Here is a 57,671-nt window from a genome sequence, read left to right as displayed (position 1 = left end):
TCTATAAAACCTCCTGATATCGGTAGCATATTTTTTTCCGTTTTCCATTCGAAACAACTTAGCCTAAGGATACTTCAAATCCACAGGGCTGACAAGCTTGCAGCCCGAACTTTGTCGTTAGAGTTTAAGAAGCAAAAAGGGTTAACCGAATCCGCGAGTCGCGGTTCTGGTTACCCTCTTGTATTATTCCGCCGGGTACGAACAGCAGTAGTCGGTAACGCTGCGTATCTCCAGTTTAAATTTGGATTCGGCAGGCACGTGGAACGTAGCTTGACCTTGAATCTCTTGCCAATCTTCTTCTCCGGGAAGTAATACTCTCAGGTCGCCGGACAGAATCTCCATAATTTCACGGGAATCTGTGCCGAACTCATAATTCCCTGGAAGCATAATGCCCAGAGTCACCTTGCTGCCGTCCCCCAAAATAACCGTTCTGCTTGTTACCTGGCCCTCATAATAAATGTTGGCCTCTTTCACTACACTGACTTGATCGAACTGTGACATGCGTACCCGCTCCCCCTGAAGTTAATGAAAACAAAAGGCAAAACAGATCAGGGCGGTTACCCGCCCATTCTCTGCCGGAAATCACTTGCTGCTTGGACAGGACTCGCAGTTAAACTCATCCTATCCATTGCAGCGTTTTTCAAGCTATTACAGCAATGCTTTTACGCGACTAACCACGTTCTCCACAGTGAAACCGTACTCTTGGATAACACGATCGCCAGGCGCGGATGCACCAAATGTGCTGATTCCGAGAATGTCGCCTTGGTCGCCGACATATTTTTCCCAACCCATTGGGTGAGCCATTTCAATCGCCAAACGAGCTTTAACATCCGGAAGCAGGACGGATTCTTTGTATGCTTTGTCCTGTTTCTCGAACAGATCCCAGCTCGGCATGCTGATTACGCGAACTTGGATGCCTTGTTCAGCAAGTGCTGCTTGAGCTTTGACAGCCAATTGCACTTCGGAACCTGTAGCGATGATTTGTGCCACAGCTTTGCCTTCTTTTGCATCAGAGACAACATACGCACCACGTTTCACGTTCTCACGGGAACCTTCAACGGTACCTTCCAGAATCGGCAGGTTTTGACGAGTGAGTACGAGTGCAACCGGATTGCTCTTGTTCTCAAGCGCATAAGCCCATGCTGCAGAAGTTTCATTACCATCAGCCGGACGAATAACCGTCAGGTTAGGGATGATACGCAGGGATGCCAGTTGCTCGATCGGTTCGTGCGTAGGACCGTCTTCACCAACAGCGATACTGTCGTGAGTCAGAACATACGTTACAGGCAGACCCATCAAAGCAGCCAGACGAACAGCTGGACGCAGGTAGTCTGTAAATACGAAGAACGTACCACCAAATACTTTCACACCACTGTGCAGTGCCATACCGTTCATTGCTCCAGCCATACCGAATTCACGGATACCGAAGTAGATGTTACGGCCGGAGTAATCTTCAGGCGTGAAGTTTTCCAGATTGTTCAGGTGAGTCATGGTAGAGCTCTCAAGGTCAGCAGATCCGCCTGTCAGTTGTGGCACGTTGTGCGCCAGACCGTTCAGAGCGTTACCCGATGCTACACGAGTGGAAAGAGCTTTGTCTGTTGCTGCATATTTAGGCAGATCGCGATCCCAACCTTCTGGAAGGTCGCCATTGATCGCTGTTTCGAACTGAGCAGCCAGCTCTGGATATGCTTTTTTGTACTCGGCCAATTTCTCGTCCCATGCTTTGTTTGCAGAGATACCACGATCTTTCACTTTAGCAAAGTGTTCGCGAACTTCAGCTGGTACGTGGAAATCTTCCTCGTAAACCCATTTGTAAAACTCTTTAGTCAATTTGGCTTCTTCTGCACCCAGTGGAGATCCGTGAGTACCGCCGTGGCCGCCTTTACCTTGTTTGTTCGGGCTGCCGTAACCAATTACCGTTTTAACCTCGATCAGTGTAGGACGAAGTGTATCTGCTTGACCTTCTTCGATTGCTTTTTGGATTGCAGGCAGATCGTTGCCATCTTCAACGCGCAGCACTTGCCAGCCATAAGCTTCAAAACGCTTCGCGATGCTTTCGGAAGAAGACAGGTTCAATTTACCATCCAGTGTGATGTCATTGGAGTCGAACAACATGATCAATTTGCCCAGGTGCAGACGTCCTGCCAGGGAAGCTGATTCATGAGATACGCCTTCCATCAAGTCACCGTCACCACAGATCGCGTACGTGTAGTGATCGATTACGTTGAATTTGTCTTTATTGTATGTTGCACCAAGTTGAGCTTCAGCCATAGCCATACCTACAGCCATTGCAATACCTTGGCCCAGTGGTCCTGTTGTTGCATCAACGCCTGCTGTATGTCCGAATTCCGGGTGACCCGGCGTTTTGCTTCCCCATTGACGGAACTGTTTCAGTTGATCCATAGGCAGGTCATACCCGCTCAGGTGAAGCAAGCTGTACAGCAACATGGAGCCGTGTCCTGCGGACAGGACAAAACGGTCCCGGTTAACCCAAGTTGGGTGGTCCGGGTTATGTGTCATCGTTTTTGCAAAAAGTTGGTACCCCATTGGAGCGGAGCCCATAGGCATTCCCGGGTGCCCGGAATTTGCCTTCTCGATTGCATCAATCGCCAGTGTACGTACAGTAGTGATTGACAGATTGTCGATGGTGTTGTTTTCTTCCTTTTGAATCGCTTCGTTCTTGTCAGTCATGGTTTGTCCTCCTCATGTCTTTAGATAAGTCGGGTTGCGCAAGCGAATCCCTCTCATCATACAAGCAAACCGAATTTCACAATAAGTGAATCCGCTTGAGTGTTTCATTTTGACTTATTCACTTTTGTATTGTATCACTTGGCGTGAAGGTTTTCCATAACCTTCTTTTAGAAGATCGGGAAAATTCGTCTGTTTATGACGAGGGATTTGTTTCCAGTTGCGCAAAAAGAGTGTCATACTGAGCATTTCAGCATATCTTCTAGCTCAGCCAGCATCGCTAATCCATCGGATGAAGTATAACCTTTAAGCGGAAAACCATACTCTTTTTAGATATTCAAGTTGATTTTGCATATAATGGTCCTTGATCATGATTGGGAAAATCGAACTTTTTTTTGCATATCAGGCTGTACTCCATATGGAAAGGAGGATTCACATATGCCGGAATATTTGGCTAATTCACCAAAGTCGCTAAAGCACATATTACCCTGGAAAGCCGGGGTTTTAACAGGTGTTAGCTCCGGACTTGTGCTCGGGTTCTTTTTAAAGGCTATTCAGACCTACACTGGTGAAAAAGTCTATACCTTGCTGCTGAACATTGACTTTGTTCCATGGCTTCCGCCTACAATACCTGAATACATCGAATTTGTCCTGCATCTTATCGTTTCTATAATCATTGGCATCTTCTACATATGGTGGATTCAGCGTTCAGGTCATCCAATATCCAAAGGCATCCTGATCGGAGTTCTCTCTTCCCTGCTATATATCCCGCTCTCTCAGCTGTCGAGTCGTGTGCCTGATCTATATGATATCAAAGCGATACTTTACTGGCTGGCAGGGCATCTGTTATTTGGTGTGGTCGTTGGTTGGTGCGGTCATCTATGGAAGCACAGCCAAAAAAGGCGATCCCCCATTCAGACATGAATAGGGAATCGCCTTTTCTTTTTTTCGGAATAGAGCTGAACTGCATCTTTCCGAATCAACCTTGCGCAGTATTAAAGCATTAGCTTAAAATACAACCGTTTTATTTTCATGAACCAATACGCGGTCTTCAACATGCCATTTAACGGCACGGGCAAGAACAACACGCTCAATGGTACGACCAATGCGTTTCAACTCGGTTACATCATCCCCGTGGCTTACACGTTGAACGTCCTGCTCAATAATCGGTCCGCCATCCAGTTCTTCCGTAACATAGTGAGCTGTCGCACCGATAATTTTGACACCACGGTTGTACGCTTGGGCATACGGTTTACCGCCGACAAAGGCTGGCAGAAACGAGTGATGAATGTTAATAATTCGGTTGCGGTAATGCTCAATAAACATCGGGGAAATGATTTGCATATAACGTGCAAGAATGATTACATCAACATCATTACCAATCACATCCAATTGGCGCTGTTCAGCTTCCTTCTTCGTATCTGCTGTAACCGGAATATGATGATAGGGAATGCCAAATGATTCTACGTAGTCCTTCATATCCAGATGATTGCTAACAACAAGCGCGATATCTGCATCCAGATCGCCAGCCTGCCATTGCCACAACAGCTCAACCAGACAGTGATCCTCCTTGGATACAAAGATGGCAAGTTTCTTCTTGCGGCTAACCGCGGAAAGACTCCAATCCATATTGAAACGGTTTGCCACTTCTTCAAAATCAGCTTCCAGCTTGGGCAGGTTCACCGATAATTGTGGAAGATCGAACTCGATTCGCATAAAAAACATGCCGCCAGCCGGGTCCATTGTGTATTGGTCCGACTGTACAATATTTGCACCATGCTGGTGCAAGAAATGGGATACTGCGGCAACAATTCCCGGTCCATCCGGACAGGAAATGAGCATCCGCGCCCGATCGGCGCGGTTTTTAACATCAGGACGTACTTGTTTAGCGTGAATCTCCATCGGGTTATTTTTCCTCCTTCAACTAGGCCGTGACAAAAATTTCTTTGCCTGCAAGCCAGGCAATCAAACGATGATTCAGTTGTTCTTCATTCAAATATGGGAACAATGAGGCTTCAGCCACGAGGTCATACAGACGCTCCAACGGCTCGCGTGGGTCGGCTTTCTTCGCTTTGGCATCATTTTTGAGCAGCGTCCAGATATCCAAAACGTATGAACGGGACTCAATCTCTTTTCCTTTGAAGAAATGATGCAGTTGTTCCACTTCTGTCAGGAATTCGGGGCCAAATCGTCCAGCAACATCCCCGCGAAGCAATGCAATCTCCGCTTCATACATTGGACGCTGTGTTTTGGCTTCTTTACCGATCCAAGGCGTTTCCAGAATAAACGGACGATCCTTAAGAGCTTCGTGATGCACGATACGGTTAATCGCCTCAAAACCAATCCAGCCGGAGCCAATCGGTGTATGACGGTCCTTGTGCGCACCCACAGGGTTCTTACTATCATTAATATGCATTACGGCAATGCGGTCAAGCCCTACCGTACGATCAAATTGTTCAAGAACACCGTCCAGGTCGTTTACGATATCATAACCTGCATCGTGAATGTGGCATGTATCCATACATACAGTTAGGCGTTCATTGTGTGTAACCTTCTCCATAATCTGAGCAATCTCTTCAAAGCTGCGGCCCATTTCAGTGCCTTTGCCAGCCATTGTTTCCAGAGCGATATTCACATCGGTCTCTTTCACTCCGTCCAGCACTTCATTCAAGCCTTCAGCAATACGTCCGATGCCGTAGTGAGCATCCTTGTCCGTAAATGCGCCGGGATGCAGCACGATATTTTTGACACCAATCGCATGTGTACGACGGATCTCTTCCTGAAGGAAACTTACGGCCAGTTCATACGTGTTTTCTTTGTATGATCCGAGGTTAATAATGTATGGCGCATGGACAACGATATCTTCCATTCCGCTCTCTTGCATCGCAAGCTTGCCTTCCTCAATAAACATGGACTCAATAGGCTTGCGGCGGGTATTTTGCGGTGCACCCGTATATATCATAAACGAACTTGAACCGTACGAGGACGCTTCCTTCGTTGCACTCAATAATCCCTTGTCCGAAAAGGACACATGGGAGCCGATTTTAAGCATCATTAATCCCCCTTTTTCTGAATTAACCCTTATTCTAACGCGATTATCGAAATAAATCTAGAAATGCGCTATAATTCGGGATATAGGCTATTTTTTACAGCTGTAATTTGGAACATGGGTGGGCGGAATCCGTCTTTCCGTGAAAATCAATAATCCGAGGTGACTCCGCAATGATTTTCGGCTCCTACGCTTTGACGTTGACCAGTAGTTCCCCCAGCAATTGGTTTATGAACACGATCGCATTCTGGACCGTTCTTTTGCTCGGAAGTATGTGTGTTGGCGGATTTTTTATGATGCGCAAGTTTTTGAAAGTGCTTCCGAAGGCAGACGGGAAGTCCAAACTCGATTGGCAGAACCACTGGGTTGAAACCAGCCGTCATTTATGGACAGATGAAGCAAAAGCTTTTCTTGACCAGCTTGTAGAACCTGTTCCCGGCCCATTTCGAGATATTGCCAAACATTCCATCGCAGCAGAAATCGGGAAAATTGCGTACGAAGATAATGCACCTGAAGTATCCAGAGATCATTGCATTAAAGGATACATTATAGCCACACCGAAGCGGGATAATAAGTTTCTGGTGAAATTTCTGGAGAAGAACCACATTGATTATTCGCCTTATAAACATCTAATGAATAAATAGAAAATGAGAATTCAGCCGAACATGTATTTCGCTTACATATATGCAAACATGCTCCGTCAGGTAAGTCATCCCCAGCAAGGCAGTGCTTACCGCCCGGGGCTGTTTGTCGATCCAGCAATACATGTCAGTACAGTCAAAATAACAAGGAGGTCGCCAAGATGAAGATTGCGATTTGTGGAGGTACCGGTTTTGTCGGAGGAGCACTCGTTGATTACTGGCTTCAGGCAGGCCATCATGTGAAAGTTATTACACGTAAACTGCCGAATTTACATAATCCCAGTCAAAACCTAACGTATATCTCATGGGAACAGGTGGAAGAACAGCCTCATTTGCTGGAAGGCGTGGATGCCTTAGTGAACCTTGCTGGAGAAACGTTGAATCAACGTTGGACAACCAAAGCGAAACTGGAGATTGTTGAATCCAGAGTGACTACTGTAGCACGCGTAGCCAACTTGATAGATACACTGGAACACAAACCGGAGGTAGTCGTACAGGCATCTGCCATGGCGATCTATGGTACCTCTCCCACAGAAACATTTGATGAAAACAGCCCACATAAATCGATGAATTTCCCCTCTCGCGTTTCTGAACAATGGGAAGTTGCCGCGGATGCCATCAAACATGTGAGACTCGTGAAGATTCGTGTTAGCCTCGTGCTTGGTCATAAAAAAGGTGCTTTTCCATTAATGAAACTGCCTTATATGCTTGGTGTTGGGGGCAGGGTGGGAAGTGGCAAACAGTGGACCAGTTGGATTCATATTATGGATATTGTACGTTTGATAGATTTCACGATCCAAAATAAAGAAATCTCCGGTCCGGTTAACGCTTCTTCCCCCAACCCGGTTACCAATGATGAATTCGGACGCACGGTAGGCAAAGTGTATCATCGTCCGCACTGGTTCCCCGTACCCGGAATTTTGATCAAAACACTGGTTGGGGAACTCTCTGTCGTGCTGCTTCAGGGACAGCGGGTTATCCCGAAAAAAGCGCTGGATCACGGATTCCAGTTCACCTTCCCTACATTAACCGATGCGTTGGAAGACCTGAAACACCGGGGTCTATCCGACTGATCGATATGTGTAAACAGACTCAGCCAACGTAAAGGTATCTCCATCTTCCAGTGGATATTCTTTGTACGGAGCAAGAACATTCCCCTTGAGAATGGTGCCATTCACAGAGCCCAAATCCTTAATGACATAGCCGGATTTGTTCCGGCTTAATTCCACATGAGCACGGGACACACCGGTTGCTGAATCTACCCACTGAACCATGTCCGCCGAGCGGCCAATCACAAACGATGCACCACGGACATCCATGCGTTCATTTTTGTCTCCGCTTGCTGATCTGCGTTCAAGATAAAAGGAAGGTACTACTGAACCTGCTCCTGCAATGCCTCCTCCAGCAACATTTTGCAGGTTTACTGTTGCATCAGCCGCGGCATGATGACGGACAAGTTCCGATGTTGCAGCCACGGCTTCGACAGCATGCTGAACGAAAGGTCCATCAGAAGTTTCAGATGGAATATGTAGATTTTGAAAGCGAGAATTTCCTGTTACAGATGACCTGGATTCAAAAGAGTGCCCCATTTCTGATTGAGCACTTTGCATATCACCAGAGCTCTGTTGACTCGTGTAACCTTGTGCATACGAGTTACCATCTGGCGATCTTTCAGATGCATTCCAACGCCAGCTTTCCTGAAACATCTCTTCTTCGCTTTCTTTCTGCTTACCCTTGCCTCTACCCAAGCCAAAAAAAGCAGATCGCTTATTGGATGAGCCCTTCTGTAGTTCGCCATCCGTGTATTCTTCATTAGGCACTTTTTTGCTTAATAGATTGGATTTCGAGTTTCCGAATCTCCCTTTAGTCACCCACGCCCAACCCGCGATCCCAAGCAACCCGGCACTTAATGCTGCGGATAAAATCATTTGTGTCTGCCCCGGCTGTTCCATATAAATAAATCTCCATACCAGCGCCATGGCAATCATACAGCCCAGAATGATATATGTCGTTTTGGAAGAATCCTGCTTCACGTCCTTCTCATCCTTTTCCATATCATTGTCCTGTAATGAATCAAATGTTTGGCGCTGTGACGGATTCGTAACACCTTTTGATTGCACTGAAGACTCTATCGGTGGACGTCTCCCGGAAAATCCAGAAAAGGGTTTGTTAAGGAGTTTATCTTCCTCTGTACTAGATGCTCTTGATTGCTGAATTGATTTCAGTCTCTGCCCGGATTCACCCTCCCCATGCAATTGATGATTCCGATCTTGCCCAGTTCTATTGGAAAAAGGCTCTTGTCCCCGCTCTGAAACCGCAGAAAGTGGCATTCCCAATTTACTGTCAGTTGACTCGAATGACCCACGTGAAGACATAAACGATGCTTGCCCTGAACCATTCTGCTCATCTGCATATAATTCAAGTAAAAGTTCACGCAGTTGTCTGATATCCCATTGCTCACTGTCACATTGCTGGAGAACACGTTGAATCCCTTCTCCCTGAAGTTCCTGAACATGGGCCATTAACCTAATAACCAGGTCACGGAATTGTTGAGGAGTCGGGTCAACCTCTACTGCATCGATAATTGGAATATATACCAAACCGAGTTCGCCAACTTCAAGTGAACCATTGATAAATATGTAATCTTCCTGAATCTGTAATTTGCGTGGATCCAACATATATTGTCTACATTCCGTAAATGTGTCTGCCAGTTGAAACAACAGACCATATAACACACGTAATTCTATTTTTCCGGACTTTAACACTTGGGACAACATCTTGTGCCCAGATATGTCATACTGCAGCGTTACATTTCGATCCAATTCCCGAATGTGGACAGGAAGAAGCCTTGGAATCTGATTAGAAGATAACATACCCATCTGCACACGGCTCAGTTCGTCCATTCGCAGCCCTTCTGCTTTCTCCAAAACCATAAATGATCCGCCGTTTCGAATGAAATCTCTCGTTAATCCATACATGCCAATCCTCTCTTTCCGTTAATAAGCTATAATCCAAACTCCACTACATCTTATAAATTTTTATTAAGTCATGTAGATATAGGCGGTGATGAATCCGGGCAATACAGCCAGCATAAAAGGAAACTTCAATGTCTTTTCCTGATTGACCAGCTTAAGCGAACCAAGCATGAAGAAACCGGCAAGATTTCCTGCCATACCGCGAATCCGCTTCGCTGAATCCCTGCGGAACAAGAGAATGACTAATCCAATTGCCCCTGCGTACAAAACGGAGTAAATGATAACGTGAACACCAAAGGCCAGTCCTGTCCAACCACCAATGCCTCCAAACAATTTAACATCTCCTGCACCCACTGCCCCGATCAGATACATTAGAAATAACACACCAAACCCAATCGCAAATCCAGCTGCCGAGAACAGAAATCCCTTCCATCCTCCCCATATGATATGGGCCAGTACTCCCGCGACAGTCACCGGTAAAGTCAAACGATTTGGAATTTTCATCGAACGAACATCTGTAACAAAAGCTGCAATTACATATAAACCACAGGCCAGGTAAAACCACTCCACCTCCATCATCTCCTTCATTAGTTTCTGGAAGCCACATTAAACTCAGTAACCGTCTTGGCACCTTCCGCTGTTTCTACAACAAATGTCCATGTGCCCTCCGTTGTACGTGTACCAACAAACCAGTTCCATTCAATCACACCATTTTCATCGGCAGTCGCCCACCCGATATGCTTGGCTGAACTTTCACCGGACTTGTAAAATATCGTTAAGTTCGCTGTAGCCCCAGGCTCCACTTTGACCTTAATTGTTGCATTGTTCCCTATGTATGCGGGCTCCGGCTTGGATAACACGGTTGCTGCTCCTGCAGAATCCGCTTCTCCTCCACTACTATTGGAGCCTTCTCCGGTATCTCCAATCCAAATCCGTTCTGCTGCCGCGGCTTGAATGCGTAAGGATTTTCCTAGAAAGGGAACCTTAACAGGCAATTCATAGCTCAATTCAAGCCGAAAGTAAGGATTCGTTTTATTTTTCAGGTCAGGTATGGAAATACCGTTAACATGCACACGCTCTTCATCCAGTACAGAAGTATTAATAAAAGGCTGAAGCAGCGGTTTAACAGTCGGATCAAGTACTGACTCAAGAACGGATGTCTTGATCTCCTGTAACGGTTGTTCACCTCTGGCAGCAGCAGTACGTACCCAATCGCTTAACGGCTCTGGCAGCGAGGAGGCATACTCTTCGGCCCATTCTGTCAGTGACAGCTCCGGGATTTTCCATCCACCCTCCGAGGCTCCGCCACCTGCGGAATCAGAGGGGGTAAATACAAGTGAGACCGGATATATTTTCGTGGATAACTGCTTTACTGCCTCTCCTGCCGTACTCTGCAGCGCTGTTGATACTAAAGTCATCTGTACGATAAAAATGAGAAACATGACAAAGAATAGGAATACAGGCAGAACCAGCGAGGCTTCCAAAACGATGCTGCCATGTTCCCTGTTTGGAGAACGCGTCTTTTGGATAGAACGTATCTGCTTCGTCAGAGATTTCAATCTTTCCAGTCTGTGTATTCGTGTTAGACGTTTGTGCAACGATACCAACATTTTTTCGTGCTGATGCTGCTTATCCATAATCCCTCCACAGAAACGACCCGGATTATTCAATAGGAATAATCGGCCTTCCGATCAATGAAAAATCGGCCATCTTCTACCTGGTCTTCACTGCCCATGACAGCACCTATACTTCTTGTGACTCCAGGTAAGAACCATAATTTGATACTACTACGCGTGTTGCCCGAAGCATATGTCTGCTTCTCATCCGGATTCACGCCGGTGTTCAGTCGAATTAAAGCCAACATTCGGGACATTTTGCGTTCATTGTTGCTATGCATTAATAGGAACAAACGGAGATGGTCCCTGTATGTAAGTTTGACTTTGATATACTTGGACAATTCCACACTGCCTTCTTTAGCCAACTTCACCATATCTGCGATAGCGTTTGTTATTCCGTACAAAATTGCAGCAGACAGTACAAGAAGTGGGTTCCCAAGCTTGCTATTCTCAACTAATCCTTCCGCAGTTCGAATTGCCAGTCTCATGCCAAAGATTTCGGCATATGCAGCAGCAATGTTCCCAGAAGGATTATGAAAACCATAGACGATATATTCCAGTTCCTGATTCTCCAGTTTGAATACTTCACCAGCATCTCCACTACCTTCAGTCCAGCCCAACAACTGTCCAAAATCCATCGAATTGAAATACGCCAGTGCATACTCATTCTGGAACAATTCATCGCCAAGGCTATCCAGCAAACCGGCCATCCCCCCAAACAGACTGTCCATTCCGTTCATGGCGTCACCACCCGAGTCATACGGATCGCCAGCAATCTCTGCCTTCTTGCCTTCCTCACGGCTTGCCTCATTGAAGGCTATGTTGGCATTGTAGTACTCCTCCAGCTGTTTAAAGGCTTCATTGGATCCAGAACTCCCCTTTTCAATCTGTGACAAAATACGTTTAACATCCTTCAACTTCCCTTTGGATTCCTTGTCATTCGCTTTGCGCTGGGCATCCGATCCTCGACCACTCTCCAACAGCTGTTTGCTTTGAAGAATGACATTGGACGCTCCACTTCTCACATAAGTGTCCATATATCGTTCCGTGACCTGACTAGCCTGTCTTACCGCCGGTTTGATGGAAACACCACTCGTTACTGTAACCGTGCGGAGCTGCATATTAAGCTCCATGCTGTCATTTCTGACATTGGTAAAATCCGAATTTTGTGAACGAACATTTGCGTTCAACTGATCAAACAGTGTGTCGGCTCTTACAAGTTCCGAAGCAAGGGAGCGGGTACTTTTGGATTCACTACCCGATCCGGTAGACGGTGCGGTCGTCCCAGGCAGCGTTGAATTGCCTACTTTTTCATAACTGGCATTCTGTGATCGATTCTCCCCTTCAGCGATGACCCGCTTCATTTCCTCGTTGATTTTGCGAGCTTCCTCTATCTTGGCTTGCGCTTCCTCCAATTTCGTCTGGTGGGCCTGCAATGCTGGCTGTATGATCATGCTTATGCCTGTCGCCACATTCCCCACGCCAGTCCGATAACGAGCCAATTCTAGCATGTACTGTTGCTGGTTGAATGGCAGTCCTTCATCCATTTGTTTTTTGTTTAGATAATCCGCATAACGCGCCGCTACTTCGGCTGCTGTCTCAGGCGTCTCTCTTAACATCTCGTCGTAAATGGCAGAGGAAGGTGGATTCATGATCAGTGTGGGTAGACCCTTTACCGTATCGGCAGATTCGGTCTGATTAGCGATTGCTTCGTCCAGCAATTCCTCACGTTTGTCATACAGTTTCTGCAATTTTTTGAGCAGATCCACGGTATGAGCAGCTTCTTTCATCTCTTCCGACATCGGCTTAAAACGGTTGACCACTTCCAGGGTAAAATCAACTGGCGCTCGATATTTCATATCCTCCTGAATCTGGCGATTAAAAATATCGTATCTACCCAGTTCACGTTCCATGCTTAGTGAAGTTGTATCCCACTGGATATCCAGAATTGGAAATCCATCTTTCACAGCCGAAGGTTTCACACTATCATTCAGCACCTTGGCCATGATGGCTTCACCACTACTGTCACCGTAGCCGAACAATCCATATTCCCGCAAGGATGTATCATAGGCTGACATCACAGATCTCATCGCCGTATGTGTCATTCGTTCTGCCTGTACTTTGAAAGCAGCTATACGTGCATAATCAATGAAAATGGAAACAAACATAAAGATTCCGGCCAAGATCAAGATTAAGAACACGGTTACGGCTCCTGATTCACCGTCTTTTTTTCTGAACAGCGCTTCCTCCTCCTTTCCTCATTTTTTGGTTTTGCCAAAATGCTGTATAACCTGTCCTGCTTCAACGGCAGTACTGGCTGCGGCTCCGCCCTTGCCTTTAAACTTGGCCGCATAATAACGGACCAGATCCACCGTTCGAATGAATTCAACAGGCTCTACAACTGCAGATGAACCTTGTGTAAATACACTGTTACCTGAATTAAACAAAAATGAAGGCAGCGGTAAAGAAATCACCTGCTCCAGCTTGGTCGTTACTTTTCGCTGGATTAGCGAGTTCTGATATTCAATTGTTCCATTCATGCCAGAGGGCATGCCTTGTGCGGCTTGGGACAGTTTCTTTTCCGATAGGTTTCCGCCTTCTCCCGTGGGTACAGAAACAATAACCTCATTGTCCGCTCCCGCCCAACCAAACAGTGCTCCGAGCAATCGATCATCGGTCAATCTCCAGTACAGGTTGTCATATTTCCCAGCCACAACCTCACCTGTCATCGCCTGCTTGTAGCTGTTGTCCCAGCTGTAGGCGGCACGTTCAGAAGCTGCATACGCATGCTGGTTCAGAAATGTCTTTTGATACATGTACATGGAGAAAAAGAGGATCAGGACAAGAATAAACAACACAATAGGGAAGACCAGGGAGGCTTCAAAGGTGAAGCTCCCTTCTTCCTTTTTGAATCTACTAACCCGGGAAAAATTCATTACTTTTTGTGTCCACTTTTTTAAGAAGATCTCCTACTAATTTCTCTATTTCCTTCCTAAATAACAGCGCAATAATGATAATAACCCCGATAATCAGAATCATTTCCAGCGTGCCGAGTCCGTCCTCTTCCTTCCAAAATCCAGTTACCTTGCTTTTCATTAATTCCAGCATCCCAATTCCTCCTACATATTCATCATCATAAAAGCAGGTGCTCCAATCATCACCACAATCGAAAAAAAGATCAGCACCATCGGAAACACCAGTTTGGAAGAAGCCTGTTCTCCCTTAGCCCGACTAACGGCCTTGCGTTTCTCCCACAACACATGGGACAGATCACGCAGCGCCAATACAAAGTCACCTCCCCCTCGCCGGAAATTCAGCAGCATTGTTGTTGTAAATATCGTCACTTCCTGCACACCGCAGCGACGACTGAACTGTTCAAACGATTGTTGAAACGAGTATCCATTGTTCCAATCCCCGACCGTCTTCCGCAGCTCATTATAAAGGGGATGATCCCGTTCTCCCTGACTTGCTACACAGTGAACAATGGAACGCTGTACCGTTTCTCCCGCACCAACCAACAGGACAATTCGATTCAACAACTCCGGCAGTTCCATGAGTATGTCCTGATCTCTTCGCTGCATTTTGGTGTTAAGATCTTTGTAAAGGGCGAAGGGCAAAGCAACACCCAATGCCAATCCACCAACCATACCGCCAACCCCCATATCCCCAACGAGCGACAAAAGACAACCTACCAGCAGCATCAGCCACGAATAAGTCAGCATTTCAGCACAGTAGAGCATCGTTTTCTCTCCACTATGCTGTATGCCATACATTTTCTGAATGGCATGCTGCATACGGAACATGAGCACAGGCAACCTGCGGCCCACCTCGAACTTATCCAGTAAAAACAAAAAGGGACCATGCAGCTTCTTCAGACGTAATCCTTCCATATCCAGTTTGCGCAAATGTCGGTAGGTCTGCCCTCGCATTCGATCCAGCACCAGCCAACCTGCTCCTAGCACCCCTCCGAAAATAACGGGAAGCAGCATCGTGTCAGCTCCTTATACTTTGATATCCATAATGCGTGTAATCCACAAATAACAGCAGGCAAGTAACGCCAATGCCCCGCTGGAGATCATATATCCCATCCCGCTGTATAACGGCTCCATAAAATCCTTGGCCGTAAAGTTGAGAAAAATCAAAAAAATGAATGGAGCAGCAAACATCACTTTGGATTCAAACTTCTTCTGTGCCACCGCTACCATGATGTCCTGCTGAATATCCAGCTTCTCACCAATGACCGCTGAAGTTCGCCTCACCACTTCGACCAGATCTCCCCCGGTTCGCTTACAAGTGATGAACACATCCGCAAAATTTGTAATATCCTCAATCTTGGCCCGATCCGAGAAGTCTTGCAGTGCTTCTTCAATGGGTTGTCCATACTCCATTCGCGTCCTCAAAATAGTAAATTCACGAATGAGATCTGTATCCGCCTCAGGATTCAGCATGCGCAGATCCTCCACTGATTCCTTAAATCCATTCTCTACCGATTTTCCCGCAGCCAGCGCGGAGGACAACGCATATAATGCCTGCTTAAAATGTAAACTTAGAGTCATTCTTCTACGTTCCAGCAGTACTTTTGTCCAGTGCTTTGGCACCCATATACATCCTGCCGCCAAGATCAGTCCGGCCAACCAGTGATGATAGAACAGAATACCAATGCCGAAAAATAACATACCACTGATCAATATGCAGACCATCCGCTGTCTCCGGGATAGCGTATAGACGGTATAATCGGTTAACGCCTGTCTGGCCTCGCCCAACTTCATCACCCACCCATAAAATCAACTAATTCAGGTTGTTATCCGACTTATCCAACTCATCACTATTGCGTTCTATGTACGCGCTCAGCCATTCCCCTAGCCCTGCCATCTGAATTTTATCCACTTGTCTCAGCGCTCCAACTTGCACGAGTCCGCCAATAATCTTGCCTTCTTTTTCTTCGATTTCCTGGAAACGAAACAGTGGATTGAGCAGTACTTCTCCGTCCTTCATGCCCATCACTTCGCTAATCTCAGTCACCCGTCGTGAACGGTCACGCAGCCGGGATAAATGTACAAAGATATCAATGGCTGAGCTGATTTGCTGACGGACAACCGCAATGGGAAGATCCGCTCCGCTGAGCACCATGGTTTCCAGTCTGCTGATCATATCGGAGATCGTGTTTGCGTGCCCTGTGGACAAGCTTCCATCATGCCCTGTGTTCATGGCCTGCAACATATCCAGCGCTTCTGCTCCCCGCACCTCACCAATGACAATTCGATTTGGACGCATCCGCAAGGATGACTTGATCAGGTCCCGGATGGATATTTGCCCCTTGCCCTCGGTATTCGCATTACGCGTCTCCAGCGATACCAGATTGGGTACCGTGACAATCTGTAATTCAGCAGAGTCCTCAATCGTAATGATCCGTTCATCCGCAGGAATAAACTGAGACAATGCATTAAGGAAAGTAGTTTTCCCCGATCCGGTTCCGCCGCCGATAAATATATTGTATTTGCTGCGTACCAACTGCTGCAGCAATTCTGCCGCTTCCTCATGCAGGGCACCTTTACCAATCAGATCGGACATCTTCATCGGTTCACTTGGAAATTTCCGAATCGTCATGGTTGGACCTTTCAACGCAATCGGAGGCAGCACGATATTAACCCGCGAGCCGTCTTTCAACCGCGCATCCACGATTGGAGAAGACTCATTCACAATCCGGTTCACCCCGGATACAATCATCTGGATAATGTCTTCCAATCGTTCCCTGGACTCGAATTCCAGTTTGATCTGTCTGACTTCACCTTCCTGCTCAACGAAAATCTCCCGATGGCTGTTGATCATAATCTCTGTAATCTCGGGATGATCCACCAATGGCTGCAGAATATCCAGCCCTCGAAAGGAGTCAAATAATCGTTGCACCAGCGTATGACGTTCCCCAGAGGTCAGATCATCCAGCCTAGAATCAGAGAGCACCTTACGTTCAATTCCGTCCCACAGTTCTTTGTCTCCCGCAGAGGACGTCAAATCCAGTCCAGCCCTGACCTCGCGACGCATGATCTGAAACTGTTCTTCACGGTCCAGTGTCATCTTGGAGGAATCCATCATAGTGACCACACATCATTCTTCTGAATGCGTCCTGTCTGCTTCAATTCTTCTTCCCCATCCTGTATCATCATGGCGCATAGCCTCTTCACTTCGCGTTGAAAGATCGGTGAGCTGAGCATCACTTCCTCCTGACTCAGCTGCTTCCATGAAGGAATATACGGCAGTACAGCATCCAAATGCAGATCGGGTCTTGGCAAGGCATTGATGACGCTCTCCCGATATTTGTTGACTACGAAACGGGCACGGTCCAGCACACTTTCATGCAGATCCGGTCTCGTACGCTCCATATGCTGCATCCATTGACCCCAGCGGTACATGGAAGAGATGTCATCCTCAACCAGCCACACGAATGCATCGGCAGCATCGAAAATCCCCTCACTGCGTCCATCCCACCCTGAGTCCCCATCCAGAATGAGCACGTCATATTGCCCGCAGTCCGCTAAATACCGAATAAGGCTCTTCGTATCCTCACGGGACATTTGCAGCAATTCCTTTCGATTCGATAACGGCCAGAATACATCCGACTTCAGCGCTTCGTGACGAAGCACATATCCGTCTACCCCTTTGGAGGAAGACTGCACTTGTCCCTGTTTGCCTGATTCCTTCCTGCCCACCTTCAAATCGTAAAGCAGACGTGACAGCCCTGTTTCTGCATCAGGTATACGCTGCCCATTTCTAGACAAACCTTTCTCCAGAAACGGCATCGAGCTATCCAGTGTCTCCAGATTGAGGTACAGAACAGCATATCCCGCAAGCCCCAGCTGTTTCGCCATATGCAGCGCCACCGCAGTTTTGCCACTCCCACCGGAAGCTGATACAACGCCAATAGAAAGGGTCTCCTGTCCTGGACGATGAGCCTTCTTCCTACGCGGCTGCCGACAAGCATTAAGTACAGCGTCCATCAGTGCAGGCAATGGTTGATATTTCATCAGGCGTTTATCCTCATCCACCTCATCTAATCCTTCACTTAGCATCAGCCATGGAATACCCGAGGTTTCGCCACCGTTACCCATCCAATGGTTTAGAAACTCCGGCTCCGCAATTACCAGATCCGGCTGTTCCCTGCCTCCCTGTTCATTCATGTAATCCCTAAACGGTTCCCATTGTGAAAAGGCGGTAAATCGTATACTGGAGCCGGACGAGCTGCCTTGTACAAAATCAAGCCAGGCGCTGATATAGTCTCTGTCTTTGGAAGCCAGTACTGCCTTAAGAACAATCAATTCTTCTCCCCTCCCTGCAAAAAAGCACAAAAAAAGCACCGTCCAATAACCGCAAGAATATGCAGTGTATGGACGGTGCTTCCGTCACGTGCTATGAATGTATGGATAATATAGCATACAATTTCTGGGGGAGCAAGAGATTTGTTCTGCTCCACTAATCACCCTACTCCTTTTAGCTGTTCATCCAGGTCAAAACATATCGCTCATCCCTGTTCGAAACGTTACACTATCGCATCTTATATTTTATCAATTTGCTAAGAAATATATAAATTACTATTATCAGTTTCATAAAATCAAGTATCTCAACATTAATAATTGGTTCACATAATATTCATCCAATAAAAAACTTTATTTGCGGCTAGTGCTGCTACACCAAGCCCTACTACTCTAGCAGAAACTTCCAATGTAATTACTCTTGCAGATCAAATTTCCGTCCCTATCAGCTTAAGAGTTGGTGAGAGTATCACCGTAGCTGGCTCTAATTTTTGGATTAGCGGAGATTATGGAGGCATTTATTTAAATCAACAAGGATTAATTATTGGTCTTTCACCTGGTGTTTGTACAGTAGTTGGTTATTTGCCAAATGGTGATACTGTGCTCTATACAGTCACTGTACGATAAAACTTATACTTAGCCATAGGGGATGTAACTCATCCCCATCAAGAATGATAAGGCGCATCAAACTCTACAATATTGCGATCCGGATCTAACACAAAAATCTGTGAAAAACCAGCAACGCTATCCGGTCTTGCCTCGTATTCAATCCCCTGCTGTTCCAGCCAAGCCAAAGTCTCCTTGTAACTCTTCACCCAAATTGCAAAATGTCCATCCGTTGTATCGATGCCAGCCTCACGAAGCGTATGCCCCTGCGGATGCTGCAACAGATGAAGCTGTTGACTGCCAATCGCATACCATGTGCCCGTAGAGTTGAAAGGCGGACGTTCAATCTCCTGCATGCGCAGCAAACCGGAATAAAATTTCTTCGCAACCTCCAGGTCACGCACTGCCAGACTCACATGGTGTATATGTGCATATTCAATCATTGCTTTGACCTCCTGCCTGAAATAGACTTCCCTCAACTTACTATCAACTCATATATTCAATCGCTTACACGACTATACTATAACACCTTGGACTCTAACCACAACGCAATCAAAAAAAAAGAAAAACACCCCAGAATGAATTCGGCAAACCTGTCGGTTCACACCAATTCATATCCGAAGTGTCTTCATCAGAAGTTCCACATCATATCAGCTTTAATCAGGCTAACTTCTCAACAGAGAAGATCACACTCGCTTACCCGTACGCTTTTTATTTAGCACTATCCAATGCTTCTTGCGGGATCTTGATCTCTTTCACACCATTGTGATTGGAGAACGTGCTGGTCATTTTCATGTCCATCGAGACTTTCTGTCCCTCCTGCTCCATTTCCATAACCATGTCCACATCCGTACTTACAGGCAAATAGGTTTCCTTGTTAATCATATATTTCATTTTCATGCTCGTAATATTCATTTGATCAAGCATCGCTTGAGTTTGGGCATCCGATCCATTTTGCTCCATGACCGCTTTAGCCAATTCTTTCACGTTATCTCCGGATACATCAGCGTTTAAAACATAGTTGTCCCCTTCTTCCGTAATTTTAGTGTCTTCTTCAATTTTTTTAAACTGCTCCATTTCACCTTCCGGGTTCATGCTTGCTTTCATCTGCTCAATCAGTTGTTTTGTTTGTTCGTCAGGAATTTTGATCCATTGATCTCCCACCTGCGAATAAATCTTATCCGAAGTAATATATTGCTTCACATTCTGCGCTTCCTGTCCGGACATTTCCATCTTCATCTCCTGGTAAATCGTCATCGGATCTTTGATGATATCCATCTTCAGCGATGTTTTAACCTGCTGCTCCTGGGACTGTTCGCCAGCCACCATTTTCAACTTTTGATCAATATTGGCTTCTGTAGTGAAGCTTTTCATTTCTTTAGTCGCTGCATTTGTTTTATCAATTAACTCGTCCAACGTAGGAGTCTTTGTCTCCTGCTCCGCAGTTGTATTGCCCTCGTTAGACGTTTCATTGCCAGCTGGCGGCGTTGCTGTACTGTTATCTGCGTCGCTTCCGCAAGCTGTCATGCTTACTGCCAATAATGCCCCAATAATTAATGTAGTCCACTTCTTCAAGTTATTTCCTCCCAAAATACAAAATAGAATTGATCCGTAGTCATTACCCAATTATTTCCGCTACCAATCATTCCATAATGATACAATATGTCACACTTCAGCCTCTTAAAGGAATCGATCCTTAATTTCAGGTGTAGGCAGCATACACGCTTCATCTTTACCGAACCAGCGATATCGGTTGCGAGCTACCGTATTATATACGGCATTTCGAATAAATTTCGGTACAATAATCAACACATACAATAATGGATAGGGGAATTTCAATCCTTTGGCCAGACGAAGTGCAGCGGTTGAACGTGTATAATATTTTCCATCCTCAATCAGTACAAACGTATCCATGCTGTCTGTGGACAGATTGCCCTTCTCCAGCAATTTTTTCGCCACATCCGATTGAAGTGATGCAAAATGATATTTTCCCTCGAGATCACGCTTGATAATCCACTTCGTTAAGCCTTGACAGAAATGACAAACTCCGTCTACAAGCACAATTGGGTGTCCCTGATGCCGATCTATTTGATTTTCTATCATAATCGTAGCCTCCTCATAGTTGTGCTATTAGAGTAACTTACCCAATTTGATCTTCCAGGTCGCTCTTTTATATTTTATTTAGGTGTAATGGAAAATAGAAAAAGAGCGCAGGCTCAATGCCCACGCTCGTATCTGTTTTGGCAATTACTCGGCAATTGCCTTTTCCATCCATTGGTCGTCAATCATCTGTTGGTGCAGGTCACCGGCCCACTGATCCATGCATTTGCAAATGAAGTCTTTGCGGCATACAGGACAAGGCGTTTTCTGCAGACGGCTGATATTGGTCATCTTCCATTCCGGGGAATGGGAGTAGAATACACGGCATTGTGTACCGTCTACCAATTTCATTGTAAATTCATACAATCCGTCTTTTTCATTTTTACTAGCTACTTGCAATTGTGCAATACGCGGTCTATAAGACATGGATATCACCTGTCAATTCAAATTTGGTTCATGCAATGACACTTTTCAGTACTAAGTCATATTAAAGAAATTTTAGTTCAATGTCAACTCACGCACACTTACCCGCCAAATAGAATATCAAGAATGGTACCCACCTGACCCTGTTTTTTTCCTTTCAACACATCCGGATCGAATACTTCAACATATCCACAAGAAGAACAGGCGACAAAGAGATAATGATTGTGCTGAATATCAAACATTTTGCTAAGCCCTGCTCCTGACATGGATACTTCCTTAATGTTACAATCCGTACCCCTGCATTTAGTGCATACAAATCGTCGTTCTATCATCTCTTCAATACTCATTGTCGTTCCCCCTTATTCGAATGTATCACATCAAGCAAGAGTAGATTATTTGACACTCCCACCCCTAAAGGGGCAAGATCACTAAAGTGATTGGGATTCTTAGCTAAGCTTAACGTCCTCATTTCATTTCTGCTTTGGACAGATGCTAAGATTAGGGTATGCCATTACCCCTCCTAAGACAGTGCATATAGCATCCTAGGCTGATTGACTGTTACCGCCAATCACAGTTGCGTAGCGAATATTCATCGCCCCAACGATATCACGATGTTTCTTGAATCCACATGGACACGTATATCTTCTATTTTGCGCCTTGTTCTTTTTTGAACATTCTGGACAGGTTTGACTTGAATATGCAGGGTTCACATATTCCACTTTGATCCCTGCCATATTTGCTTTGTATTCAATGAAGTGTGCCAAACGGTAGAATGACCATGTGTGTAGATTCTTTTCGTTTTTACGACTTGTTCTTGTCGTCTGCCTAATATTCGTTAGTTGCTCTAAGCGAATGACAGAAGTCTTATTTTCGACTGCGAAATGAACGATTTCACGACTGACTTTGTGGTCTTTGTCTTTCATCCATCGTTGTTCTTTATCATCTAACTTGCGAATAGCGTTCACTTTCTTTTGTTTTCCTAGCTTTTGACGAACACTACGAAACTTCCGTTTCTTGTATTTGTTTTCTCGCCCATTACCAAAGAAGCGAACGTGATCATTATCTGTGATGGCTACGGCAGGGACTTTCAGCCCTAAATCAACGCCCAAAATCCGCATACCCGTTTTTTCAGTTGTTGGCATGGTGACAGCAATTTGGGCTACCCACTTCCCTGAGCTTTTCGTGACACGGAGCGTACCCAGTTTATGCTTCAAAAGGTCAACGTTTCGATGGTCCCTGCCTATGAACAATGCACGAATTTTTACACGCTTGGATTTTCCCTCTACCAGGAATGGAATAGAAATGTGCGTGAAGTCAAAAGAATAGTTTTGGTTATTCCATACGCAAATCGGTTTCTTTAGGATCGGTATGATTGCGTATTTACTTTTCTTAACTTTGGTAGAGAATACACTATTCGCATCTTTAATCGCTTGATTTTTTACTGCACTTGGTAGATTAGCAGGAATGTCTTTTGTTGTCTTCTTCAACCTTTTCTTTTCTTCTACCATCTCGGCCACGAGTGTATTCACAACTCGGATATATTCATGACTACTTTGTTGCAATAGTTGGATCTGCTCTTTAGTCGGCAGCAGCTTTACCTTAACCGTTATGGTCTGAGACATATACTTCACCCCCTTGTCTTTTGTTGTTCAACATAACGCTTGATGGTCTCACTTGATACATGTCCAGCGGTAGAAACAAAATAGGAACGTGTCCACAAACTGGGCAAATGCAGAAGGTGGGGAAACTCTTCTCGTAGTTTTTTGGATGTGACTCCTTTTATTTTTGCCATGATCTCAGCAGGGCTTAAGGTTGGAAGTGCATTGAGAAATATATGTGTATGGTCTTTGTCACACTCCATGGCAACAATCACAATTTTAAGCTCTGCATATACCTCATGCACCAGTTCCTTGAAGCGCTGTTCTACATCCGATTTGAGAAATATCTTTCTCCTGTATCGTGGGCAGAACACAAAATGATAGTTCAACAAAGATACGGTTGTGTTTGTTCTTCTATATTCATTCATATCTATATTGTATCAGTTTAATAGATGAATTGAAACAAGCTAAAAAAATTAAGAACGCAGACATTTCGGATACTTGAAGCATCACAATAGTGATACTCCGTATCCGACCTCACTTTCATCCCACATCTAAAGAATTGGGCTTTCTCGTTCGGGGATTATGTAAAATAGTACGCTGTTCAACATGCAATCTCCTGCATCTCAACTGTATTATAAACTACAAAACCCTGCCGACGGCCAGCAGGGTCTTGTACTCGAACATCAGGTATCCAAAGATACCTGCTCTATATGTTCCCTTTACTCCTACGAGTTAGGTCTTAAACTACATTAAGTACCACATCAATATTGCCGCGTGTTGCTTTGGAGTAAGGACAGAAATCATGTGCCTTGCGTGCAAGATCTTCTGCTTGACTGTGATCCACCCCTGGCATGCTAACATCCAAACGTACAGACAGCTGGAAACCATCATCCGCCGGATCTTTCCCGATGGATACATTACTTGTGACCACCACATTCTCCAATTTCACGCCCGCTTTGCGTGCCACATTGGCAAGAGCACTTTCATAACAAGCACCGTATCCAGCTGCGAAGAGCTGCTCAGGATTGGTTCCTTCACCACCTGAGCCTCCAAGTTCTTTTGGCATTTTCAGATCATGCTTGAGCACGCCATCCGAAGAAGCCACCGAACCTGTACGTCCACCTTTAACTGTCGCTGTTGCTGTATATAAAGCTTCCATTAAGAATCTCTCCTTCACCTTTAAGTTTTTTGCTGCCTACAATTCAATTTAAACTTCTGGCTCATTTTGAAACGCTGTTGGCCCTTATTCAGCTTGTACATCTTTATCTTTTTCATGCATTGGGAATGAACACAGGTAATTTATTCAGGGTTGGGTAATATACTAAGGCACGATTCACTCTCCACTAATTTTTGTCCTCCTACACAAAAGTTGCACTAGACAAAAATAATTGAAGTAGTACAATGTAAGTATCAACATAAACGTTTAGACATATCGAAAGCAGTTAAATATGTTCTTGGTTTTGGTTTCATTTGGTTTCAATGTTCACATTTAATCAAAGGAATGACACTGTTCCTCTTCATATAGAATATCAATACTTCAAAGTCGGGTGATTATATTATGAGTAAAAAAAATCCGTTCAATACTCCTTCAAATGAGCCATTGGCTGCAGGCATGGCCCCATCACTAGGGGAAGCCCATAGCTCCATGAAGGTGCCTAAGAACGCTGCTTGGTGGAAAAAATTCCTTGCTTTTGTTGGACCAGGTTATCTCGTTGCCGTTGGATATATGGATCCCGGGAACTGGGCAACGGATATTGCGGGTGGTTCACAATTCGGTTATACGTTATTGTCCGTAATTCTGATTTCGAACCTGATGGCTGTTGTATTGCAGTCTCTTGCTGGCAAGCTCGGGATTGTGACAGGACGGGATTTGGCGCAAGCCTGCCGCGAACGATTCAGCATGCCTGTTGTTATGGTGTTATGGATCTTGTGTGAGCTGGCGATTGCAGCTACCGACCTTGCCGAGGTTATTGGTTCAGCTATCGCACTCAAGTTGCTATTCAACATTCCCATGTTATATGGCGTCATTATTACCGCTGTCGATGTACTCGTCATTCTTTTGCTGCAAAATAAAGGCTTTCGTGCATTGGAATCGCTTGTTATCGTGCTGATGGCCACCATCGCCCTCTGCTTCGGGATTGACCTCTTTCTCGCCAAACCGGATATGGGTGGTGTCATGCATGGCTTTGTGCCCAGTGCCGAAATTTTGCAAAATCCAGCCATGCTCTACATCGCTATCGGCATTATCGGTGCAACCGTGATGCCCCACAATCTGTACCTGCATTCTTCCATCGTGCAGACTCGTCAAATTGAACAGACACCTCAAGGTAAAAAAGAAGCGATTCGGTATTCCACCATGGATTCAACCATCGCTTTGACGCTGGCTCTGTTCATCAATGCAGCCATCCTGATTGTGTCAGCCGCCGTGTTCCATAGTGCAGGCATGACCCAAGTTGCGGAAATTACAGATGCTTACCATCTGTTGACTCCTCTGCTGGGTACGACCATTGCAAGCATCCTGTTTGGTGTGGCTCTACTGGCTTCAGGTCAGAACTCCACACTCACCGGCACACTGTCCGGGCAGATTGTAATGGAAGGTTTCCTGAACATTCGTATTCCGGCGTGGCTTCGTCGACTGGTTACACGTCTGATCGCGATCATCCCGGCCGTTATCGTAACAGCTATTGCCGGAGAGCACGGAACAGAAGAACTTCTAATTCTGAGTCAGGTTGTGCTGTCGCTGCAGCTGCCCTTTGCGGTCATTCCGCTGGTCATGTTTACAAGTGACAAAAAAAGCATGGGGGCTTTTGCCAACAAGTTGTGGCTCAAAATTATCTCCTGGATCATTGCCGGAGTGATCGTTGTCCTGAATGTGTATCTGATTATCCAGACCATTCTGTTGTTCTAGTTTAAATGGAACTACACTGTATTTTGTCTAACTCAAAAAAGCTGATCAACTCAAGTAACGTATCCCTTGAGATGATCAGCCTTTTATATGTTTGAGCAGTTTGAGCAGCAGCCTAATCCATACGGATTAGCTCTTAATACGACTCTTCATTCAGTTGTCTGAATTTTGAGTAACCAATAACAATGGAAGAAGTTCCTCCAGTGATTCAATCGTCCAGTCTGGACGCTCTGCATCCGCAAGCTCAGGCTGAAACCTGCCATAACCCTGTAAAATCCGAATTGTGTGCATACCCAGCTTCTTGGCCGGAATAATATCATTATCAATCCGGTCGCCGATCATGACCGCTTCCTCGGGTTTACATCCCGCCTGTTTCAACGCTACTGCATACAATTCAGGGTCAGGCTTGGACACCCCTTCTTCAGCTGAACAGGCCAGCACATCCACATACTTGCGCAAGCCGTAGCTATTCAGCCTACTTTCCGTTCCCGGACTTTGATTGGCAATGATACCAATCTTATAGTGCTGCGACAACGTCTGGAGAACTGCCTCGGCGGACGGGAAGGGACGCTCAAGCTCTTTGCGGAACTTCAGCTTCTCCTGTATCTGTTCCCGGTGCCCCTCATCGCTGATAAGGGTACGAATAGCCAATTTCATCGGCCATTGCTCGTAATTTCGGTAGGAGGCAGCAAATAGTTCTCGCACCGTCTGCATCTCCACCTGATAACCAAGCGCACAAGCTTCACGAACGAACTGACCGATAATATCATCTACCGGCTCCCATTCGTCCACGAGTGTATCCCCCACATCAAAGAACAACCATTGTATTCCACGTACATCCGGCACGCTTATTCCTCCTCGTTAGCCACAGGAAATTATCCCTATTTCCCAAACCATAAAAAAGAAGACCCACCAACATGCATGAGTCTCCTCAAGTTTCCGTTTATATATGATTTCAATTATAACAGGCGGCTGACACTGGATCAATCACAGGAATAGTACTAGCCACTAGCCATTAAGCAGAAACCCCACTTCCCCATTCAAGGAATATACAATACGGTCTGCTCCCATTCCCCGATAGATCCCTTTGGGATGGCTTTGTTCCGTAATAACACACAAGGACTTGGATGTCCAGGAGCGGCAGATCTGCAAATATCGACAGGTCAGGTTTAAGCTATTTTCAAAAATAAAAACATTGCCGACACTGCCTTGAGGCAAAAACCATTTCTGAGCAGCAGCCGTGTTCATGCGAATGACATGCTCCACACCGATTCTCCGGAGTCTGCGCTCTTCCCCTGCACTATTGGTCAGAACGGCAAACGGCATTTTTTTGTACATCAGCAATTTGATAAATTTACGTCCTGCTTCATTAGGAGCAGTTACTAAGATCATCTCTTTATCCATCATTCGTTCCTCCCTTGGCGTGAAAAGACAACAAAAAAGAAGCGTGGGGGACCAAGGCCTCCCGGACGCTTCTTCAATAATCCATAGCAAAAAGACACTATGAACCAGCGTACGGCTTGTTGCCTCTCCCTTTAACGCTTACGAGGTTAGCTGACGGATTCGGGCGCGAGAGTCGCCCTATTTCCGGCTGTCACCGGAAAATTCACCCCATGGATGCCTACTGTTCTAAACAGTTCATCCTGTTGGTTCCCCCGTTTCCCACCCATGAATGAATGGAAACTCAGCGATTAAAACATCGTTCCTTTATTTTCAATAATCAGAGCGATATCATCGTTTGTTTCGTTTTTCATGTAAAATTTAATTTAATTGGAATTACGATATGAATCATACACCCGTGCCATATTGGTGTAAAGTCTGCGCAGATCAACGAATCGACGGATTTTTGCCATTTCACATCAATAATAGCGCTTACAACACATCCATTCTCTACCCATCTCTTCAAAGCTCTCTAATTCTCTCTTTAGCGCAATTTGAACAGTAAATCAGTCACAGATCATACATGTCAGGTCTAAATTGAGATAAAAAAACAATATTAATTTTGCAATATTTAATTGTAATAAATATAATAGAAGGTAGAAGAATATGAAATGGAGGCGATTTTCATGTCAGTCTACGACTACAAAGTAAACACCCTTCGCGGTCAGGAAGTCGAAATGTCCAACTATCGTGACAAAGTACTGCTTATCGTGAATACAGCAAGTCAATGCGGCCTCACACCTCAATTCAAAGGTCTGCAAGAACTCCAGGACAAATTTAAAGACTCCCCATTTGAAGTTCTTGGTTTTCCAAGCAACCAGTTTGCACAAGAAAAAGGTTCTTCTGACGATATTGCCGAGTTCTGTCAGATGAACTATGGTGTCAGCTTCCCAATGTTTGAGAAAATCGATGTGAATGGTTCAAGCGCTCATCCTCTCTTCCAGCATCTTACCAAAGAAGCACCGGGCGTACTCGGCTCCAAAGCCATCAAATGGAACTTCACCAAATTCCTTGTGGATCAGACCGGTCGTGTTGTGAAGCGGTATGCTCCCCAAACAACACCTGATAAAATTGAAGCAGACATCAAAGCATTGCTTAAATAACAAGTGAAGGCCATCCGACCCCGACAGACAGCATGAGCATGCATTCAGGGGAATGGGATGACCTTTTTTTGGTCGGACCCGTCTTTACTGTAAAAAACACAAAAAAAGAAGCTCCCCATACGGGAAGCTTCTTCTTAATCGTTCTTATGATGCGGTCGAGAGGACTCGAACCTCCACGGGTATACACCCACTACCCCCTCAAGATAGCGTGTCTGCCATTCCACCACGACCGCATGTCGTAAATAATCGGCAACAGAATTGATTATACCCGGTTCATGTTTAAAAGTAAAGCATTTTTATTAATATCATTTTAACTGCGCTTTTCCTCCCATAAATCGTATAATCTCGTCATTTTCTCCTACGAAGTGCATATGATTAAATTTGATCTCGTTTGTATATCCGATTAGGCTGATGACCCTACTTTCTTTATAATAACCACTCTTCATATCCTCTTAGTAGAACTTAACTTATAAAGTTATATAAAATAACATTAAATAGATTTTATATTTAAAAAACCAAGAAACTATTGACAAAAAGCGGATATTTATGTGAATATATATATCATATAATTCGGATTTACTAACATAAGTCGAACCAAAAAGGAGTATAAATGTTATTTAACATAACATTTAACGAACGTAGGAGGCGAAAGATTGTGAACCGTGGGAATAAGCTGCTCGATTACGTCAAACTGCTTGATTCCTCTATCCAGGTCGGAGGGTTTACCCATTCCTTTGGTATGGATGCCCATATCGCTGAAGGTACAATTCGAAGCGCTGAAGACCTCGAATCCTTCATGCGCTGTCAATTGCACCCCAGCATTGTGCGTCTGGAAGGTATGGCGATTAAAGGTATATACACCGCAGCAGATCATAATGACGCGTGGCGTACAGCCCTCATCGACAAACTCGTTCATGTCCAGCGCACCCCCGTGAACCTCAGAGAACATGCCTCCACCATGGGCAAACGACTGATTAAACTAGCTCGCGCACTCCACCCATGGATTGATTTTAGCCATCTGGAACAAACCCTGGCTAAGTATGAATCCGTTGGCTGCCTCTCCACCGTTCACGCCTGGATTAACCACCACCTCGAAATCCCTGTCGAGGAGGCGGTCCTTGGTTATCTGCATTCAGCCATGAGTGCTTGCATAACCGAAGCCTCCAAAGTGATACCTCTTAACACAGATACAACCCAGGACCTGTTGGTTCGCCTGGCCGCAGACCTGGAGCATGAATGGCATACCGTCAGCGCCTCCGCTGCGGATGGACTGGTACAACCAACCTCAATGTCCATGAAGACGTTATTTCCAAGCTTTCACATGCTTGGTGCAGGACTTCACGCTTACAGAGCCTAATCTCTATCCACCTTCCCTTCATAATCCCCCTCCTCCTACTGTGGAACATAAAAAACACGCCGCAACCTCATTGCCGGCGTGTTTTTTATGTCATTTATTTTGTCTTTTTAACGTATTTACGCCATTTAACATATTAAAATACACTTATTTACGTCTTTTTTAATTGTTAGATGACGCAAATACGTATATAATAAATTATACAGCTCGCATATCCATATATTTTACACCAAGAATAACCAGCTGAACACTACATTCCAACGAGGGGTGAACCCTTTTGAACAAAAAGAAACCTGTGACTCCTTTCGGATGGGCTATCAAACGACGACTAACCGAACTCCAGGTCGACCAAAAGACATTTTGTGAACAGTATGGCATTCCGCCATACCGTCTGTCTAATCTCATTCACGGCACACGCAAAGCAACCCGGTTCAGGAACCAGGTCGCTGACATTTTGGAAATTCCTGATGATTTAAGATAAGTTTTCTGCCAAGGAGGAGCTCATTTCATGAGATACTTAATATCCGATCTGGAGAGATTATCGTTCCAGTCCATGCAGCACCAGCTTATCATTGTTGACCATAACTGGATCATTCGCAGCTGCAACACCGCTTGGCAACAAGGACTTGGGCAGCTGCTTCCCAAACCAAGCGGAACAGACCTCTCCAGAACAGCATCTGAACCGTCTCATTACCTCCACCTTGTAGAGCGGTGGACATTACGCGAGGAGAAAGCAAAGAATGCGAAGATTGTTCAGGAGTTGAAACGTATCCCTGCACCTTTTAAAGACAGTTATACATACGACATCTCCGTTCAAACTATCCACAACGAACAGCGGTGGTTCCGCTTGGAACTCACCCCATTGATTCAGGCCGACCCATCCCTTCTGTCTGATCTCGCATTGATTGCACACACGGATGTTACCGAACAGAAGCAGACCGAACGCCAATTGAAAAAAGCCCTTTCCGAAGTGCGCACTTTGCGTGGACTGCTTCCCATTTGCGCTGTCTGCAAACAAATCAAGGATGAACAAGACAGCTGGAACTCGGTTGAGAGTTATCTGGAGAAGCACACCCATGCCGAATTCACCCATGATATCTGCCCAGATTGCATCCGAAGACTATATCCGAAGTACTCCAATATCCTGGACAAGCGCTCCTGAACTCATCCTACCCTCAGCAGCTGATCTACACAGACAGATGGTGCTCAAACTGCGACATATCCAGTTCTCGCGGTGTTCCTTGCAGTGCAATTGCTCCTTTGTCCATTACATAAATATAATCTGCAGCACCGCGCACAAAATCAATGCTTTGCTCCACCAGCAAGATGGAGATTTCACCCTTTGCCTTAATTCCCAAAATGACCTGCCGGATATCCTCTACGATCGAAGGCTGGATGCCTTCTGTCGGCTCATCCAGCAGCAATAATCCAGGCCGGGAAGCCAGCGCGCGGGCAAATGCCAACTGCTGTTGCTGCCCGCCACTTAGATCACCACCCTGTCGACCATACATCGTGGCAAGCACCGGAAACATCGCCAGCACATCCTCCGGGAACATCTTTACACCCGCTGCACTTGTCTCCAGACCCAGCAGCAAATTTTCCTTTACTGTAAGCTGAGGGAAGATTTCTCTCCCCTGCGGCACATATCCAATCCCCGACCTGGCCCGCTTGGCCGGATCGAGGGTGGATATTTCCTGACCTTTCCACCGAACACTTCCTTTGCGCGTTTTGAGAAGCCCCATCAACGTCTTCATCAAGGTGGTTTTCCCTACACCATTACGCCCCATCAGGCATACCACCTGACCTGGCTGAACATCCAGATTCACACCGCGCAGCACATTGCTTTCCCCATAACCGGACTCAATTCGTTGCAGCGACAGCATGGTCATCCCTCCTTTTGCCCAGGTACACTTCAGCCACTCTCGGATCTTCCTGCACTTCCACCATCGTACCTTCCTTTAGAAGCTTGCCTTCATGCATCACCGTCACTTTGGCTGCATACTCGCGAACAAATTCCATATCATGCTCCACTACCACAACAGACCTTTCTCGCGCAATCTCCTGCAGTAGTCGACCCGTCCTGTGTGTTTCTTCGTCCGTCATGCCCGCTGCCGGTTCATCCAGCAGCAATACACGGGGTTCCTGCAGGAGCAGCATACCAATCTCCAACCACTGCTTTTCCCCATGTGATAGCGCCCCCGCACGTGTATCCACACGGTCCTGCAGACCAATTTGGAGCGTAACCCGCTCCATGGCCGCACTAATTTTTGAATACCGCTGAATACCCAGAGCCTGTAAAGGAGAACGACGAGTCTCCGCAGCCAGCGCCAGGTTCTCCTGCACGGTCAGACCAGCAAAGATGGACGGAGCCTGGAATTTGCGCCCTACCCCTTTTCGAACAATCTGGTGTTCCTTCATACGTGTCAGATCCGTACCATCCGCCATCTTCACCGTACCGGACAAGGGCTTGGTTTTGCCGCAAATGACATCCAGCATTGTGGTTTTCCCCGCACCATTGGGGCCAATCAGAAAATGCAGATCATGTTCATGCAGCTTCAGATTCATGCCTTTGACCGCAACAAAACCGCCAAATGCCACCGTAATGTCCTCGGCGACCAGGACTACCGGAGCGTCAGTAGACTTTTGGTTTTTCCTGACTGACTGGAACATGCACAACCTCTCCTCTCCGTTTAAGCAAGCGCACGACATGACGATATACACCAACAAGTCCATTCGGCATGAACAAGACCACAGTCACAAAGAGCCCGCCAATGACAAACAACCAACCTTCGGGATAAGCTTCACTGATGCCGGTTTTGGCTGCGTTCAACACCACAGCTCCGATCACCGCACCAATCAGCGTTCCACGACCACCCAAAGCAACCCATAGTACCATTTCAATGGAAGGCACAATCCCCATCATGGAAGGCGAAATGATCCCTACCTGAAGAACAAATAACATACCGGCAATTCCCGCCAGCGCTCCAGAGAGGGCGAAAGCCAACGTTTTGAAGCCCGCCGGGTCATATCCAAGAAAGCGAACCCGATTCTCCCCATCCCGCGCAGCTTCAAGCACCTGACCGAATCTGCTGTTCACGACCCGACGACAGAGCAGATAGGCGAGCACCAGAACTGCAAGTGTTATATAGTAGAGAGCAATCGTTGTCCCTGTCGAATGAAGGGTAAAACCAAAGATCGCGTTATATCCCGTTATACCGTTGGTCCCTCCGGTCCATTCCTGTTTGCCCACAAATAACGTTACTGTAATGAGTACTAACGCTTGGGTCAGGATTGTAAAGTATACACCGGTGATCCGGTTGCGGAACGTGAACCACCCCAGGGCAAAGGCCAGCAATGCCGGAAGGGCAATGCCCAGCAATAGCGCCACTGGGAATGACTTGAACGGCTCCCAGAACCACGGCAGACCACTAAGACCACTCCATCCCATAAAGTCTGGAAGTGTCGTACCGCTGGCCTGCAGCTTCAAATACATCGCCATGGCGTACCCGCCAAGTCCGAAGAATACGCCATGCCCCAGGCTAAGTACACCCCCATACCCCCAGATCAAATCCAGACCGATCGCCAGAATGGCCAGGGCCAGGAATTTCGCTAATAAACTAAGCCGGAATTCCGTGGAAATGAGTGGAGCCAGACACATCATGATCAGGACAACCGCCCAGATGATCTTCATTTTCAGACTACCCGTCTTGAGAAGTGCCAACATCATATAACCCCCTTCTTCACATTAATCCAGACTCCGGGTCCGCATGGCAACGAGACCGCGCGGCTTCCATTGCAGAAAAGCTACAATACAGACAAATACCAGCACCTTGCCGATGGAGGCTGAGGTATACGTTTCGAATAACGTATTGAACATGCCAATGCCAAGCGCACCACACACAGTTCCCACCAGTTTCCCCACACCGCCCAGTACAACCACCATGAACGCATCCACGATATAATACGTGCCCAGCGAGGGACCAATCGGACCAATCAGTGTCAACGCACATCCGGCGATACCGGCAATGCCTGAACCAATCGCAAAAGTCATGCCATCCACACGTCTGGTGGAAATCCCGAGACAGCCCGCCATGCTTCGATTCTGCATTACGGCCCTCATCCGTCTCCCGGAAGAAGTCCGATAGATGTACAAATACATGCACAGCAGCACAACCGCAACCAGCGCAATAATGAAAAGACGTTTATACGGAAACACAATACCGTCCGTGATGGTCAGACCTCCGTTGAGCCAAGCCGGACTGGATACCCCTACGTTCGGCGCCCCAAATATCGTTCGGGCCAATTGCTGCAGCATCATGCCTACGCCCCATGTAGCAAGCAGACTGTCGAGCGGCCTCCCATACAGATGCCTGATCAGCACCACTTCCAGCAGCCAGCCTATAAGAGCCGCCACACCAAAGGCGATCGGCAGAGCCACAATAAAGTAGACATCAAACCACGCTTGCGGAGCATACGAAATGAACAGGTTTTGCGTCACATACGTAGCGTAAGCGCCGATCATGATCAATTCACCATGCGCCATGTTAATGACATTCATCAATCCAAATGTAACCGCAAGTCCCAACGCAATCAGCAGCAGGATGGAACTGATGCTTAACCCATTGAACATTTGCAGGACAAACATATCCATCGCCTTTCCCTCCTCATGCTGTGAACATCTGAAATTTTATACAAGACATCATTTACGTTTCGCATCAACGCTTTACCGTGTTGTTGTAAGAGGGTGTGTTGTTTCACCCTCGTCTGTTATTCAGCATATTTCGGACGCGAGATGACTGCGCTATTTCGTACTGAGGGAAGCACCCCATTCGTACGTTTTCAGATACGGATCAGGTTTGACCGGTGCGCCGGAGTTCCACAATTCCTTAAATTGTCCATCCTCCTGCACTTCGCCAATCCGCACCGTTTTGTAGATATGCTGGTTCTCTCCGTCCACCGTCACTTTTCCTTCCGGCGCATCGAATTCCAGTCCTTTGGCTGCTTCCTTCACCTTTTCAACATCAGTTGATCCGGCTTTCTCCACAGCTGCTTTCCACAGATAAACGGCCACATATCCCGCTTCGATCGGATCGGCCGTCACCCGGTCAGCTCCGTATTTTTCTTTATATTTCTCTACAAATGTTTTATTCTCAGGTGTATCCGTTGTCTGATAATAGTTCCACGAAGCCAAATGGCCTTTCAGCACATCCGCACCAATGCCCCGAATTTCTTCCTCCGCCACACTCACTGACAGAGTGGTCAACTGTTCCGAAGAGATCCCGGCATCCTTCAATTGTTTGAAAAAGGCGACATTGCTGTCTCCGTTCAGCGTGTTATATACAATATCCGGCTTGGCAGCCTTGATTTTGCTGATAATCGTACTGTAATCCGTGTGCCCCAGCGGTGTATATTCTTCACCTACCACTTCGCCACCTTCTGCTGACAACTGAGCTTTGATGACCTGATTGGCGGTTTTCGGGAACACATAATCTGAACCCAATAGGTAAAACTTCTTGCCCCTGTTCTCCAGTAACCAAGTTACGGATGGAACGATCTGCTGATTCGTTGTGGCTCCTGTATAAAAAATGTTGGGTGAGGATTCCAACCCTTCATATTGCACCGGATAGAACAACAGACCCTTGTTCTGTTCAAACACCGGAAGCATTGCCTTCCTGCTCGCAGAGGTCCATCCGCCGAATACAGCGGCCACTTTGTCCTGCTGCAGCAGCTTCCCTGCTTTCTCTGCAAATGTAGGCCAATCGGAAGCGCCATCCTCAACCACCGGCTCGATCTGTTTACCCAGAACTCCGCCAGCTGCATTGATCTCTTCAATGGCAAGCATCTCCGCATCCTTAACAGACACCTCACTGATTGCCATCGTTCCACTCAGGGAGTGAAGAACACCAACTTTAATCGTATCTCCGGACGAAGTTGATTCTCCCGCCCCACCGGAACCCGACGCCTCAGGCGGCGTTCCACCCTCCACACATCCTGTCAACGCAATGACTGCACCGAGCAAAACACTCCATAACTTGACCGACCTCTTCTTCAATAGCCTACACTCCCTTTTTTTAGTCTATTGACGAACATTAAGGTCATATATGTCCGAAATGTTCGTTGATCCAAATTATGGAGGGTGACACCCACCGTGTCAATAATGCTTACATAATTTTATTTTATGCATACTCGTTTAATGCATGCTGCTAATATAACTGGAACCATATTGACAAAGGGTCCACCCTGTGTGAGTATATTTAACATACAGAACGATCCATGACGACATAGACTATCTAAGGGAAAGGTCGGATTACCTTGCACTGGACTGAGCAGGAAAAAGAGAAACTCCTGATTACCGTAGCCGCTAACCTCGCTCGGGAACGCAGAGGACGCGGACTTAAACTGAATGTTCCCGAAGCTATCGCATTGTTGACCTCCGAGCTCATGGAACGCGCACGCGATGGCATGAGTGTTGCAGAGTTGATGAGATACGGCGGCACGATCCTGACACGTGAAGACTGCATGGAAGGTGTACCGGACATGATTCCTGAGGTACAGGTGGAAGCCACTTTCCCTGACGGAACAAAACTGGTCACTGTCCATGAACCTATACGCTGAGAAAGGCAGGAGAACGCCATGATCCCTGGTGAATATCGTTTAAAACAGGATGATGAGATCGTCTGTCATCCCGATCGCTCAACCGTGCGTCTGATTGTACTGAACCGCGGCGACCGTCCCGTTCAGGTCGGTTCTCACGTTCACTTCTATGAAGTCAATGCTGCTCTGGACTTCGATCGCCCTTCCGCTTTTGGGCACCGCCTGCATATTCCGGCAGGCACCGCTGTTCGTTTTGAACCCGGTGAAGAAAAACCGGTCGAACTCACCACATTTGGAGGCAAACGTCAGATTCATGGATTTAACGGACTAACCGAGGGATCTGCAGATCAGCCACCTGATCCACAGAAGCTGGAAACATTTCTGAAGGCATTCGCACCTTCGTTACAGGACGGAGGGGAACCTTCATGAAACGAATGAGCCGCGAACAATACGCGTCCATGTTTGGACCAACAACCGGGGATGCCGTCAGATTGGCAGATACGGAACTATGGGCGGAGATCGAGCATGATTATGCTGTCTATGGGGATGAAAGCAAATTCGGCGGCGGTAAGGTTATTCGTGACGGGATGGGTCAGTCCACATCCGCCCTTCGCAGTGACGGCACGCCTGATACAGTGATCACCAACGCCGTCATCATTGATCATTGGGGGATTGTAAAAGCGGACATCGGCATCCGCGACGGCCTCATTTGCGCCATCGGCAAATCCGGCAACCCGGATACGATGGACGGAGTCGATCCCCTACTTGTTATTGGTGCTTCGACCGAGATCATTGCCGGGGAAGGCATGATTGTGACCGCCGGAGGCATTGACACCCATATTCATTTCATTTGTCCACAACAGATTCAAACGGCCTTATCTTCCGGAGTAACAACCATGATCGGCGGCGGTACAGGACCTGCAACAGGCACCAAAGCCACCACCTGTACACCCGGAGCCTGGCATATCCACCGCATGCTGGAGTCTGCAGAAGCATTTCCCATGAATATCGGTTATCTCGGCAAAGGCAACAGCTCGAGCACAGCTCCATTGATTGAACAGATTGAAGCCGGTGTCATTGGACTGAAACTGCATGAAGATTGGGGAACAACACCAAGCGCTATTGATGCCTGTCTGACCGCAGCCGGAGAGCATGATGTTCAGGTGGCCATTCATACCGATACACTGAACGAGACCGGATTTCTCGAAAATACACTGGCGGCCATTAACGGACGTACGATCCACACCTACCATACGGAAGGTGCTGGCGGAGGACACGCGCCGGATATTATCCGCGCTGCCGGAGAGTCTTACGTCATCCCCTCTTCAACCAACCCAACACGTCCCTACACACGCAATACCGTAGAAGAACATCTCGATATGCTGATGGTTTGTCACCATCTGGACCCGTCCATCCCTGAAGACGTCGCCTTTGCTGATTCGCGGATTCGTCCCGAAACGATCGCAGCGGAAGATATTTTGCATGATCTTGGCGTATTCAGCATCATCAGTTCCGATTCACAGGCGATGGGCCGGGTTGGCGAAGTCATTATTCGCACCTGGCAAACCGCCGATAAGATGAAAAAGCAGCGAGGCAAGCTTGAACTGACCTCAGGCTCCCCATCTGATAACGACCGGATCAAAAGGTATGTCGCCAAATATACAATTAATCCGGCTATTGCTCACGGCATAGGCCATCTCGTCGGTTCCGTGGAGGTTGGCAAGTTGGCAGACCTGATTGTCTGGAACCCAGCCTATTTCGGGGTAAAGCCCGAGATGGTCATCAAAGGCGGCATAATCACCTTCGCCCAGATGGGTGACCCTAACGCTTCAATCCCTACGCCGCAGCCTGTCTTTGGCAGACCGATGTTCGGTGCTTACGGCGGTGCGCTTGCCAAAGGGTCGATTACTTTTGTCTCCAAGGCCGCAGCAGACGCGGGAATCAAGGAGGCGCTAGGCTTGAACAAGCGTGTGGAACCCGTCAAAGGCTGCCGCTCAGTGAGCAAAAAGGACATGATTCACAACGACGTGACACCCGTCATTGAAGTCGATCCCGAAACCTATGAGGTACGGGCTGATGGTGAACTTCTCACCTGTGAGCCTGCGGATGAATTACCGATGGCACAGCGCTATTTCATGTTTTGACAAGAGGGGGCCCACGCATGATGATGCACAGCGGCACGAAATTGCTCCGTTATGTTCAACTGCTGGATTCGGCCCTGCCCATTGGCGGGTTCTCCCACTCGTTCGGTCTGGAGGCATACACTCATGATGGCAGGATACGGACCATCGCCCAACTCGAACAATTCATTCGTGGCCAGCTTCATTCCAGCCTCGTACGGCTCGATGGTCTAGCCATCAAAGGTGTCTACCAGGCCATTGCGCAACAGGATGCCGCCAGTCTAGCCCTTTACGACAAACGTGTACACGCTCAGCGAACCCCCAGGGAACTGCGGGAAAGCGGGCACAAGATGGGGAAGCGATTACTCAAACTCGCGAGATCACTATATCCGTGGATGGACTTTTCTCTAATCGATGAAGCCGTACAGGAACATGGTGCTTTTTGCGGCATTACAACCATCCACGGCTACATCAATTATCGCCTGGAAATTGGACTGGATGAAGCCGTCACCGGACATCTGTACACCTCAGTTAACGCTTATGTAAATAGCGCTCTGCGTCTTCTGCCCATCGGGCAAACCGAGGCACAGATGCTTATCCAAAAACTTTTGAATGATATTGATTCTGAATGGTCTCAAATTCGGGATAACGACCCGGAAGACATGCACAGCTTCGGTATTGCCCAGGAAATCTACGCTATGCGGCACGAGAGCCTGCCAGCCCGTCTGTTTATGTCCTAACTTCATTAATTCAAAACCAAGGAGGAATTTGTTATGTGTGGAGGAGCTAATCATACGCATCATGCGGAGTGGGAACGTAAGGTATTTGATCGGAGTCGCCCAATGCGAATCGGAATCGGCGGGCCGGTAGGTTCAGGAAAAACAGCTCTCGTGGAGAAGCTGTCCAAGGCACTGCGTACACGCTACAGCCTGGCCGTTATTACCAATGATATTTATACAAAGGAAGATGCCGAGATTTTGCTGCGTCAGAATGCACTCGCCCCGGAACGAATTATCGGTGTAGAAACAGGGGGATGTCCGCATACCGCTATTCGGGAGGATGCTTCCATGAATTTCGAAGCCGTTGATGAGTTAATCGAACGCTTTCCGGACCTGCAGCTGATCTTTATCGAAAGTGGCGGCGACAATCTCTCTGCCGCATTCAGCCCGGAACTGGCAGACGTTTTCATTTACATTATTGATGTGGCTCAGGGCGAAAAATTGCCTCGCAAAGGTGGTCCAGGTATTACACGCTCAGACCTGCTGCTGATTAACAAGACCGATCTTGCCCCTTATGTAGGCGCAAGCCTGCAAGTCATGAAGGATGATACCGAACGGGTACGCGAAGGACGACCTTATGTGATGTCGAACCTGATGAGCGGTGAAGGGGTATCCGAAATCGTCCATTGGCTTGAGCATCAATATATGGATGACGATGCTTCCGCTGCGCATCTGCATACACACACCCATGAGCACGGAACGACTCACAGCCACTAATTCATCTTCCTTTTTACATGGGGTTGAACATGGACTGAACCGCAGTACTGGAGAGGCCGTGATACGCCGCAGCGAGCTTCGGGCTACTTTCGCCCTCCAAGGCGGGCGCACCGTCATGACCGATCGGTATTACAGCGCCCCTCTCCGGTTCAGTCGATCCTTTCGACCTCCGGGTGGCGGAGATGAATTATGTGTATACACTTCAGACGTCTCTCCAGGCGTGCTGAACGGCGATCATTATCGATCCGAATGGAAGTTAGGACAGAACACTCACTTAATGCTAAGCAGCACATCAGCGACAAGGCTTCATCCCACACCTACTGTTCCATCGTCTGTGAATCATCATTTTCGACTGGAGCGAGGAGCGGTACTGGAGTACTTTCCTGAATGCGTTATTCCGTTTAAAGGCAGCTCATCCTCACTCACCACGACCTTCGAGCTGGGTGAACAAGCAGTACTTGCGTATGCGGATGTCTGGTCCGCTGGGCGTATTCATCGAGGAGAAGCCTTTCAGTTCAAGCAATATCGCAGTCTGACAGAAATCTGGCAAGGGAAGCAGTTGGCCGTATGGGATCGATTCGGACTCAAACCAGAATCGAACGATCCAAAATCATCCGCAGCGTTGTTAGACTATACTCACACTGCAGCATTATGGATAATCGCTCCTGGATTGGGCGCAGCACAGTTGGAGTCCATACGGTCCATCTTGCCCCCAGATGGTCGTATGCTTGCCGGGGCCAGTTTGCTCGCTACAGGCGGGATTGGTGTTCGTTTGCTTGGAATAGCTGCCTGGGAACTTCAGGAGCAATGCCTTCAAATTTGGAACACCCTTCGCCGCGATCTTTTGGGCAAACCAAACCTCATATTCCGTAAGTGAAGGGTTATACGTCTATCGTAATAACTTTCGCATTCGCATATCCATGTTGCAACGAGTTCAAAAGAAAAAACCCTCTGAACAAACTCTCCGATGGGTTTCGGATGTGTTCAGAGGTTTTTTATATTCCAGATGGTCCAGTCAAGTTGCAGCTTTCACTAACGTATACTACAACGTCTCGTTTCCTTCGGACTTATCTTCTTCCTTGTAACGAAAGCCGCCTGAATCTCTGCTTTCCTTGGATTTGCGATAACGGGTAAATTCAATATATTCACTGATAAAAGACTGTTCAACAGTCGATAATTCGCTTTCTTGGCAATTCAATTGCCGCAACACGTCAAAAAAATAATCCTCCCGTTTTTCCCGTACCATCGCCTCCTTGGATGGACGCCCAATCATGAGCCAGTCAAGGCTCACATCAAAAAACGAAGCAATCTCAATTAGTTTATTCGTACTCGGAATAGATTTACCGCGTTTCCAGTCACCCAGATTGCCAGTGCTGATCTTCAGCTGTTGGCAGAAAGCCTTCTTGGTCATCCCTCTTTCGGCAATCAGGTGTTCAATTCGCTCATAGATCGACTGCATACAGAACCGCCTTCCAACCGTAATAATCAATACATGTACCTAAATTATACCACAACCTTCCTGAATCCTCAGCCTTTTAATCCCAGGAATACGTTGTGGTATTTCTCATAACACAAAAATAGACTCCCATGAATAATCATGAGAGTCTATTTTATAACATTTGTTGCTGTGATGCGGTCGAGAGGACTCGAACCTCCACGGGTATACACCCACTACCCCCTCAAGATAGCGTGTCTGCCATTCCACCACGACCGCATATTCAATTGTAAAAATGGTGAGCCATGAAGGGCTCGAACCTTCGACACCCTGATTAAAAGTCAGGTGCTCTACCAACTGAGCTAATGGCTCTTGCTGTAACTTCACCGGATGTGCCATGCGTAACTCTTTTGTTTAGGAGCTATGACTTTTTTTGAGGATTTCTCATCAGGACTGTTCATCCCTGAGATGGTGAAGATAATGACCCGTAGGGGATTCGAACCCCTGTTACCTCCGTGAAAGGGAGGTGTCTTAACCCCTTGACCAACGGGCCTTGTAAACAAGTTGTCTTTCTTGGCGACAAGAATGAGTATATCATAGGACAACTTAAATGCGCAACACTTTTTTTCAAACTTTTATATCCACGCCATAATCACACTTCTGCATGTACTCAAATCCTGCTCGGCACTCGCTCCTGCTGCTTTCTCTTTCACATATTTATTACCGCAATCATCGCAATTTGTAATATTAAGATTAAAAAACTTAAATACACTTACATTCCCTTATAATATTGCAAATATCATTATAAGTACTTATAATTAACCTATCAGTTAAATACAGGGTCAGCTACGTATAAGGAGGCGGCACGTTTGTTTCAGGAAGAACGAATGCAGCTGATTATTGAACATTTACGCAAACACAATCGCATCTCGGCTGATGATATTGTATCCCTCTTTGACGTTTCCCGGGACACAGCACGAAGGGATCTAATCAAGCTCGAAGAACAGGATGCCATTATCCGAACGCGCGGCGGTGCAATTCTCCCCGTCCCACCAGATGAACGCCGATCCTATAAAGATCGTCTGCTCCACATTTCCGACGAAAAAAGAGCTATTGGCAAGCTAGCCGCTGCGATCGTGCGCCAAGGCGAACACATTATTCTGGATTCTTCCACTACAGTGCAGACTTGTGCTGAAAATCTGAATGGCAAGTCCTGTACCGTCATCACCAACTCCATTTATTCAGCTGAACTTCTCTCCAATCATACCGCTGTCGAAATTCGTTTGCTTGGCGGTAAAGTCGATAAAGAGCAACGTTATGTCTATGGTACTTCAGTGATTGAAACTCTTTCCCATTATTATGTAGATAAAGCCTTTATCGGTATTGGCGGAATTACGATGGATGGCTTCAGTGCCTCTGAAGAGGAAGGCAAGATCAAGCACAAAATGATGCAGGCTGCAAAGCAGGTTATTGTTCTTGCTGACCATTCCAAGTTTGATAAGCGTTATGGTTATCGTTTTGCGGACTGGTCACTCGTTGATATGTTAATTACAGACCAGTGGCCTTCCCAAGATTGGCGAAACTTTCTGGCCGAACAGCAAGTTGAGATTCTCATTCCTGAACCTACAATTGAAAAGGAGTTGTAACATATGAAATTATTTGCTACCGACTTAGATGGAACCCTATTGAACAGAGACAGCCAGATCAGCCCGGAGAATGCAGCTGCAATCCACAAGGCACAGCAAGAAGGATTGAAGGTTACGATTGCTACAGGACGGGTCTATTCTGACGTATTAACGATAAGCAGCGAAGGTGGAATTAACACGCCAGTTATTGGCTCCAACGGAGCTACCATCCATGATGCCAACGGTGAACGCCTATTCCATCTTCCCCTTGAGCGTGAAACGGCTGCATCCGTCATGCAGTGGCTGGAAGATCATCATATCTACTACGAGGCCTCCACGCAACAGGGTATATACGCCCCTATCAGCAGCCATGAGGCGATGCTCGCTGAGATGGATCGCATTCTCGGTTCAAGTCCTGGGGAGGATATCGAACGCCTCATTCGAGCCGTTAAGAAGCACTATGACAAAAAAGACTATCACCGCGTACACACCCATCAGGAAATCCCTTCCGAAGCTTACATTTACAATATTATGGCCTTTTCATTGGATCCGGCTCAATTACAGCAGGGACGTGAATACTTTGCCTCTCGCTCGGATGTAGCCATGGTGGTGTCCTCTGAACACAACTTCGAAATGCAGCATCCGGATGTATCCAAAGGTAACGCCTTAACCAAACTGGCAGAACATCTGAATATCTCCATGCAAGATACGGCAGCCATTGGTGATAACTTCAATGATGTATCCATGCTGAAAATGGCAGGACTCGGTATTGCCATGGGCAATGCTGAACCGGAGATTAAGGCACTTGCCAATGCTATCTCTTTGACCAACGTGGAGCATGGTGTCGCACATGCCATTCAGTGTGTTCTTGAAGGCAAGCCCGTTTCCCGGCCGGAGACTGTGATTGAAGGCGGTCAGTAATCGTCGTGATGATTCGGCATAGCGACATAGCGGCATTACCATCTGGCAATCGACAAGGCTCACCTCATATCAACAGATCGAACATGAGGCACATCCTGCAATAAAACAACTAATTGCTCAGCCCGATATGATCCAGGCAGTTGCAGCGTAAATTCAAGTACAGTCTCCTCCCCGGAGTCTGTGCTTATTTGCTGTTCTGTTTTGAATCCAACCACCGAGATTTTTTCCTGTCCTAACAAAGCCAAAACGGTTTTGAGGGTGTCCCCTTCCTTGAGCAGTCGAATCGTCAACGTTTCTGTTCTCGCGGACACCAACCAGCGTGTCGGCCGATGCAGCAGCATCTGGGCCAGAACAATAAGCAGCGTCACCCCCGCTCCTGTCCAATACAACCCCGAGCCGACAGCCAGTCCCATTCCTGCAGTCGCCCAGATTCCCGCCGCTGTTGTCAATCCCCGGACCGTGTGGCGTTGTGTGAAGATCATTCCGGCTCCGATGAAGCCGACCCCACTGACCACCTGTGCGGCAATCCTGGATGGGTCAAGCGAGAGATTCGCCCAGCCTGCCTGATCCTGAAAGCCATACTTGGATACAATCATCATCAATGCTGCACCCACTGCAACAACAAAGTGTGTACGTATCCCTGCTTCCTTCATTCGGTTTTTACGCTCATATCCGATCAACACGCCGCAGATGCCAGCTATGAGTACTCGCATTAAGTATTCCATTTCCATGCTCATCACCTCTCTTATGTATATGCTTACATGTATCTTTCTTTACTATTTACCCAATCCCTGATTAATAAAATGGCCAAATGTATTGATTACCTGAATACGATCCCAATGAATTCTTAATAGAATCCAAAAGAAGCGGCGCCCCAGTCGGACCCACTTCATATATTTTGGATTACTTATTGGCTGTCTATGCTATTTCTTGGAATTCATATCCTTCACTTCTCTGCACGAAAACTTTCCCCGTGCCTCTCTCCAAGTCCATAATAATGTCGGAAATTATAAATTAAAGGATTCCACTTCTCTGGGTTGATCTTGTTTAAGCCTGATATCAGACGAGGATGTGCATGTACCTTCAACGCTTTTACTTCTACAATCGCCATGAATGGCGTATGTTCGGGAATACGCATATGTTGTACCACCGCTTCAATCTGGAGTGGACATTCCGCTATTTTATCCGGCTCAACCTGAATTGAACCTTGGGGTGTCAGTCCAGAGACGGCAAATTTATCCTCACAAAATTCAAACCCCATCCTTCTTTTCTCTTCAGGAACGGGATATTTCCCAGTGTAACGCCCCAACCGCTCAACCTGCTCCCACTTGGATGCATCCGGCAGATTAATTACACATTCGGGATGGCGGCTCAAGTTCTCATAGGCTTTGCCCTGAATACCGACTCCAAGTACCAAGCAGTCCCCCAATGCCCAGGATGAAGAAAGCGGAGACAGGTTCGTCGTTCCATCTTCGTTTAACGTGCTCAGCAGCAATACAGGTGTGCCATAGTACAAAATACTTGGAGTTATCACCTCGTGCTGGATCAGCTCTCTGTTCAAGTTCCGATGGCTCTCCTTCTCCGGTTCATACTCTTCTTGCGTTCTATCATGGGTATCATTGGTATACATTGCTTCTTCCATTCTTCAATTCATCCCTTCCATCTCTTGGGTTGTCATTCCTTCATTCATGCATGAATGAATTGTAATACACCAATAGTTAAGGTATCATCGAAGTATGAATACATATCCGAATATTTCTGTGATTGCATCGTTAGTCGCTGATCCCAGTCGTGCTATTTTTCTCGAAGCTTTGTTGGATGGTCGCGCCCTTCCTGCCGGCGAACTTGCATACATGGCGGGTGTTACTCCCCAGACGGCAAGCAGTCATCTCGCCAAGCTGGTCGAAGGTGGGCTGCTCGTCGTTGAACAGCAAGGACGACATCGTTACTATCGTCTTGCAGACAAAGAGGTTGCTTTTCTGATTGAAACGATGGCTAGTATCGCTGCGCCAGTACAAGTGAGGTCCCTCAAACAATCCAATCAACTTCAACATTTGAGCTTTGCTCGAACCTGTTATGGGCATCTGGCCGGAAAATTGGGGATAGCGTTGTGCGAAGCTTTATTGCGGGAAGGTTATCTCAAAGAACCTGAGGATGAACAGGACAAGAACTACCATATTACAGAGAAAGGAGTTCAATGGTTCACTTCTTTTGGCATTATTCTTAAAGGGAAAGCTGGATCACGCCGCGCTGTGGCTCGCAAATGTCTGGATTGGAGTGAACGTCGTCACCATATCTCCGGTGTACTGGGAGACGAACTCGGACGCCGTTTGTCTGAGCTGGATTGGATCCGCCAGAAGGCAGGCAGCCGTTCAGTTGAAGTCACAGCAGCTGGTAAGAAGGGTTTGTACGAGGTATTGGGCATTTCATTATAAGTCGGCAAATGGGCATTCTTTCTTGTACATTGGCAAAATGATAATACATCAAAAACCCCCCTCCTCAGTATCCTTTAACGATTACTAAGGAGGGGGATTATGTTTGTTTTATTCAGAACGGAGAGAGAGGGATACTCTCACTTCATTCGAGACTGCGATGTATTGCTTACGAAGCGTATGCTTCGACGAACCTTTAGGGTTCTCATCCCTTGTACAGAGAAGTAAATCAGAACGGAGAGAGAGGGATTCGAACCCTCGCACCGCTTACGCAGTCTAACCCCTTAGCAGAGGGTCCCCTTATAGCCACTTGGGTATCTCTCCAAGAATGGCTCCCCGAACAGGGCTCGAACCTGTGACAACTCGATTAACAGTCGAGTGCTCTACCAACTGAGCTATCAGGGAATATTGATCTTGAATAACCTAAATTTATCATGATTAATATTCCAAGTCAACATTCCTTATGTGACTTTCTTAATAAGCTTTAGAAACTCACATAGAAGGTCACTCGGGAGCATCATGAATATAGCCCGGTGTAACGAGGTTGTTGCCCGAAAACGTTCACCTCAGATAGTCTGAATCCCTAACTTGCCCGCACATCGACCACAGCGGTACTTCTTCGGGTCCACTTTTCGTTTACGCAAATATTCCGTGCCACAGCTCTTGCACACCAGTTTATAACGATAGGGTAATGGCTTTCTTCCCTTTCCATCCGGAAGGGACTGACAGAACCTCGAACCGCCCACCTTCTGCAACAGAGCCTTGAATTCAGGGTCCCGGTGTTGGTAGCCGCGTCCACGAATGTGCAGATGGTAGTGGCACAGCTCATGCTTGATGATTTTCTCAACCTCTTCCCGCCCATAGGCTTCAAGCTGATGAGGATTAATTTCGATGCGGTGACTCTTGAGCATATAACGCCCACCTGTAGTGGTCAGACGGCGGTTAAACAGTGCCTCGTGAGTGAACGGAACCCCGAAATGGTCCAGTGACACCTGCTCAATCCATTGTTGCAATTCCTCATTTTCCATCGGTTCCCTCCTTTCACAACCGCTTCGGCTATTGATTTTTCCGCCATAATACTTGAATTTTAACCGTTTCGTAGGCTACACTGTCAAGTAGAATGTATGAGGGGAGATTATTACTCGTTATGCCTACAATGCGCTACGTCATCCTGCAGCAGGAACAGCAATTGCAGTTTGTGGAAATGCCTGCCGATTACGCTTATCAACTCAGTGCGCTCAACCTGCGCCTGCACAAAGAGATTGACAAACTTACCGCAGCAGATGTACCTGTTCTGCCTTGGGCAATCGCTGAATGTGACAATCTTGATCTCCTGGACGAGCAACTTTCCATCATCGGAGGCCTTGATTATATCAATGCGCTTGAACAAAGCTTCTCAGCACTACAAGAGAGTGAATATCCTTTGATTTCCCTGCTCACGGAGATCCGGGCGCTTCAGGCACAATTAGAGCAATGGTATGAAGAAGAGTTGGAATCACTCTAATTCACTTTGGACTTATTTTTATTTCAGAATGGAACCAAAAGCGCATCTCCTAAAAGCGGGGATTGTGCTTTTTTTTCATTTTTTATAGGTCCGCCCTTTAATCCATATCCGCATAGATATTGAATTTTCCGAGTTCCTCCCGGGTTAATCCGCACAGTCCAGGCTATTGCCACATATGCTAACGTACAGATGAATTATGCAAGAGGAGGAGATACCTTTGCCTCAATGGCTTTGCAATCAACTGATGCGTGCATTTCACAAAAAGGACAGCAGACAGATCAAGCTGCTGAACGAATGCTGGTTCTTTTACCGAAACAAACCGACAAGCGGCACCCCGCGCAGCGCGGACAGCGAACTTTAATAATCTGACGCCACTCTCTCCGTCCACTTCAAGCTCTCACTTCTATCATAAAATTCCTTCTAAGAATACAGTACGGGCAACAGTACTATTATAACCGACCACAAACAGCCTTCCCATTACAGGGAAGGCTGTTCTCCGATCATTGTGCCTGAATTAGGAAGACTGCTTGGAAGAAGCAGGCTTCTTCATCGTGAGGCCGACACGGCCTTTTTTGGTATCCACGTTCATCACCCATACCGTTACATTATCCCCGACAGATACAACATCCATCGGATGTTTGACGTAACCGTTGCTCAGCTGTGAAATGTGGACGAGTCCGTCACTCTTGATGCCGATATCAACAAAAGCACCAAAGTCAATCACGTTACGAACCGTACCTTGAAGCTCCATTCCTTCCACCAAATCTTCAATTTTGAGCACATCCGTGCGGAAGATCGGCAGCGGCATTTCTTCACGCGGGTCACGACCCGGACGCTGCAAGCTGTCCAGAATGTCACGCAGTGTAGGCACACCCACACCCAGCTTCACAGCCAGCAGTTCCGGTTGCTGCTCCGACAGGAGAACAGACAGTTCCTTGCTGCCCAGCTTGTCCAACTCAACCTGAAGCTCCTTAAAGAGCTGGTCAACAACCTTATACGATTCAGGGTGAATCGGTGTGCGATCCAACGGGTTCTCCCCTTCACCAATCCGCATAAAGCCTACGCATTGCTCATAGGTTTTGGCGCCCAGACGAGGCACCTTCTGCAGCTGGCGACGATTCGTGAATCGGCCGTTCTCTTCGCGATATTTCACAATATTTTTGGCAATCGTGGCATTTATACCCGCAACATAGGACAGCAGTGACGGCGAAGCCGTGTTCACATCCACGCCCACATGGTTAACTGCGGATTCCACAACAGCCTTCAAGCTTTCTTCCAAAATCTTTTGAGATACGTCATGTTGATATTGACCTACACCAATGGCTTTGGGATCAATCTTAACGAGCTCAGCCAGCGGGTCCTGCACCCGGCGGGCAATTGAAGCAGCACTCCGCTCAGCAACGTCAAGATCCGGGAATTCTTCCTGGGCCAGTTTGGATGCAGAATACACACTCGCTCCAGCTTCATTGACGATCAGATACACAAGACTTTCGTCCCCGTTCTCCTGAATAATCTCGGCAACAAACTGTTCTGTTTCACGGGATCCGGTACCATTACCGATGACAATCAATCCAATATCATATTGCTTGATCATCCGGTGGAACACCTCGGCAGCTTCACGTTTCTTGTTGTGTGGTGGCGTTGGATACGTAACAGCCACTTCCAGCAGCTTGCCCGTATCGTCGACCACAGCCAGTTTACAACCCGTACGGTAAGCAGGATCGACACCAAGCACACGTTTACCATGAATCGGCGGCTGAAGCAGCAGATTGCGAAGATTAGCCGAGAATACGGATATCGCTTGGCTTTCGCCTTTTTCCGTCAGTTCTGCGCGAACCTCACGCTCAATCGAAGGGGCAATCAATCGTTTGTAAGCATCTTCAATCACAGCACGCAAAACGTCCTGGACAGCAGACGCACCCTTGATAATTTGTCCTTCCATATGACGGTGGGCCGGTTCAGGCTGCACGTCCAGACCCACTTTCAAAATGTTTTCACGTTCACCGCGGTTAATGGCGAGAATACGGTGAGGCGGCATTTTTTTGGCTAATTCACGATAATCATAGTAGTTCTCATATACAGACTCCTGCTCAGCATCCTTCGCTTCCGAAGTCAGCATGCCATGATCGAGCGTATAACGACGAATCCATGCACGAATAGCAGCATCATCTGCAATATTCTCAGCCAAAATATCTTTGGCTCCCTGAAGTGCGATCTCTGCATCTTCTACCCCAAGTTCAGCATTGATATAACGCGCAGCTTCCTCCATGACATTCCCTTGCTTCGGTTGACCCCAGATCCAGAGAGCGAGTGGTTCAAGACCTTTTTCCTTCGCCACACTGGCACGGGTTTTCCGCTTTTGACGAAACGGACGGTACAAGTCCTCCACTTCCTGCAGCTTGACTGCCTGCGTGATGGATTGTTTCAGTTCTCCGGTCAGCTTGCCTTGTTCCTCTATAATACGGATGACTTCCACTTTGCGGTCTTCCAGATTGCGCAAGTATACGATGCGCTCTTCAATGAGCCGCAGCTGGTTCTCATCCAGCTCTCCAGTCATTTCTTTACGGTAGCGGGCGATAAATGGAATGGTATTGCCTTCGTCCAGAAGCTCCGACGTTGTGCGGACCTGCTTCAAGGACAGTGACAGTTCCTTGGCTACCTGTTTGATGATTCGTTCATGGCGTTCTGCCTTTATTGTTTCTTCATTGGGTTCCAGAACCGTTTCCTGTTCAGACAAATAAATCCCTCTTTCCTTCCTGAATCGTTCAGTTGAAGCTTGTTCAGGGCAGCTTTGCTGCTGTAATCACAGTATCGAACCTGCATTCATGCAGATTCCTCTCCCCTATATTATCACAAAATCCCGTTCAGATTTCCAGCATTCGTCCAGGTTACAAGTTCTTACAATTGAGATTACAAATCAAACCTTCGTCTACGCCATGAGAAAAGACCGAAAACCGTCTCCACGACGTCTTCCGGTCTCCCCTGACAAACACTGCATTAACCTCAGTTTATTATACCCGTTCGAATCGGAACATTTCACTCAGGTAGTCTCCCGATGCACGGCCTACGGAAATCCCGCCATACATCAGCGCATCCCCGGTAAACGTCTCGGAACCACCTTTCAGGCGGTAATCCGCGTCAGGATCCAGGCCCTTCAGCTTCAGACGTTGGAGCGGTGCATTCGGTTCAGACAGCACACGGAAGTAGAATACAACGGCTTCACTGCCATCTGGAGCAATAAACATCCATGCCGTTTCATTTCCCTCAAACGGACTAAGCAAACGACGGAACGTCCCATATTGAATGGTTCCCCGAATTTCCTTGTACAGCTCAACCTGAGCCTTCACGATGGCATTCTCTTCCTCAGTGAAACGAGTCAAATCCAACTCATATCCAAAGTTACCCGACATGGCCACATGTCCACGGATCTCTAGAGAAGTAATACGGTTGACCTGGTGATTAGGTACAGCAGAGATATGCGAACCCATTGAGCTTACCGGATACACCAGGCTTGTACCATATTGAATTCGCAGACGGGATATTGCGTCCGTATTATCGCTTGTCCACGTTTGCGGCATGTAATACAGCATACCTGGATCAAAACGGCCGCCACCACCTGAACAGCTTTCGAACAGGATATTCGGGAACGCTGAAGTAATACGTTCCATGACTTCGTACAATCCAAGCATATAACGATGCGCAGTCTCACGCTGTCTGTCTGCCGGCAGCAATGCAGAACCCACTTCCGTCATATTCCGGTTCATGTCCCATTTCACATAAGTGATCGGCGCAGATCCAAGCACATCGCTTAGCATGCGTACAATCTCATCACGCACATCCTGACGGGAGAAATCGAGTACCAACTGCTGGCGCCCTTCCGTGCGGCGGCGATCCGGCACATGCAGACACCAGTCCGGATGAGCACGGTACAAGTCGCTGTCAGGCGAAATCATCTCAGGTTCGAACCATAGTCCGAACTGCATGTCCAGACTGGTCACCCGATTTGCCAAATCATCCAGCCCTTGTGGCAGTTTGTTCTTGTCCACAATCCAGTCACCGAGTGACGAGTTATCGCTGTCCCGATGTCCAAACCATCCGTCATCCAATACGAACAGTTCAATACCAAGCTTTTTGCCTGCCTGGGCGATCTGCTCAATCTTATCTGCATTGAAGCCGAAATAGGTCGCTTCCCAGTTGTTGACCAGAACGGGACGCTCTGCATTGCGGAACTTGCCACGCGCAAGGCGTTCGCGATACAGTTCATGATATGACTGAGACATGCCATCCAGACCTGCATCCGAATAGACCATAACCGTCTCAGGCGTCTGGAATGACTCCTGCGAATCCAGCTTCCAGCTGAACTCAAACGGGTTGATTCCCAACGATACGCGAGTGGTGTGGAACTGATCCACTTCCGCCTGTGCCGTAAAGCTGCCGCTATATACAAGGCTGAACCCGTAGACTTCACCCTGATCTTCGTCTGTACCCGGTGTCATCAATGCAATGAACGGGTTCTGCTGGTGGCTGCTTGAGCCGCGACGGCTCTCGATGCCTTGCAGACCGGAAGCAAGTGGTCTGCGAACGATGTCACGTTCACGCGTCCATGCTCCTGACAGTTGCAGCAATTCGTAATCGGCATGCGGGAAATCAACGGAAGAACTGAGTGCACGCACAATCTTCACTGAGGTAGCGCTCTCATTAACGATACGCATGGAACGCGTGATGGCATTAAATGCCGCAAATGCCGTGTAGCTAAGTTCAATCTTGACCCCTGCAACACGGTCTTCCAGTTCAACGATGAGTGTCTCGGCTTCATCGTCAGACTCCACATAAGTTGCCGGCAGCCCCGTAAGCGCTGTCTTTCCTTTGATCAGTCGATGGCCTGTATACGTAAATTCCGAAACGGTAGAACCGTTCTCAAGCTCCAATTGGATTGCCGGATTACGGAAATCACTTGTACCGTATACTGGCAACTCTTGCGCCAATGTGTCGAAGGAGATTGTCCGATCTTCCGGTACCGGATTCGGGCTGAACGAGGCACGCTCCGTACGTACATGAAGCCAGCTCAGATCGGTATCGCGAAGTTTTTTGCCATAATACAAATGTACCAAATATCCCGAAGGCAGTACCTGGAATACATAGCTTGCCTTTTGAGTCTGTAGATGAAATTGAAGCTTCTCCTGGTCAATATAAATGCTCATATGTCTCCTCCACCTCTATATATGTCGATTGACGTAAACGGTTTCTCAGGTATCATTATAACGAAAAGCTTCGCAATGTTCTACGCTTTCATGAAGCTTTAATCAAAAGAGCGTACCCCGGCCGTTAGGCTGTTGTACGCTCTTTTGATTGCTATCTGAAATTGTGTGTTCCTGCAAGGAACATCCATTGCCTACGGATGGCACGGCAGAACAAAGAAACAACTGCCTCATGCCTTTAAAAATCGATTAAACCCAGGCTGATCTGTAAGGCTTCGTTGACCAGTTTCATGGTCTCCTCGTCCAGATGGGTAATCTTGTCGGTCAGCCTCTGCTTATCAATTGTCCGTATTTGTTCGAGCAAAATAACCGAGTCCCGGTCAAAGCCGTGTGCCGCCGCATCAATCTCCACATGCGTCGGCAGCTTTGCCTTTTGGATCTGGGCGGTGATCGCCGCCACAATACACGTAGGACTAAACCGGTTGCCGATGTCATTCTGGATGACCAGAACCGGCCTGACTCCACCTTGCTCGGAACCAACAACGGGAGAAAGATCCGCAAAAAAAACGTCACCGCGTTTTACGATCAATGTCTACACCCCGCTAACTAAGCGGTCCAGAGTGCTGTCCGCATCTTCCTCCGCGTGAAAGGCCTCGGATGCCATGGTGAGGTTAATCTTCGCCATCTCCATGTATCCTCGCTGCATCGATTCACGGATGTAACGTTTCTTACGCTCCGTCAAATACAGCTTCATGGCCTGCCTAATCAATTCGCTGCGGTTGGAATTCTCCAGCGCTACGATGCCATCCACTTCTTGCAAAAGATAATCAGGCAAACTGATCATGATCCGCTTGGTGTTCTGCAAGTTGGCCACCTTTCTTCCACCCCCACAAACCTTTCGCCATTGTGAACCAGTATTACGTTTTTCCAGAACTTTTATACAAAGGAATATATATGCCCCGAGTATATCAAGTATGCTGTACTCCATTATAAACACGGGGAACAATATTCGTACAGACCAAACATCTCTTTTCAGGATTTTTCATCCCAGTCTTCATTCATAATTCGAGATGCTCCGACAGTATTCCTTCTGTTCTGAAAAAAAGTTTAATGGTAATAGCGTCCAGTCAAGCTGTCAGGGTGTCAAAAGAGGGTTGATTCTGGCGACTACTGCTCCATTACGGGTATAAACCCGCGGGATTCGGTGCGCCATCATGCAGATCACTTCGTAGGGAATCGTACCGAGCTGAGATGCCACCTCGTATGCAGTTATGACTGCACCCGATTGGTGACCAATGAGAACAACCTCTTCGCCGGCTTGAATTTCTTCTGCTTCTGCTGCAAAAGATTGTAGCGACACCATACACTGATCCATACAGATCGTACCGACGACGGGAACACGGCGGCCGCGCACAAGTACTTGTGCTTTACCTGACAGCATTCTTGAAAATCCGTCTGCATAGCCGATTGGCAGGGTCGCTATTCGTTCGTTCCCTTGTGTTACATAACGGGTTCCGTAGCTGACACCCCAGTGGGGAGGCAGTGTTTTGACCAGAACCGCCTTCGTCTTCAGTGTCAATACCGGGGACAGCTTCACTACCTGATGATTCACCTCATCCGAAGGATACAATCCGTACAGACTGATTCCCACACGTACCATATTGTAGGATAACTCCGGCGTATCAATGGTAGCGGCGCTGTTCGCCGTATGTATAATCGGGATGACACATCCCTGATCCCGCAGCGCATCAACCACGCCTTGGAACCGTCGATACTGCTCCAGTGTATAGGTCTTGTCTTGTTCATCCGCCTTGGCAAAATGGGTAAACATGCCTTCCAGCATAACCTGCTTCAGCTTGGCTGCTTCCAGAATGAAAGCAAGCGCCTCGTCGCCAGGCAGCAGGCCTAGCCTGCCCATGCCGCTGTCGATTTTGATATGAACCTTGAGCTTACGAGAGGATGTGCCCGTCTCCAGATGTTGAATGGCTTCGAGTACTTCCCTACTGAACAGCGTAATGGTTACATCATGTTTCCAGGCTTCAGCGATGCCTTCTGGCGGTGTGTAACCCAATACCAGAATCGGAAGGGTAATTCCGTGTTGTCGCAATTCAAGCGCTTCGTCAAGAAAAGCTACACTTAAGTAATCCACGCCAACTCGTTCCAGTTCTCTGGCCATCTCCACTGCTCCATGTCCATAGGCGTTTGCCTTCACACAAGCGAGCAGTTTCTTGCCTTGCGGCAATGTTTCACGGAAAGCGTCCACGTTGTTGCACAAATGATCCAAATTGATTTCCGCTTGGGTCGGCCGATATTGTTCTTGCACGTTAAGTCACCTTCTCTAATCATCTTAATCCGGCTCACGTCAGACTCCATCGTAATGCTCAAGCATGTGACTGTCAAATGAACGGAAGATCTGCAGTCCAAAACACATACAGGAGCACTATCTGAAGTCGGGAGCAAAATCGGAATAAGACCCATAAGCCAGACCATGAATGAGATATTCATCTCTCCATAACGTAACTTATCTGCTTATATCGTATTATTTACCCGGTTCCTCCCGCGTAGAAGCGTGTTTTGCATTATTGAGTGCACCGGACCTAATCCTTGCTTATCTTACGCAGGGTCATGGGCTGTTGATACACACAGGCTCAACCGAAATCAAATCCTGTGAATCACGGCTATAAAACAGGAAAGATGACCTCTATATGCAGCAAAGCACCGGAGAATATCTCCGATGCTTCTTAGCATTCCTTATGTCAGGACGTCTATACTTTCCAAATCATTTCCCAGACTCTTCCTGCATGGAGGTTGCAATTTGGATCATCTCATTGACAGGCAAGTCTGCACTCGTAATTCTGTACTCCACTCCGTCCGTCATCCATGTAAGTGTCTGCAAGGCGTCTCCGCTCAGCATACCAAGCGTGAACCCAAGATCAACGACACTGGACGGCGCAAGCGATACGGCTCTGTCCTGTGGCCGCGCCTCAAAAATCGTGTAATTATACGTCCCTTCATAGCGAAGCATAACCGAATAGTCTCCTGATCCTTCCACGATCTGATCGTCTTTCAGTTTGACGCCTTCCGGTGCATAGGTCGGCTGAATAACCCCGAAGCTATCTGAACCTTCCGGCTCGGCCGATGTAGGTTCTTCGGTTCCTTGCCCGCTGGCTGGATTTTCTGAACCTTGCTGCTCGGCATTATCGCTCACGCCTGTCTGTCCGTCACTAACGGTTCCGCTCGGATTCGATGCAGAACCTTCCTCTGTTGCTGCTTGAGGATTGGTAGTCTCTTTACCCTCCCCAGCAGGAGCTGCTCCTGTGCCAGTACCGCCCTTGCCACCATTTTCTGAAGCAGCAGTCATATTACGCTGCATGTCAAATGCGTCTTTCTCAAATTCGGTACCAAATTTGAAGCTATCGAACTTCACATCGACTACCACATTGGCATTCGAATCGGATACTTCTACCTGTTTTGGAGCGTAATCGCTTTTGTTCAACCATATTTTCTGTCTGACCAATGCATGTGTATTATAGTTGGCAGCTACATCGAATACATAGCTTTCCTTCTCATCGGCAAACTGGCGGGTCGAATCACCTGTAATGCTGCGGATTAGCGTCTCGTAGAGATAAACCTGGCCTTGGTTATCCGGCCAGTTACTCTGGAAACGGAAGCTTTTGTTCTGGCTCGGCGTCAGGACAAATACACCTTCATCATTGCGCAGTACAATTTGCGTTACATCCTTTTTGGCATTCGTTAACGCGATACGATAATACGAAGGCTTTTGATGCCATACCTCGACCTTGTACTGCTGCGGCGTATCTCCGGTATGCAGCGTCATCACGCCTGCCCCCTGATAACTTTCCATTTCTCCTACGACTTCGTTCAGATCTTTGACCACGGCTGCCGCATCCTTCTTCCCGCAGGCGGCAAGTAAGGTCGATAAGACCAATACCATGGCAAGCATCCATGATATTCGGCGCATGACATCATCCCCTTTAGCACATGTTTTCACTTCAGGATTGTGCGTACAGCAGAACCCCTACTTGATTAGTACATGTTATGAGGGACTTGTTCGATATATGCGGACTAGTTTGACAAGCATTCCCTTTTCAAATGCCAAGATACTCTATTTGGGTTATAAAATCAGCCTCGGGTAGGATGTAAAATTCAACCAGATTCCTCATAGTAAATACAGATAACAACCCAACCAATGTAATTACATACTTCTACTAGGCAGCTTAATGGATGTGCAACTCTATTTTAAATTGGAGGAAAATAATGAATACTACCTACTTTCACTCATTGATGAATGGATTGGATGATTTTGTGGAAGAGCAGCTTCAACGTTGGAAAGGCGTAGGTGTGGCAGTAGCGATCATCCACAAGGATGAAGTCGTTTTGCAAAAAGGATACGGTTATCGCGATCTGGAGTCCAAGCTTGAGGTCACACCCCATACCCTATTCGCGATCGGTTCAAGTACCAAAGCCTTCACAGCATCAACCGCCGCCATGCTCGTCGATCAGGACATGCTGAAGTG

Annotated in this window: 59 protein-coding genes, 6 tRNA genes and 1 riboswitch (1 of these 66 running past the window's edge); of the genes, 20 read left to right on the top strand and 45 right to left on the bottom strand. The window is 47.1% G+C overall.

All coding sequences use genetic code 11. The features are described 5' to 3' along the window. Window positions 1–183 precede the first annotated feature (183 nt). Together MHB49_RS08095 and tkt are read right to left on the bottom strand one after the other, a co-directional pair. A complete protein-coding gene (locus tag MHB49_RS08095; RefSeq protein ID WP_111621343.1) occupies window positions 184–501 on the bottom strand; it encodes a pyrimidine/purine nucleoside phosphorylase in 318 nt (105 codons plus the stop codon). Between the two features lie 147 nt (window positions 502–648). Next, a complete protein-coding gene (gene tkt, locus MHB49_RS08090) occupies window positions 649–2,691 on the bottom strand; it encodes a transketolase (RefSeq protein ID WP_405155728.1) in 2,043 nt (680 codons plus the stop codon). Window positions 2,692–3,126: 435 nt separating this feature from the next. On the opposite strand from tkt, the gene MHB49_RS08085 reads away from it, so the two are divergent. Further along, on the top strand, window positions 3,127–3,612 hold the full coding sequence (locus MHB49_RS08085) for a hypothetical protein (protein WP_405155727.1): 486 nt from the start codon (window positions 3,127–3,129) through the stop codon (window positions 3,610–3,612). Between the two features lie 84 nt (window positions 3,613–3,696). Here MHB49_RS08085 and purU read toward each other — a convergent pair whose 3' ends face one another. Both purU and MHB49_RS08075 read right to left on the bottom strand, forming a co-directional pair. Continuing rightward, window positions 3,697–4,590, bottom strand: coding sequence for a formyltetrahydrofolate deformylase (gene purU, locus MHB49_RS08080; RefSeq protein WP_247901344.1), 894 nt, complete (start codon window positions 4,588–4,590; stop codon window positions 3,697–3,699). A 22-nt stretch (window positions 4,591–4,612) separates the two neighbouring features. Further along, window positions 4,613–5,740 carry a deoxyribonuclease IV gene (locus tag MHB49_RS08075; protein ID WP_405157078.1) on the bottom strand — a complete coding sequence of 376 codons (1,128 nt, stop codon included), beginning with the start codon at window positions 5,738–5,740 and terminating at the stop codon, window positions 4,613–4,615. A gap of 170 nt (window positions 5,741–5,910) precedes the next feature. Here MHB49_RS08075 and MHB49_RS08070 point away from each other — a divergent pair, with 170 nt between their 5' ends. Both MHB49_RS08070 and MHB49_RS08065 read left to right on the top strand, forming a co-directional pair. Further along, window positions 5,911–6,381, top strand: a complete 471-nt coding sequence (locus tag MHB49_RS08070; protein ID WP_405155726.1) for a DUF2621 domain-containing protein — start codon at window positions 5,911–5,913, stop codon at window positions 6,379–6,381. A gap of 158 nt (window positions 6,382–6,539) precedes the next feature. Then, the gene (locus MHB49_RS08065) at window positions 6,540–7,451 is read left to right on the top strand and encodes a TIGR01777 family oxidoreductase (protein WP_405155725.1); all 912 of its coding nucleotides are present in this window, start codon (window positions 6,540–6,542) and stop codon (window positions 7,449–7,451) included. Here MHB49_RS08065 and MHB49_RS08060 read toward each other — a convergent pair. The 18 genes from MHB49_RS08060 to MHB49_RS07975 all read right to left on the bottom strand — a co-directional run bounded on the left by MHB49_RS08060 (window position 7,440) and on the right by MHB49_RS07975 (window position 24,165). Beyond that, complete coding sequence (locus tag MHB49_RS08060) at window positions 7,440–9,356, bottom strand: DUF6382 domain-containing protein (protein ID WP_405155724.1); 1,917 nt, start codon at window positions 9,354–9,356, stop codon at window positions 7,440–7,442. The genes MHB49_RS08065 and MHB49_RS08060 overlap by 12 nt on opposite strands. 63 nt (window positions 9,357–9,419) lie before the next feature. Further along, a complete protein-coding gene (locus MHB49_RS08055) occupies window positions 9,420–9,941 on the bottom strand; it encodes a prepilin peptidase (protein ID WP_405155723.1) in 522 nt (173 codons plus the stop codon). Then, window positions 9,941–10,963, bottom strand: coding sequence for a pilus assembly protein (locus MHB49_RS08050; protein WP_405155722.1), 1,023 nt, complete (start codon window positions 10,961–10,963; stop codon window positions 9,941–9,943). The genes MHB49_RS08055 and MHB49_RS08050 overlap by 1 nt, the downstream gene beginning before the upstream one ends. A gap of 56 nt (window positions 10,964–11,019) precedes the next feature. Continuing rightward, entirely contained in the window at window positions 11,020–13,170 is a 2,151-nt protein-coding gene (locus MHB49_RS08045; protein ID WP_405155721.1) for a hypothetical protein, read from the bottom strand. Window positions 13,171–13,227: 57 nt separating this feature from the next. Continuing rightward, complete coding sequence (locus MHB49_RS08040) at window positions 13,228–13,905, bottom strand: TadE family protein (RefSeq protein WP_405155720.1); 678 nt, start codon at window positions 13,903–13,905, stop codon at window positions 13,228–13,230. Then, window positions 13,886–14,077, bottom strand: a complete 192-nt coding sequence (locus tag MHB49_RS08035) for a Flp1 family type IVb pilin (protein ID WP_247901337.1) — start codon at window positions 14,075–14,077, stop codon at window positions 13,886–13,888. The genes MHB49_RS08040 and MHB49_RS08035 overlap by 20 nt, the downstream gene beginning before the upstream one ends. A gap of 11 nt (window positions 14,078–14,088) precedes the next feature. After that, on the bottom strand, window positions 14,089–14,958 hold the full coding sequence (locus MHB49_RS08030) for a type II secretion system F family protein (protein ID WP_405155719.1): 870 nt from the start codon (window positions 14,956–14,958) through the stop codon (window positions 14,089–14,091). Window positions 14,959–14,970: 12 nt separating this feature from the next. After that, complete coding sequence (locus MHB49_RS08025) at window positions 14,971–15,738, bottom strand: type II secretion system F family protein (protein ID WP_247901335.1); 768 nt, start codon at window positions 15,736–15,738, stop codon at window positions 14,971–14,973. Between the two features lie 19 nt (window positions 15,739–15,757). After that, window positions 15,758–17,059, bottom strand: a complete 1,302-nt coding sequence (locus tag MHB49_RS08020; RefSeq protein ID WP_405157077.1) for a CpaF family protein — start codon at window positions 17,057–17,059, stop codon at window positions 15,758–15,760. After that, window positions 17,059–18,282 carry a ParA family protein gene (locus tag MHB49_RS08015; RefSeq protein WP_405155718.1) on the bottom strand — a complete coding sequence of 408 codons (1,224 nt, stop codon included), beginning with the start codon at window positions 18,280–18,282 and terminating at the stop codon, window positions 17,059–17,061. The genes MHB49_RS08020 and MHB49_RS08015 overlap by 1 nt, the downstream gene beginning before the upstream one ends. 659 nt (window positions 18,283–18,941) lie before the next feature. After that, a complete protein-coding gene (locus MHB49_RS08010; RefSeq protein ID WP_247901332.1) occupies window positions 18,942–19,325 on the bottom strand; it encodes a VOC family protein in 384 nt (127 codons plus the stop codon). A 268-nt stretch (window positions 19,326–19,593) separates the two neighbouring features. Further along, on the bottom strand, window positions 19,594–20,457 hold the full coding sequence (locus tag MHB49_RS08005; RefSeq protein ID WP_405155717.1) for a DUF6612 family protein: 864 nt from the start codon (window positions 20,455–20,457) through the stop codon (window positions 19,594–19,596). A gap of 105 nt (window positions 20,458–20,562) precedes the next feature. After that, window positions 20,563–20,985: a thiol-disulfide oxidoreductase DCC family protein gene (locus MHB49_RS08000; protein ID WP_405155716.1), complete on the bottom strand. Its 423-nt coding sequence runs from the start codon at window positions 20,983–20,985 to the stop codon at window positions 20,563–20,565. A gap of 144 nt (window positions 20,986–21,129) precedes the next feature. Further along, window positions 21,130–21,408 carry a hypothetical protein gene (locus tag MHB49_RS07995; protein WP_247901329.1) on the bottom strand — a complete coding sequence of 93 codons (279 nt, stop codon included), beginning with the start codon at window positions 21,406–21,408 and terminating at the stop codon, window positions 21,130–21,132. A 98-nt stretch (window positions 21,409–21,506) separates the two neighbouring features. Continuing rightward, the gene (locus MHB49_RS07990) at window positions 21,507–21,752 is read right to left on the bottom strand and encodes a zinc ribbon domain-containing protein (RefSeq protein ID WP_024629326.1); all 246 of its coding nucleotides are present in this window, start codon (window positions 21,750–21,752) and stop codon (window positions 21,507–21,509) included. Window positions 21,753–21,947: 195 nt separating this feature from the next. After that, window positions 21,948–23,027 carry an RNA-guided endonuclease InsQ/TnpB family protein gene (locus MHB49_RS07985; protein WP_405155715.1) on the bottom strand — a complete coding sequence of 360 codons (1,080 nt, stop codon included), beginning with the start codon at window positions 23,025–23,027 and terminating at the stop codon, window positions 21,948–21,950. A 5-nt stretch (window positions 23,028–23,032) separates the two neighbouring features. Then, window positions 23,033–23,431 carry an IS200/IS605 family transposase gene (tnpA, locus tag MHB49_RS07980; RefSeq protein ID WP_405155714.1) on the bottom strand — a complete coding sequence of 133 codons (399 nt, stop codon included), beginning with the start codon at window positions 23,429–23,431 and terminating at the stop codon, window positions 23,033–23,035. A 314-nt stretch (window positions 23,432–23,745) separates the two neighbouring features. Continuing rightward, window positions 23,746–24,165 carry an organic hydroperoxide resistance protein gene (locus tag MHB49_RS07975; RefSeq protein ID WP_063564421.1) on the bottom strand — a complete coding sequence of 140 codons (420 nt, stop codon included), beginning with the start codon at window positions 24,163–24,165 and terminating at the stop codon, window positions 23,746–23,748. Between the two features lie 453 nt (window positions 24,166–24,618). Here MHB49_RS07975 and MHB49_RS07970 point away from each other — a divergent pair, with 453 nt between their 5' ends. Continuing rightward, window positions 24,619–25,914, top strand: a complete 1,296-nt coding sequence (locus tag MHB49_RS07970) for an Nramp family divalent metal transporter (protein ID WP_405157076.1) — start codon at window positions 24,619–24,621, stop codon at window positions 25,912–25,914. 150 nt (window positions 25,915–26,064) lie between these two features. Here MHB49_RS07970 and MHB49_RS07965 read toward each other — a convergent pair whose 3' ends face one another. Next, window positions 26,065–26,757 carry an HAD family hydrolase gene (locus MHB49_RS07965; RefSeq protein WP_405155713.1) on the bottom strand — a complete coding sequence of 231 codons (693 nt, stop codon included), beginning with the start codon at window positions 26,755–26,757 and terminating at the stop codon, window positions 26,065–26,067. Window positions 26,758–26,919: 162 nt separating this feature from the next. Continuing rightward, complete coding sequence (locus MHB49_RS07960) at window positions 26,920–27,318, bottom strand: hypothetical protein (RefSeq protein WP_228469185.1); 399 nt, start codon at window positions 27,316–27,318, stop codon at window positions 26,920–26,922. 117 nt (window positions 27,319–27,435) lie between these two features. Beyond that, a riboswitch (cyclic di-AMP (ydaO/yuaA leader) is annotated at window positions 27,436–27,611 on the bottom strand. 366 nt (window positions 27,612–27,977) lie between these two features. On the opposite strand from MHB49_RS07960, the gene MHB49_RS07955 reads away from it, so the two are divergent. Then, a complete protein-coding gene (locus MHB49_RS07955; RefSeq protein ID WP_405155712.1) occupies window positions 27,978–28,454 on the top strand; it encodes a glutathione peroxidase in 477 nt (158 codons plus the stop codon). Window positions 28,455–28,604: 150 nt separating this feature from the next. Here the strand turns inward: MHB49_RS07955 and MHB49_RS07950 are convergent. Then, a tRNA-Leu gene (locus tag MHB49_RS07950) sits at window positions 28,605–28,687 on the bottom strand. 422 nt (window positions 28,688–29,109) lie between these two features. Here MHB49_RS07950 and MHB49_RS07945 point away from each other — a divergent pair. From MHB49_RS07945 to MHB49_RS07935, 3 genes are all read left to right on the top strand, one after another. Next, window positions 29,110–29,811 (top strand): urease accessory protein UreF, encoded by a 702-nt coding sequence (locus MHB49_RS07945; protein WP_405155711.1) that lies wholly within the window; start codon window positions 29,110–29,112, stop codon window positions 29,809–29,811. A gap of 274 nt (window positions 29,812–30,085) precedes the next feature. Further along, the gene (locus MHB49_RS07940) at window positions 30,086–30,289 is read left to right on the top strand and encodes a hypothetical protein (protein WP_063564423.1); all 204 of its coding nucleotides are present in this window, start codon (window positions 30,086–30,088) and stop codon (window positions 30,287–30,289) included. Window positions 30,290–30,316: 27 nt separating this feature from the next. Next, the gene (locus MHB49_RS07935; protein WP_247901324.1) at window positions 30,317–30,970 is read left to right on the top strand and encodes a hypothetical protein; all 654 of its coding nucleotides are present in this window, start codon (window positions 30,317–30,319) and stop codon (window positions 30,968–30,970) included. Window positions 30,971–30,995: 25 nt separating this feature from the next. Here MHB49_RS07935 and urtE read toward each other — a convergent pair whose 3' ends face one another. From urtE to urtA, 5 genes are all read right to left on the bottom strand, one after another. Next, window positions 30,996–31,691, bottom strand: coding sequence for an urea ABC transporter ATP-binding subunit UrtE (urtE, locus tag MHB49_RS07930; protein WP_405155710.1), 696 nt, complete (start codon window positions 31,689–31,691; stop codon window positions 30,996–30,998). Beyond that, a complete protein-coding gene (urtD, locus tag MHB49_RS07925) occupies window positions 31,669–32,478 on the bottom strand; it encodes an urea ABC transporter ATP-binding protein UrtD (RefSeq protein ID WP_405155709.1) in 810 nt (269 codons plus the stop codon). The genes urtE and urtD overlap by 23 nt, the downstream gene beginning before the upstream one ends. Beyond that, entirely contained in the window at window positions 32,441–33,535 is a 1,095-nt protein-coding gene (gene urtC, locus MHB49_RS07920; protein ID WP_405155708.1) for an urea ABC transporter permease subunit UrtC, read from the bottom strand. The genes urtD and urtC overlap by 38 nt, the downstream gene beginning before the upstream one ends. An 18-nt stretch (window positions 33,536–33,553) precedes the next feature. Next, the gene (urtB, locus tag MHB49_RS07915; protein ID WP_247901320.1) at window positions 33,554–34,459 is read right to left on the bottom strand and encodes an urea ABC transporter permease subunit UrtB; all 906 of its coding nucleotides are present in this window, start codon (window positions 34,457–34,459) and stop codon (window positions 33,554–33,556) included. A gap of 150 nt (window positions 34,460–34,609) precedes the next feature. Then, the gene (gene urtA / locus MHB49_RS07910; protein ID WP_405155707.1) at window positions 34,610–35,860 is read right to left on the bottom strand and encodes an urea ABC transporter substrate-binding protein; all 1,251 of its coding nucleotides are present in this window, start codon (window positions 35,858–35,860) and stop codon (window positions 34,610–34,612) included. 260 nt (window positions 35,861–36,120) lie between these two features. Here urtA and MHB49_RS07905 point away from each other — a divergent pair, with 260 nt between their 5' ends. Genes MHB49_RS07905 through MHB49_RS07880 form a run of 6 tightly spaced genes read left to right on the top strand, consistent with a single transcriptional unit; the run spans window position 36,121 to window position 40,895 of the window. Continuing rightward, window positions 36,121–36,423, top strand: a complete 303-nt coding sequence (locus MHB49_RS07905) for an urease subunit gamma (protein WP_076291707.1) — start codon at window positions 36,121–36,123, stop codon at window positions 36,421–36,423. A gap of 18 nt (window positions 36,424–36,441) precedes the next feature. After that, the gene (locus MHB49_RS07900; protein ID WP_247901318.1) at window positions 36,442–36,831 is read left to right on the top strand and encodes an urease subunit beta; all 390 of its coding nucleotides are present in this window, start codon (window positions 36,442–36,444) and stop codon (window positions 36,829–36,831) included. Continuing rightward, window positions 36,828–38,546 (top strand): urease subunit alpha, encoded by a 1,719-nt coding sequence (ureC, locus tag MHB49_RS07895; protein ID WP_405155706.1) that lies wholly within the window; start codon window positions 36,828–36,830, stop codon window positions 38,544–38,546. The genes MHB49_RS07900 and ureC overlap by 4 nt, the downstream gene beginning before the upstream one ends. A 17-nt stretch (window positions 38,547–38,563) precedes the next feature. Then, complete coding sequence (locus MHB49_RS07890) at window positions 38,564–39,262, top strand: urease accessory protein UreF (RefSeq protein WP_405155705.1); 699 nt, start codon at window positions 38,564–38,566, stop codon at window positions 39,260–39,262. A gap of 33 nt (window positions 39,263–39,295) precedes the next feature. Further along, entirely contained in the window at window positions 39,296–40,018 is a 723-nt protein-coding gene (ureG, locus tag MHB49_RS07885) for an urease accessory protein UreG (protein WP_053781689.1), read from the top strand. Then, a complete protein-coding gene (locus MHB49_RS07880; protein ID WP_405155704.1) occupies window positions 39,990–40,895 on the top strand; it encodes an urease accessory protein UreD in 906 nt (301 codons plus the stop codon). Before ureG ends, MHB49_RS07880 begins: the two co-directional genes overlap by 29 nt. A gap of 165 nt (window positions 40,896–41,060) precedes the next feature. Here the strand turns inward: MHB49_RS07880 and MHB49_RS07875 are convergent, their stop codons facing one another. The 4 genes from MHB49_RS07875 to MHB49_RS07860 all read right to left on the bottom strand — a co-directional run bounded on the left by MHB49_RS07875 (window position 41,061) and on the right by MHB49_RS07860 (window position 42,006). Then, a complete protein-coding gene (locus MHB49_RS07875; RefSeq protein ID WP_405155703.1) occupies window positions 41,061–41,477 on the bottom strand; it encodes a helix-turn-helix domain-containing protein in 417 nt (138 codons plus the stop codon). 172 nt (window positions 41,478–41,649) lie between these two features. Then, window positions 41,650–41,732 (bottom strand) — tRNA-Leu (locus tag MHB49_RS07870). 17 nt (window positions 41,733–41,749) lie between these two features. Next, window positions 41,750–41,825, bottom strand: a tRNA-Lys gene (locus MHB49_RS07865). Window positions 41,826–41,934: 109 nt separating this feature from the next. After that, a tRNA-Glu gene (locus MHB49_RS07860) sits at window positions 41,935–42,006 on the bottom strand. 316 nt (window positions 42,007–42,322) lie between these two features. On the opposite strand from MHB49_RS07860, the gene MHB49_RS07855 reads away from it, so the two are divergent. Together MHB49_RS07855 and MHB49_RS07850 are read left to right on the top strand one after the other, a co-directional pair. Further along, complete coding sequence (locus MHB49_RS07855; RefSeq protein ID WP_405155702.1) at window positions 42,323–43,099, top strand: DeoR/GlpR family DNA-binding transcription regulator; 777 nt, start codon at window positions 42,323–42,325, stop codon at window positions 43,097–43,099. Between the two features lie 3 nt (window positions 43,100–43,102). After that, entirely contained in the window at window positions 43,103–43,999 is an 897-nt protein-coding gene (locus tag MHB49_RS07850) for a Cof-type HAD-IIB family hydrolase (protein WP_405155701.1), read from the top strand. 59 nt (window positions 44,000–44,058) lie between these two features. Here the strand turns inward: MHB49_RS07850 and MHB49_RS07845 are convergent, their stop codons facing one another. After that, window positions 44,059–44,730, bottom strand: a complete 672-nt coding sequence (locus tag MHB49_RS07845; protein WP_405155700.1) for an MgtC/SapB family protein — start codon at window positions 44,728–44,730, stop codon at window positions 44,059–44,061. Between the two features lie 215 nt (window positions 44,731–44,945). Continuing rightward, window positions 44,946–45,641: a flavin reductase family protein gene (locus MHB49_RS07840; RefSeq protein ID WP_405155699.1), complete on the bottom strand. Its 696-nt coding sequence runs from the start codon at window positions 45,639–45,641 to the stop codon at window positions 44,946–44,948. Between the two features lie 94 nt (window positions 45,642–45,735). Here MHB49_RS07840 and MHB49_RS07835 point away from each other — a divergent pair, with 94 nt between their 5' ends. Continuing rightward, window positions 45,736–46,434 carry an ArsR/SmtB family transcription factor gene (locus MHB49_RS07835; protein ID WP_405155698.1) on the top strand — a complete coding sequence of 233 codons (699 nt, stop codon included), beginning with the start codon at window positions 45,736–45,738 and terminating at the stop codon, window positions 46,432–46,434. A gap of 232 nt (window positions 46,435–46,666) precedes the next feature. On the opposite strand, the gene MHB49_RS07830 is transcribed toward MHB49_RS07835, so the two are convergent. The 3 genes from MHB49_RS07830 to MHB49_RS07820 form a co-directional block, all read right to left on the bottom strand. Then, window positions 46,667–46,755 (bottom strand) — tRNA-Ser (locus tag MHB49_RS07830). Window positions 46,756–46,760: 5 nt separating this feature from the next. After that, window positions 46,761–46,836, bottom strand: a tRNA-Asn gene (locus tag MHB49_RS07825). 161 nt (window positions 46,837–46,997) lie between these two features. After that, a complete protein-coding gene (locus MHB49_RS07820) occupies window positions 46,998–47,459 on the bottom strand; it encodes a SprT family protein (protein WP_405155697.1) in 462 nt (153 codons plus the stop codon). Window positions 47,460–47,578: 119 nt separating this feature from the next. Here MHB49_RS07820 and MHB49_RS07815 point away from each other — a divergent pair, with 119 nt between their 5' ends. Both MHB49_RS07815 and cmpA read left to right on the top strand, forming a co-directional pair. Then, window positions 47,579–47,935, top strand: coding sequence for a hydrolase/acyltransferase (locus tag MHB49_RS07815; protein WP_405155696.1), 357 nt, complete (start codon window positions 47,579–47,581; stop codon window positions 47,933–47,935). Window positions 47,936–48,152: 217 nt separating this feature from the next. Beyond that, entirely contained in the window at window positions 48,153–48,296 is a 144-nt protein-coding gene (cmpA, locus tag MHB49_RS07810) for a cortex morphogenetic protein CmpA (RefSeq protein WP_090808144.1), read from the top strand. A 153-nt stretch (window positions 48,297–48,449) separates the two neighbouring features. On the opposite strand, the gene MHB49_RS07805 is transcribed toward cmpA, so the two are convergent. From MHB49_RS07805 to MHB49_RS07780, 6 genes are all read right to left on the bottom strand, one after another. After that, window positions 48,450–50,672 (bottom strand): Tex family protein, encoded by a 2,223-nt coding sequence (locus MHB49_RS07805; protein ID WP_405155695.1) that lies wholly within the window; start codon window positions 50,670–50,672, stop codon window positions 48,450–48,452. Between the two features lie 274 nt (window positions 50,673–50,946). Next, window positions 50,947–53,136 carry an alpha-galactosidase gene (locus tag MHB49_RS07800; protein WP_405155694.1) on the bottom strand — a complete coding sequence of 730 codons (2,190 nt, stop codon included), beginning with the start codon at window positions 53,134–53,136 and terminating at the stop codon, window positions 50,947–50,949. Window positions 53,137–53,371: 235 nt separating this feature from the next. Further along, window positions 53,372–53,722 carry a type II toxin-antitoxin system PemK/MazF family toxin gene (locus MHB49_RS07795; RefSeq protein ID WP_024630714.1) on the bottom strand — a complete coding sequence of 117 codons (351 nt, stop codon included), beginning with the start codon at window positions 53,720–53,722 and terminating at the stop codon, window positions 53,372–53,374. 3 nt (window positions 53,723–53,725) lie between these two features. After that, window positions 53,726–54,007, bottom strand: coding sequence for a CopG family ribbon-helix-helix protein (locus MHB49_RS07790; protein WP_024630715.1), 282 nt, complete (start codon window positions 54,005–54,007; stop codon window positions 53,726–53,728). A gap of 261 nt (window positions 54,008–54,268) precedes the next feature. Further along, on the bottom strand, window positions 54,269–55,456 hold the full coding sequence (gene alr / locus MHB49_RS07785; protein ID WP_405155693.1) for an alanine racemase: 1,188 nt from the start codon (window positions 55,454–55,456) through the stop codon (window positions 54,269–54,271). A 456-nt stretch (window positions 55,457–55,912) separates the two neighbouring features. Then, entirely contained in the window at window positions 55,913–57,115 is a 1,203-nt protein-coding gene (locus MHB49_RS07780; protein ID WP_247901305.1) for an outer membrane lipoprotein-sorting protein, read from the bottom strand. A gap of 296 nt (window positions 57,116–57,411) precedes the next feature. Here MHB49_RS07780 and MHB49_RS07775 point away from each other — a divergent pair, with 296 nt between their 5' ends. Next, window positions 57,412–57,671 carry the 5' end (the start) of a serine hydrolase gene (locus MHB49_RS07775; protein ID WP_405155692.1) on the top strand. It continues 1,234 nt past the right edge of the window, so 260 of the gene's 1,494 nt are visible here — the first part of the coding sequence; its start codon is at window positions 57,412–57,414; the stop codon falls past the right edge of the window.

This window comes from Paenibacillus sp. FSL K6-0108 (assembly GCF_045040695.1).
Taxonomy (GTDB): Bacteria; Bacillota; Bacilli; order Paenibacillales; family Paenibacillaceae; genus Paenibacillus; species Paenibacillus pabuli_B.
Note: the sequence above shows the minus strand (reverse complement) of the source record. Positions and strands in the feature narration are given on the sequence as shown.

Coding starts and splice junctions, on each gene's coding strand:
- MHB49_RS08070 (WP_405155726.1), top strand. CDS start 5,911: ATGATTTTCGGCTCCTACGCTTTGACGTTGACCAGTAGTTCCCCCAGC.
- urtC (WP_405155708.1), bottom strand. CDS start 33,535: ATGATGTTGGCACTTCTCAAGACGGGTAGTCTGAAAATGAAGATCATC.
- MHB49_RS07840 (WP_405155699.1), bottom strand. CDS start 45,641: ATGGAAGAAGCAATGTATACCAATGATACCCATGATAGAACGCAAGAA.
- urtD (WP_405155709.1), bottom strand. CDS start 32,478: ATGTTCCAGTCAGTCAGGAAAAACCAAAAGTCTACTGACGCTCCGGTA.
- urtE (WP_405155710.1), bottom strand. CDS start 31,691: ATGCTGTCGCTGCAACGAATTGAGTCCGGTTATGGGGAAAGCAATGTG.
- MHB49_RS08060 (WP_405155724.1), bottom strand. CDS start 9,356: ATGTATGGATTAACGAGAGATTTCATTCGAAACGGCGGATCATTTATG.
- MHB49_RS08055 (WP_405155723.1), bottom strand. CDS start 9,941: ATGAAGGAGATGATGGAGGTGGAGTGGTTTTACCTGGCCTGTGGTTTA.
- MHB49_RS08095 (WP_111621343.1), bottom strand. CDS start 501: ATGTCACAGTTCGATCAAGTCAGTGTAGTGAAAGAGGCCAACATTTAT.
- MHB49_RS08000 (WP_405155716.1), bottom strand. CDS start 20,985: ATGATAGAAAATCAAATAGATCGGCATCAGGGACACCCAATTGTGCTT.
- ureC (WP_405155706.1), top strand. CDS start 36,828: ATGAAACGAATGAGCCGCGAACAATACGCGTCCATGTTTGGACCAACA.
- MHB49_RS07955 (WP_405155712.1), top strand. CDS start 27,978: ATGTCAGTCTACGACTACAAAGTAAACACCCTTCGCGGTCAGGAAGTC.
- MHB49_RS08050 (WP_405155722.1), bottom strand. CDS start 10,963: ATGTTGGTATCGTTGCACAAACGTCTAACACGAATACACAGACTGGAA.
- MHB49_RS07835 (WP_405155698.1), top strand. CDS start 45,736: ATGAATACATATCCGAATATTTCTGTGATTGCATCGTTAGTCGCTGAT.
- MHB49_RS07820 (WP_405155697.1), bottom strand. CDS start 47,459: ATGGAAAATGAGGAATTGCAACAATGGATTGAGCAGGTGTCACTGGAC.
- urtB (WP_247901320.1), bottom strand. CDS start 34,459: ATGGATATGTTTGTCCTGCAAATGTTCAATGGGTTAAGCATCAGTTCC.
- MHB49_RS07890 (WP_405155705.1), top strand. CDS start 38,564: ATGATGATGCACAGCGGCACGAAATTGCTCCGTTATGTTCAACTGCTG.
- MHB49_RS07985 (WP_405155715.1), bottom strand. CDS start 23,027: ATGTCTCAGACCATAACGGTTAAGGTAAAGCTGCTGCCGACTAAAGAG.
- MHB49_RS07975 (WP_063564421.1), bottom strand. CDS start 24,165: ATGGAAGCTTTATATACAGCAACAGCGACAGTTAAAGGTGGACGTACA.
- MHB49_RS08065 (WP_405155725.1), top strand. CDS start 6,540: ATGAAGATTGCGATTTGTGGAGGTACCGGTTTTGTCGGAGGAGCACTC.
- MHB49_RS08010 (WP_247901332.1), bottom strand. CDS start 19,325: ATGATTGAATATGCACATATACACCATGTGAGTCTGGCAGTGCGTGAC.
- MHB49_RS07875 (WP_405155703.1), bottom strand. CDS start 41,477: ATGCAGTCGATCTATGAGCGAATTGAACACCTGATTGCCGAAAGAGGG.
- MHB49_RS07845 (WP_405155700.1), bottom strand. CDS start 44,730: ATGGAAATGGAATACTTAATGCGAGTACTCATAGCTGGCATCTGCGGC.
- MHB49_RS07850 (WP_405155701.1), top strand. CDS start 43,103: ATGAAATTATTTGCTACCGACTTAGATGGAACCCTATTGAACAGAGAC.
- MHB49_RS07935 (WP_247901324.1), top strand. CDS start 30,317: ATGAGATACTTAATATCCGATCTGGAGAGATTATCGTTCCAGTCCATG.
- MHB49_RS07995 (WP_247901329.1), bottom strand. CDS start 21,408: ATGTCTTATAGACCGCGTATTGCACAATTGCAAGTAGCTAGTAAAAAT.
- MHB49_RS07990 (WP_024629326.1), bottom strand. CDS start 21,752: ATGAGTATTGAAGAGATGATAGAACGACGATTTGTATGCACTAAATGC.
- MHB49_RS07970 (WP_405157076.1), top strand. CDS start 24,619: ATGGCCCCATCACTAGGGGAAGCCCATAGCTCCATGAAGGTGCCTAAG.
- purU (WP_247901344.1), bottom strand. CDS start 4,590: ATGGAGATTCACGCTAAACAAGTACGTCCTGATGTTAAAAACCGCGCC.
- MHB49_RS08040 (WP_405155720.1), bottom strand. CDS start 13,905: ATGAATTTTTCCCGGGTTAGTAGATTCAAAAAGGAAGAAGGGAGCTTC.
- MHB49_RS07800 (WP_405155694.1), bottom strand. CDS start 53,136: ATGAGCATTTATATTGACCAGGAGAAGCTTCAATTTCATCTACAGACT.
- MHB49_RS07900 (WP_247901318.1), top strand. CDS start 36,442: ATGATCCCTGGTGAATATCGTTTAAAACAGGATGATGAGATCGTCTGT.
- MHB49_RS08085 (WP_405155727.1), top strand. CDS start 3,127: ATGCCGGAATATTTGGCTAATTCACCAAAGTCGCTAAAGCACATATTA.
- MHB49_RS08035 (WP_247901337.1), bottom strand. CDS start 14,077: ATGCTGGAATTAATGAAAAGCAAGGTAACTGGATTTTGGAAGGAAGAG.
- MHB49_RS07880 (WP_405155704.1), top strand. CDS start 39,990: ATGAGCACGGAACGACTCACAGCCACTAATTCATCTTCCTTTTTACAT.
- ureG (WP_053781689.1), top strand. CDS start 39,296: ATGTGTGGAGGAGCTAATCATACGCATCATGCGGAGTGGGAACGTAAG.
- MHB49_RS08020 (WP_405157077.1), bottom strand. CDS start 17,059: ATGGATTCCTCCAAGATGACACTGGACCGTGAAGAACAGTTTCAGATC.
- MHB49_RS08025 (WP_247901335.1), bottom strand. CDS start 15,738: ATGAAGTTGGGCGAGGCCAGACAGGCGTTAACCGATTATACCGTCTAT.
- tkt (WP_405155728.1), bottom strand. CDS start 2,691: ATGACTGACAAGAACGAAGCGATTCAAAAGGAAGAAAACAACACCATC.
- MHB49_RS07815 (WP_405155696.1), top strand. CDS start 47,579: ATGCCTACAATGCGCTACGTCATCCTGCAGCAGGAACAGCAATTGCAG.
- tnpA (WP_405155714.1), bottom strand. CDS start 23,431: ATGAATGAATATAGAAGAACAAACACAACCGTATCTTTGTTGAACTAT.
- MHB49_RS08030 (WP_405155719.1), bottom strand. CDS start 14,958: ATGCTGCTTCCCGTTATTTTCGGAGGGGTGCTAGGAGCAGGTTGGCTG.
- MHB49_RS08075 (WP_405157078.1), bottom strand. CDS start 5,740: ATGCTTAAAATCGGCTCCCATGTGTCCTTTTCGGACAAGGGATTATTG.
- MHB49_RS07780 (WP_247901305.1), bottom strand. CDS start 57,115: ATGCGCCGAATATCATGGATGCTTGCCATGGTATTGGTCTTATCGACC.
- MHB49_RS07960 (WP_228469185.1), bottom strand. CDS start 27,318: ATGATGGATAAAGAGATGATCTTAGTAACTGCTCCTAATGAAGCAGGA.